Below are 57,671 nucleotides of genomic sequence, written 5' to 3'. Positions count from 1 at the left end.
GCTGTGCCTGGGCGGTCTGATCAAGCATGTCGCTTCGGTCGAGCGGACCTGGGTGCAGTTCATCCTGGACGGCCCGTCGGCGATGCCCGACTTCACCGCCATGACCGAGGCCGACCGGGCCCGGCGGGCCGACGAGTTCCGGATGCTGCCCGGCGAGACGCTGGACGGCGTGCTCGCCGACTACGCCGAGGTGGCCCGTCGGACCGACGAGTTGGTCGTCGCCCTGCCCGACCTGGACGCCACGCAACCGCTGCCGGAGGCCCCGTGGTCCGAGCCGGGTGGTCGATGGTCGGCCCGCCGGGTGCTGATGCACGTCGTCGCCGAGACCGCTCAGCACGCCGGTCACGCCGACATCATCCGCGAGTCCATGGACGGCGCCAAGACCATGGGTTAGGCAGCGGCACGGTGGGTCGTATCACCCCCACCCGGTCGGGGGGATACGACCTGTGACCCGGCGAACGCCTCACCCCGTGATCCGCGGACAAGGGCGTCGGGCGAGGCAGCCGGCGTCCACGCCTGACATCGACAAGCGCGAACGTCGGCACATCGCAAGCCCCGGGCGGGCGGCCCGGTGCTTCTTCGTCGTCCGGAGGTCGGTCGCGCGGGAGCGAGACGGGCTTCTTCTGCCGGGTCAGGCGCGGGTGGGCCTGCGACGCCGGACCGCGTACACCGTTCCGGCACCGGCCGCGAGAGCTGCGCCGCCGGCGCCGGCCAGCAGCACCAGAGCCGAGGAGGATCCGGTCTCGGCGAGGCCGGCGCCTGTCGGTGTCGCGCTCCCACCCGTCGGTGTGCCGCCGCCGTTGGGTGTCGGGGAACTCGTGGTCCCACCGGCGTGCGTACCGGCCTTGAAGACCCGGAAGCCCGACCAGAGGGAGCCCTGCCAGTACGTGTCCGGCTGGCCGGGTGCAGGGCGGCGTGTCTTGGCCCCGATGTGGACTCCGCCGATCTGGTCGCCGGACGTCACGGTGAACGGGAAGTCCTTGGCGACGCGGACGCGGAGCGGGATCGTCAGGGCCTTGCCCGGTACCAGGTCGGTCGTGACGTAGTGACCGGCATACTCGTTGGGCGGGAATGCCACGTCCCGCCATTGCCCGGAACTGCGTTCCCTGGCTTGGAGGTCGACGGAATTCTGGTCTCCGCCGGGCATCTCGGGCGTGAGGTCGTCCACCTGTTTGATGAGCATCACGTCGACGTCTTCCATCGTTGTCGGCAGTCCGTTCCCTACCGTGATCGTGAATTCATGCCAGCCGTCGCCCGCCTCGACCCGTTGGGGCAACCCGGATATGTCGAAGTGCACGCACTTGTCCTCCAGGAACTCTCGCACGCAACTGGGCTTGCCCGGCGTGGCGGTCGGGGGTGCGGAGGTCGGTGCGGTGGTTCCGGTGGACGAGGCGGCGAGCGTGGTTGCGGGCGTGGACGTCGCCGTGGGCGCACCCGTCGCGGTCGGGGACTCCGCGGCGTGCGCCGTCGCGCCGCACAGCAGCATCGCCGGAATAACGGCGGCGACGGCCGCGGTACGACGGGAGTTCATACGGAATTTCAATTACGGCCTCTGCGATGAAGAAATGGGCTGAATCGCCGGGCGGCGTTTGTGACAAGTGGCGCCTGAATGACTTCCGAGCCCTGCCGGAAGTTGTACTGCCGCATTACTCCGCCGAAGAATTCCGGCGACTTTCGGCATCCGCTGCCGACATCGACGCGGTTGAGCGGGCCGCGAGGTCGGACGGAAGGCGGCCTGCGATCGTGACACCGACGGCCGACCCGCCGGGCGGAGCGGTTGTTCTCGCCTTCCGGTGAGTCAAGTCCGCCGCTTCGGGTACCTGTTGAGCCGCTTCGGCCCGGCCCGACCGTTGCACGTCGTGGTCCGCGCGTAGGGTCACGGCATGGAGTTCCGTCACCTCGGCCGCAGCGGCCTGATGATCAGCGAGATCGCCTACGGCAACTGGCTCACCCACGGTTCCCAGGTCGAGGAGGACGCGGCGCTCGCCTGTGTGCGCGCCGCCCTCGACGCGGGGATCACCACCTTCGACACCGCCGACGTCTACGCCCAGACCCGCGCCGAAGCCGTCCTCGGCAGGGCGTTGAAGGACGAGCGCCGGGAGGGGTTGGAGATCTTCACCAAGGTCTACTTCCCGACCGGTCCCGGCGCCAACGACCGCGGCCTGGGCCGCAAGCACATCATGGAGTCGATCGACAACTCGCTGCGCCGGCTCCAGACCGACTACGTCGATCTGTACCAGGCGCACCGCTACGACGCCTCCGTCCCGCTGGAGGAGACCATGGAGGCGTTCGCCGACGTGGTCCACTCCGGCAGGGCCCTGTACATCGGTGTCTCCGAGTGGACGGCCGACCAGATCCGCGAAGGTCACGCGCTCGCCCGGGAGCTGCACTTCCCGCTGGTCTCCAGCCAGCCGCAGTACTCGATGCTGTGGCGGGTGATCGAGGACGAGATCGTGCCGACCTGTGAGGAGCTGGGTCTGGGCCAGATCGTCTGGTCGCCCATCGCGCAGGGCGTCCTGACCGGCAAGTACGCGCCCGGTGCCCCGCTGCCGGCGGGCAGCCGTGCCACGGACGACAAGGGCGGCGCGACGTTCGTCGGCCGGTTCCTCCAGGACGAGGTGCTGGAGCGCGTCCAGCGGCTCAGGCCGCTCGCCGATCAGGCCGGGCTGTCACTGGCCCAGCTGGCCGTGGCCTGGGTCCTCCAGAACCCCAACGTCTCCGCCGCCATCATCGGTGCCTCGCGGCCCGAGCAGGTCACGGAGAACGTGAAGGCGGCGGGCATCAAGCTGGACGCCGACCTCATGGAGGCCGTCGACGGCGTCCTCGGTCCCGTCGTGGAACGCGATCCGGCCAAGGCGGGCCGCGTCTGACCTGCCCGGCTCGCGGCCGAAGGAGGGGCGCTCCGCACCGGAGCGGCCCTCTCCGCGCGTACCGGCCGGGGCTCGTCGCGCGGGCGGCGATCAGGGCGCGATCAGAGTGGCGGGCATGCGATTCACCCGACGCGCCGCGTCAGTTCTCACATAAATCGCCCCAAGACGTGTGTTATACGTTCATGCACACTTATACGCGGCGCGCCTTGCTCGGCGCCTCGGTCGTTGCGGCCGGCTCGGGACTTCTGACCGGATGCTCCGGGTCGGACTCGCCCCCGGCCTCCGGTCCCGGTCGCGGCCCGGGCTCCGGCTCCGGCGGTGCCGGTTCCGGCCCCGGCGGCACCCGGTTCGTCCCCAAGGGGCCCAAGGGGTATGTCGACCCCTCGGGGCCCGAGGTCGTCGCCGCCGAGCACAGACGCGGGTCCGGGCCTGTCCGCCGGTTCCGGCTCACCGCCACCCAGACCTCGCTGGATCTGGGCGGGCGGACCGTCAGGTCCTGGGCGTACGGCGATTCGCTGCCCGGGAAGGAGGTCCGGATCACCGCGGGCGACACCCTCGACCTCACCCTCGCCAACCATCTGCCCGCGGCGACGACGCTGCACTCGCACGGTGTGCGCATGCGCTGCGACATGGACGGTGTGCCCGATCTGACCCAGAACGCCATCGCTCCCGGCGCGGACTTCACCTACCGTTTCGTCGCCGAGCACCCCGGTACGTACTGGATCCACTCCCACTCGGGCATGCAGCTCGACCGGGGCCTGTACGCCCCGTTCATCGTGGAGGACCCCAGGGAGCCGCTGGTCTACGACAAGGAGTGGGTCGTCGTCCTGGACGACTGGCTGGACGGAGTGGGCGGCTCCACCCCGGACGGCGTGCTGGCCCAGCTGCGCCACGGCAAGGGCCCGGCGATGGACATGGACATGGGCACCGGCAAGAGCGGGGGCGCGTCGCACGAGCACGGCGGTGACGACAGCAAGCCGGCCGGGCCCTCCCGGGTGCTGCACGGCTCCCGCAGCCATCTGCTGCGCAGCGAGGGCGGCAACGTCGCCTACCCGTACTACCTGGTCAACGGCCGCCGCCCGCAGGCGCCCACGGTCTTCAAGGCCCGCGCCAAGGACCGCATCCGGCTGCGCATCATCAACGCCAGCGGCGACACGGCCTTCCGGGTGGCGCTGGGCGGCCACGAGATGACGGTGACGCACACCGACGGCTACCCGGTCGAGCACCGGAAGACCGACGCTCTGATGGTGGGCATGGCCGAGCGCTACGACGTGCTCGTCACCGCCAAGGACGGGGTGTTCCCGCTGGTCGCGCTGGCCGAGGGCAAGCAGGCGCAGGCGCTGGCGGTGCTGCGTACCGACAAGAGCGGGACGCTGCCTTCGCCCTCGGTGTTCCCCGACGAGCTGGACGGGCGGCTCGTACTTGCCCGGCGCCTCAGGCCGCAGGAATCGGTGGCGCTGCCGGAGCGCCACCCGGACCGCCAGATCCGCATCAAGCTGACCGGCAGCATGCGGGAATTCGACTGGAGTTTCGACCACCGGGCCTACTCCGTGGAGCAGCGGCACCCGATCCGCCAAGGCGAAAGGATTCGGCTGAGCCTCATCAACTCCACCGGCATGTGGCATCCGCTGCATCTGCACGGCCATACCTTCGCGATGACCGGGCTCGACGCGGCCGGGGCCCGCAAGGACACCGCGTACGTGCTGCCGCACCGCAAGCTGGTGGTGGAGTTCGACGCCGACAATCCGGGTCTGTGGATGCTGCACTGTCACAACCAGTACCACTCGGAGTCCGGGATGATGACCGTCCTCGGGTACCGCACCTGACGGACCGGCGCCGGTGGCCGGGCCGGGGCGTCCCGCACCTCGGTCCGTCCGGGCTCCGCTCCCGGAGGGTCCCGGGCGGCCGGCCGGACGGTCAGCCGCCTGCCCCGGGCCTCGCCCGCCCGTCCGGGTCCTCGCGAGGGCCCGTTGTCAGTGGGGGGAGGCAAGATGCAGGTCATGACGACACCAGTTGCAGTGATCATGGATGCCGCCGCCTACGCGCGGGCGGTCGAGGACGCCGTGGAAGCCGCGGCCGCCTACTACGCCGGCGGCACCTCTTCACTCGACGACGACGCCTACGACCGACTGGTCCGCGGGATCGCCGCCTGGGAGGCCGCACACCCGGACGAGGTGCGGCCCGACTCGCCGACGGGCAAGGTGGCGGGCGGCGCCGCCGAGGGCGACGTCCCGCACACGGTCGCGATGCTCAGCCTGGACAACGTGTTCTCCGCCGAGGAGTTCACCACCTGGGCCGCCTCCCTGGGCCGGCGTCTCGGGCGTGAGGTCACCCGGTTCAGCGTCGAGCCGAAGCTGGACGGACTCGCCGTCGCCGCCCGCTACACCGAGGGCCGGCTGAGCAGACTGATCACCCGCGGTGACGGGACGGCCGGGGAGGACGTCTCGCACGCGATCGGCACGATCGAGGGCCTGCCGCAGACGCTGGCCGAACCGGTCACGGTCGAGGTGCGCGGCGAAGTGCTGATGACGATCGCCCAGTTCGAGCACGCCAACGAGGTGCGCACCGCGCACGGCGGGCAGCCGTTCGCCAACCCGCGCAACGCGGCGGCGGGCACCCTGCGGGCGAAGGAGCGCGCCTACACCGTGCCGATGACGTTCTTCGGCTACGGGCTGCTGCCCCGGCCCGAGACGGACACCGAACTCGCCGTACGGCTGGGCGAACTCGCCCACAGCGACCTGATGGCCCTGGCCGCCGGGCTGGGGGTGCACACGACCGCGGCGACCGAGGTGCCCGGTGTGGTCGCCGACACCGCCGAACAGGTGCTGGCCCGGGTGGCGCGGATAGCGGCGCTCCGTGCCGAGCTGCCGTTCGGGATCGACGGCATCGTCGTCAAGGCCGACCTGGCGGCCGATCAGCAGGCCGCCGGCTCGGGTTCGCGGGCACCGCGCTGGGCGATCGCGTACAAGCTGCCCGCCGTGGAGAAGATCACCCGGCTGCTGGAGGTGGAGTGGAACGTCGGGCGGACCGGCATCATCGCCCCGCGCGGTGTGCTGGAGCCGGTGGAGATCGAGGGGTCCACCATCACCTACGCCACCCTGCACAACCCGGCCGACATCACCCGCCGAGACCTGCGGCTGGGCGACCATGTCATGGTGCACCGGGCCGGTGACGTCATCCCCCGCATCGAAGCTCCGGTGGCCCATCTGCGCACCGGTGAGGAGCGGGCGATCGAGTTCCCCGCGGTCTGCCCGCGCTGCGGCTCCGCCATCGACACCAGCCAGGAACGCTGGCGCTGCGAGCAGGGCCGCAACTGCCACCTGGTCGCTTCCCTCGCCTACGCCGCGGGGCGCGATCAGCTCGACATCGAGGGGCTCGGCGGCACCCGGGTCGTGCAGCTCGTCGAGGCGGGCCTGGTCGGCGATCTCGCCGACCTGTTCGCCCTCACCCGCGAGCAACTGCTCGGGCTGGACCGGATGGGGGCCACCAGCAGCGACAACCTGCTCGCCGCGATCGAGACCGCCAAGGGCCAGCCGTTGTCCAGGGTGCTGTGCGCGCTCGGAGTGCGCGGCACGGGCCGTTCCATGTCACGCCGGATCGCCAGATACTTCGCCACGATGGACGAGATACGGGCCGCCGACGCGGCGCGGATGCAGCAGGTCGAGGGCATCGGTACCGAGAAGGCCCCGTCCATCGTCGCGGAACTGGCCGAACTCGGCCCGCTCATCGACAGACTCGTGGCGGCCGGGGTGAACATGACCGAGCCCGGTGCCACCCCCGCGCCGGCTGCCGGTGCCGAGGGCGACGGCGATGGCGCCACCGCTCAGGAACCGCAGGGCGGACCGCTGTCGGGGATGACCGTGGTGGTCACGGGCGCGATGACGGGCCCGCTGGAGAAACTGAGCCGCAACCAGATGAACGAGCTCATCGAACGCGCGGGCGGCCGCTCCTCCTCCAGCGTCTCGAAGAAGACCACGCTGGTGGTCGCGGGCGAGGGCGCGGGCTCCAAGCGGGCCAAGGCCGAGGAACTGGCTGTCCGGCTGTCCACGCCGGACGAGTTCGCCACCATGGTCGCCGATTTCATCGGCTGACCGGCCGGCGGCGGGTGTACCCGCCCGCCGGCCGTGCGGCCGACGGGCGGGTGGGTCTCACCGGATCAGGCGGGGGTGATGTTCTCCGCCTGCGGGCCCTTCTGGCCCTGGGTGATGTCGAAGGTCACCGCCTGGCCTTCCTGGAGCTCGCGGAAACCGCTGGCGTTGATGTTGGAGTAGTGCGCGAAGACGTCGGGACCGCCGCCGTCCTGCGCGATGAAGCCGAAGCCCTTTTCGGAGTTGAACCACTTGACGGTTCCGCTGGCCATGCCGGTGCCTCTCAATCGGTGACGGGTTCGCACCGCGCGAACCCGGAGGTGGTCGTCCTGGTCCTCGGGCACTGCACAGCAAAGCGCCCGCACGACAGTGCGGGCGCGTACGGCGAACCACGACATCTGACGACGACGCTACACGGCGAAAGCGCCCGTCACCAGTGGGTAAGGCCCTTCGGGTGCAGCGGCGTTGCGCGGGGACCCGTCGGCGCCCGCCGAACGCGCGGCCGAAGGACTTCCCCGGCGCCTGCCCGGACGCCCCGCCGGACGACCTCCCGGACATTCCGCAGGCGCCTTCCGGACGCCTGTCGAGCACCTGCCGGACACCCATTGTCCACTGCGCGCGGGGCCCCGCCCCGCCGAACGGCCCGACATCACCCTCGCGGGTGTCCCCGGTGGCGCGGGCGCACCCGGAGCTGCCTGCTGGACCTGGAGGGGGAAGCCGAAGAGCCGCACAGAGAGCGAGCGTCCATGGCCTCGGAGGACGAGCGGCTGCGGACACCGCGCGCGGCCGGTACGGCCGGGACCGTGTTCGCGGTGCTGACCGCGACGGCGATCGTCCTGGTGCGGATCGCGATTCCCGCGAGCGACGCCGCCAATGCCGTCGTCGCCGCGAACATGCGGTGGGCGGTGCGGGCCGCGCTGGAGATCGTCCCGTTCGCGGGGATCTTCTTCCTGTGGTTCATGGGCGCGCTGCGCGCCCAGGTGGGCGAGGCCGAGGACCGGTTCGTCGCCACCGTGTTCCTGGGCAGCGGTCTGGTGTTCGTCGCCACCATGTTCGGCGCCGGTGCGGCGGCGGGGACCGTGCTCAACGAGGGACCTTCGGCGTTCGGCCGCCATTTCGCGTACACGTTGATGACGACGTACGCGCTGCGGATGGCGTCCGTGTTCGTCCTCACCACCTCGACCATCGGGCACCGCCTCCAGGTCTTTCCGCGCCCGCTCGCCCTCTTCGGCTACGTCGTCGGGCTGATCCTGCTCCTCGTGGGTTCCGGAGTACCCTGGTCCGAACTGCTCTTCCCGCTCTGGGCACTGGTCGTCAGCTTCCATCTGCTGCGCGTCGGTCTGCGCCGGCCGCCCCGCTCCGGAAGCGCGCGCTGAACCTGTCATCCGCTCGGCACGCCTCGCCGCGCGGCACCGCGTGCCCCGGTCCATGCTGAGGGCGTGGGGGCGTGCAGGGGGCCACGGAAGGGCTGACCTCGGTGAGACTTGTCGTCGACCTCAACCGCTGCCAGGGATACGCACAGTGCGCGTTCCTCGCACCCGACGTCTTCGCCATGCACGGCGAGGAGTCGCTGCTCTACGACCCGCAGGCCGACGAGTCCCGGCGCGACGAGGTCGCGCGTGCCGTGGCCGCCTGCCCGGTACAGGCCATCTTCGTGGAGGGGCTGGACGGCACGGACGGCACTCCCGCACCCCCCTCAGGAGGCGACCTGTGAGCAGTGACAAGTACCTCGACCAGCTCAAGCGCGAAGGGCGCATCGTCGTGGTCGGCGCCTCGCTCGCGGGGCTGCGGGGCGCGGAGACACTGCGCGCGGAGGGCTTCACCGGCTCCCTGACGATGATCGGGGACGAGCCCTACGAGCCCTACGACCGCCCTCCGTTGTCCAAGCAGGTCCTGCTGGGCCGGGCCACGGCGGACCACACCGCGCTCCCCCGGCACCGGGCGATCGACGCCGAGTGGCGTCTCGGGGTCGCGGCCGCCGGCCTCGACATGGCCGCCCGGCGGGTACGACTGGCCGACGGCGACGAGGTGGAGTACGACCGGCTGCTCATCGCCACCGGGGTACGGGCCAGGCCCTGGCCCCAGGAGAACGAGGCCGAGCTCGACGGGGTGTTCGTGCTGCGCACCCGTGACGACGCCGTCGCGCTGGAGCGCGCGCTCGCGCAGAGTCCGCGCCGGGTGCTGGTCATCGGCGCCGGGTTCACCGGCTCCGAGATCGCCTCCGCCTGCCGGGAACGCGGACTGTCGGTCACGGTGGCCGAGCGCGGCGCCGCACCCCTGGTCGGCGCGCTCGGCGGGGTCGTCGGCGAGGTCGCGGCCAAGATGCACCGCGAGGCCGGCGTCGATCTGCGCACCGGCGTCATGGTGACCGCGCTGGAGGGCGACTCCTCCGGGCATGTGCGTTCCGCCCGACTGTCCGACGGGAGCAGCGTCGACGCCGACGTGGTGGTCGTGTCGCTCGGCGCCACGCGCAACACCGAGTGGCTCCTCGGCTCCGGACTCGGCGCGGGCCCCCGGGGCATCGCCTGTGACGCCGGCTGCCGGGCCTTCGACATCCGGGGCATCGTCACCGACGACATCTATGTGGCCGGCGACGTCGCACGCTCCCCGCACGCGCTGTTCGGCTACCAGTTCCTGTCCCTGGAGCACTGGGGCAACGCGGTGGCCCAGGCCGAGACCGCGGCGCACAACATGCTGAGCGAGAGCGTGAACCGCCGCCCGCACATGTGGGTGCCGGCCTTCTGGTCATCGCAGTTCGGCGTCAACATCAAGTCGGTCGGAGTGCCGTCGATGGGCACGGAGATCCTCATCGCCCAGGGTTCCCGGGAAGAGCGCAGGTTCACCGGTGTGTACGGCTACCAGGGGCGCGTCATCGGCGCCGTCACCTTCGACCAGTCGCGGTGGCTGTCGTTCTACGAGCAGCTCATCGAGACCACGGCGCCGTTCCCGCCCCCGTTCCCCACGGTGGACCGTCGCCCGGAGGGCGATCGCCCACTGCCGGCGGACTTCCCCGACCCGTCGGTGCCCTCGCACGGCCCGACCGTCACCCTGAGCGGGTACTCGCCCGCGGACCGGCGGATGACGTTCACCCCCGCCAGGCACTGATCCGACGCCCCCGAGGACACCTCATGACGCAAGACATCCTGCGCCAGATCCTGGACTACTCCCATCGTGCCGATCCGTACCCGCTGTACGCGGAACTGCGCAAGACTCCCGTGTACCAGCGCGGGGACGGCCCCTTCGTGCTCAGCTCGTACTACGACATCCGCAGCCTGCTGCACGATCCGCGGATCAGCTCCGACGCGCGCAACCTGTCGGCGACGGCGAGCGAGCCGCTCGCCGCCGACGCACAGGAGGAGTCCGCGCTGCCGCCGAGCTTCCTGCGGCTCGATCCCCCGGAGCACGACCGGCTGCGGCGGATGACGAACCGTTCGTTCGGGCCACCGCACTGCCCGACCCGCGTCAACGACATGCACCGCGAGCTGGAGGAGATCGTCTCCGGTCTCATCGACGGCATCGGGGACCCGGAACGCATCGACCTGGTCGACCAGTTCTCGTACCCGTTCCCGGTGACCGTGATCTGCCGGCTGCTGGGCGTGCCGCGCGAGGACGAGACGCGCTTCCACGGCTGGGCGGACACCATCGCCGCCGGTCTGGACCCCGATCCGGACGCCCCCGACCCCGCCGAACGGCTGAAGGTCACGCACAACGCCCGCACCGAGCTGGGCATGTACCTGGCCGGGCTGGTGGAGGAACGCCGCAAGAACCCCGGCAACGACATGCTCTCGGAGCTGGCGACCTCGCAGGGACCCGACGGCGCCATGACGACGATGGAGCTGCTGAGCACCGCCGTGCTGCTGCTGATCGCCGGTCATGAGACCACGGTCAACCTGATCACCAACGGGATGCTGACGCTGCTGCGCAACCCCGAGATCCTCGGGCGGCTGCGCGAGGATCCGAAGCTGTCGGTCGACATCGTCGAGGAACTGCTGCGCTTCGAGCCGCCGGTGCAGCTGGTGCCGCAGCGCACCACGCTCACCGACGTCGAGGTCCGTGGCATCACCATCCCCAAGGGCGCGTCGGTGTGGCTCGTGCTGGCGGCGGGCAACCGCGACCCGGAGCGCTTCGACCATCCGGACCGGTTCGACCCGGACCGCGGGGACATCCAGCACCTGGGCTTCGGCAGCGGCATCCACAGTTGCTTCGGTGCGCCCCTGGCCCGGCTGGAGGCACAGCTCGCCCTGAGCGCACTGGCCCGACGGCTGGAGAACCCGCGACTGCTCGAGGACCCGCCCCCGTACCGGCAGAACGCGGTCCTGCGCGGCCCGCGTCATCTGCGGATCACCTGCGACGGCATCCGCTCGTGACGCCTCATCGGGCGCCGGAAGCCGGGCCGATGACCACGGTCCGTGCCCATGCGGGCGGCGAGCCGCGTCTACGGCCGGGGTGGTCCTCGCTCCACGACGATCCCCCGTGCCGCGGGAAGAGACCCACCACCGTCCGGCACGGGGGCCGTTCGTCCGGCCAGGGCGTCTGACCGTCGGTCAGCACCACGATCACGTCCGGCCGGGCACCGCGCCGCAACGCCGCGGCGAACCCGGTACGCAGGTCCGTGCCGCCGCCGCCCGTCAGCGGGATCCCCTCGGCCCGGCACAGCGGGAGTACCACCCGGGCGGCCGCGTCGCACGGCAGGACGGTGACCAGGTCCCGGCGGCCGCCCACCGCGCGGACGATCGCGGCGACCTCCAGCAGCGCGCTGCCCAGTTCGGTGTCGCTGACCGAACCGGAGGTGTCGATGACCACGCAGACCCGGGGCGGCCTGCGCCGCAGACTCGGCAGCACGACCCCGGGCACCCCGGCCGAACGCCGCGACGGGCGGCCGTAGCTGTAGTCGTCGCCCGCGCCGGAGCCGGAGGCCGCCGAACGGACGGCCGCTCCCAGCAGCTCCCGCCACGGCTGCGGCGGATGGAACACCTCCTCCGCCCACCGCCGCCAGCCCTTCGGGGTGTTCCCCGGCCGGCCGTTGATGCCCTGCGCCACCCTGAAGCGGACCGCGTCCCGTTCCTGGTCGCTGAGCCCGTGGGCGCCGTCCGGGCCGAGGTCCCACGCCCGGTCCAGCCCGTCGGCGCCGCTGCCGCAGTCCAGCCAGGCCAGGCTCTGGGTGTGCGGCCCGAGCCGGAACCGGCCCAGGTACTCCTCCATGAGCTGTCCCGCGGGCAGGTTCAGGAACTCGGGGGTGACGGCGCCCTCGGGCTGGACCAGGCCGTCGCCGAAGGCGTCGTCGTTGATCTCGCAGTCCGCGGCGATGTTCATCCGCAGCCGTTCCGCGGGACCGGTCAGCCCCTTCTCGCGCGCGAACCGGTCGCTGCGCCCGTGGTGGTCGCGCAGGAGGTGCGACACCTCGTGCACCCACACCGCGGCCAGTTCCTCCACGGGGGTTCGGGCGACGAACCCCGGTGAGACGTAGCACCGCCAGTACCGGTCGACGGCCATCGTCGGGACGGACCGCGACGCGACGGGGTGCAGGGCGAAGAGCGCCGTCGCCAGGTAGGGCCGGGCGCGTGCGGCGTTCAGCCGGGCGGCGAAGAGCTTGTCGCGGTCCAGTTCCACGGGCGGGTGCGGGGTCATCGGCCCGCCTTCGCGGCGACGCGGGCCGCCGTGCGGTCCGCCCGCCGGGACAGGGCCACCGCTCCGGAGAGCTGCTCGATCGCCTCCGGTACGTCCCAGTCCGCCCGGCGCAGGGTGGCGAGGGTGGTCGCGGGTACGACGACCAGGTCCGGCGCCCCGGTCTCCAGGGCCCGCACCAGCAGCGCCCATGCCGCGTCCCAGCGGGCCTTCTCGGGACGCGCCCGGACCGCCGCCACCACCCCGTCCAGTACGGCCTGGCGGAGGTCGCCCCGCTCGGGCAGGACGGCGGCCGCGGGGTCGGCGAGCAGGTCCTCGGGGTCCGGCAGGTCCATCCGGTCCAGGCTCGCCAGCAGCTCCAGCCCCGGCCCGTCCCCCACGGTGCCCCTGACCAGCAGGGAGAGCACGTCCCGGGAGGAGCCCGCCGCGGTCGCGAAGGCGATCAGGCGCAGGGTCGCGTCCCAGCTCCGCGGGGACGGCCAGGCACCGCCGCGACGGGCCTCGTCGGCGGGCAGCCGGTGCACGAGTGCGGGCCGGGCGGCGAGCAGTCCGCACACCGCGCGGCGGGCGTGGTCGACGGCCTGCGGCAGCCGCCGCGGGTCGAGCCTGGGCAGGGTGGCCCGGGGCCAGGTCCCGCCGAGACCGCGCACGACGACCTCGTGATCGTGGGCCCACTGGAGGTGGACGAACCGGTTGGCCAGGGGCGGACTCAGTTCCCAGCCGTCGGCCGCCGAGGACCGCGGGTTGGCGGCGGCCACGATCCGCACTCCGGGCGGGAGTTGCAGGGCGCCGATCCGTCGTTCGAGCACCAGGCGCAGCAGGGCGGCCTGGACGGCCGGCGGCGCGGTGGACAGCTCGTCCAGGAACAGCAGCCCGCGCCCGGCCCGTACCAGTCGCACCGCCCAGTCCGGTGGAGCCATCGGGACACCGTGCCGGGCGGGGTCCTCGCCCACCACGGGCAGCCCGGAGAAGTCGGACGGCTCGTGCACGCTGGCGATCACCGTGGTCAGCGGCAGGTCCAGGTTCTCGGCGAGCTGGGTCAGGGCGGCGGTCTTGCCGATCCCCGGCTCTCCCCACAGCAGCACGGGCAGGTCGGCGCTCACCGCCAGGGCGAGGGCCTCCAGTTGGTCGTCGGGGCGCGGTTCGGTGGCGGTGTCACGCAGCAGGGCCAGCAGCTCGCCCGCGACGTCGAGCGGGGAGGCGTGGGCGTCTTGGGTGTCTTGGGTGTCTTGGGTGTCTTGGGTGTCTTGGGTCTCTTGGATCTCGTCGCACAGGGGCATGTCGGGTCACCTTCGGGTTCGTGGGGCATGGAGTGGCTGCGGGCCCGCGGGAGGTCCCGCGGGCCGGCGGACCGGCGAACGGCTCAGCGGGCGGTCGTGTGCCGTGGGTGGGAGCGGTGGGCGGCGGGACGACGGGGTCCCGGGCGGAGGCGGTCGGGGCCGGGGCCGAACAGGCCCGTGCGGAACAGGCCGTGGACGATCCGCCGCTGCGCGGCCGCCTCCAGTTCGTCCCGCAGCGCCCCGTCGCGCAGCAGCGCGGCCGGGCCCAGCAACCCCTCGACGACGGCCAGCGCACCCGCGATGTCACCGTGGTCGATGCGTTCACGGACGTCGGCGAGGCACTCCGGACGTCGGTGCGCCTCGTCGATGACCTGGAGGCAGGGCAGCGGGGTGCCGGTGAGCTCGGCCAGGAGCAACTCCCGGCGGACCTCGCCGGGGTCGTGGTCGAGCGGGGTCAGCACGCCGTCGACCAGGCCGATACGGTGCCGGGCTCCCCGGCATTCCACCAGTCGCGGCCGCCCGGCCGGGACGAGGAGGCGGGCCGGGGCCGGCGGGTGACCGGGGGCCAGGGCCGAGGCGACCAGCGGGTGCAGCCGGTCGGCCGTGATGCGGCCGGTGCGCAGCAGTTCCAGGTCGGGCGGGACCCAGGTCGCCGCGTCGGGAAGGAGCGGCCGTGTCCGGGCGCCGCCGGCCGCGGTGGCCGCCGTGATCCGTACGGTCCGTGGTCCGAGGCCGTCACGGTCCGCCGGGAGGTGCAGGTTCAGCCGGTGCCGGGCGTTCAGCCGGACGGTGACGTCACCGCTGTCGCGCCCCTCGGCGGCGAGCAGTACGGCCGCCTCGGCCGCCCATCGGCCGACGGCGCAGCCGTACCCCGGCGGCACGTTCTCCCATGGTCCGGGGTCCGCCGCGGGGCCGCCGTCGCCCGGTGACAGGTCCGCCCCGGAGCGGGTGCGCAGTTCGCCGGTCCGGCGCGCGTCCCACAGATGGCGGTGCAGGTCGAGCCGGAACCGCCGGTCGGGGCGGGGGTGCGGATGACGGCGTGCGGCGGCGTCGTCCCGGGAGCCGTCCCACAGGGCGAGGCTGATCCGCTGGCCGGCGTCCGCCCAGGCGGGTGGGGTCCTGGCCACCAGGAACAGCGGGCGTCCGACCTCGTCCCCGGCGGTGTCGTACCTGGCCAGGGCGATGGTCAGGCCCGGTCGCAGCAGTCCGTCGGGGGCGATCCTCGGCATGTGCCAGCGCAGCAGGTCGGGAGCCAGCCGGCGCAGGTCGGCCCGGAGCCGGGCCGCCGGCTCCCGGCCGTACGTCCGTGCCGCACGCCGCAGGTCGAGGTCGACGTCGACACCTGCGGCGGCGCAGGCGCCCGCCCAGTCGCCGGTACGACGGCGGGCGGTGGCGGTCTCGATCATCGAGGGCGGCACGGCGAACTCGCGCACGCGCTGCCAGAGGGAGAGGCGGGTGTCCCCGTACGCGGTTCGAGTGAGCATCAGCACTCACCTTGCGCGGACAGGACCCCCGATCTGTGCGGAGTGTCGGTAGTCATCACGCGGACGCTAGCGTCCCTCGCCGCCGCCTGTCAGCTCCTTTTCCCTCGGGCGGACGGTGGCGCCGGACCGGCCCGCGAGCCCCCCGGCGCTCCCCGCGGTCCGGGGCACGGGGATGCCACGGGCGACCGACAGGATCACGTCCCGCAGCCGCTCGACGTACAGCCGCATGTTCTTCGACGCGATGTCGGTGTCCGGGTAGCGGCTCGCCAGCCACAGTCCCTCGTGCATCCGGTTGACCCAGACGCACACCTGGTCGCCGTAGGACACCCGCAGCAGCGCGTACGCGTTCAGTTCGGCCCAGCGGGCGGCTCCGGGGATACCGCGGGCGTCGAGGTAGGAGACGATCGAGTACAGGTCGGGCGACGTCGGGCGGAAGTCGGCGCCGAGCAGGCGCAGTACGCGGGCGAGCGGGATGCGCGCCAGCGACCTGTTGGCCTGGAGTTCGGCGCGTACGGTCCGCAGCGCAGCCGCGAAGTCCGGGGCCTGCGCGAGGAAGACCTCGATGGGTGCGCCGCCGACGTACCAGCCGACCGAGTCGGACCACTGCGACTTCACCCGGGTGTGGAAGGGCACGACCGTGCGGTAGACGGACTGTCCGCCGATCTCGTGCACGAGCAGGCTGGTGGCGGCCAGGACGCCGACCAGGCTTCCGCCGTGGGGGCGGCAGTACGCCTCGAACGCGGCCGCGGCGTCCGCGTCCACGAGCTTCTCGCGCATCAGCTTCTGGGTGGGCAGTGCGCCGCCGGGTTCGAGGCCGAGGTCGACGGGGAAGTCCGGCAGCTTCCCGTCGCAGCGGTCGATGAACTCCCGCCAGCGCACGACGCTGGCGTGGGTGTCGTCGATCAGGTCGGCGTCCGCCCGCTCGATCTCGCAGAAGTCGACGTAGCTGCTGACCGGCGTCTCCTCGACCGCGCGGCCCTGCGCCCCCGCCGCGTACAGCTCGTGGATCTCGGCGGGGATGCGTTGCAGGGAGTAGCCGTCGACGTTGCTGTGGTCGAAGACCATGTGCACGGTCGCGCCGTCGTCCCGGACGATCGCCGTGTACAGGAAGTTGGGCCAGCCGAGGGCGTCGGCGGCGACGTCGAAGCGGTCCTGCAGGTGCTGGACGAGTTCCGCCGCTTCGGGGAAGTCGCCGACGACCGCGCGCCGCAGGGACACGGCACCGGCGTCGAGCGTGAACCGGCGCATCTCGTCGCCGTCCCAGCGGAATCCGCTGCGCAGCGTCTCGTGTCGCACCGTCCAGGTGCGCAGCGCCTCCTGGAGCACGTCGAGGTCGACCTGCCCGGGGATGTCGAAGACCGTGCCCAGCCAGGTCGGCACGAACAGGCCGTCCTCCCGTACGGTCCGGGCGGTCCTGATGTGCGACTCCTGGATGTAGGCCGGGGGCCGGGTGTCGTGCGGCAGGCCCGCCGCCGCCTCGACGGTGGCGGGGCTGAGCGTCCACTCGACGAGCCGTCCGGGCCGGACCTCGCAGCGCTGGATGTCGGTCATTCGCACCGGACGTCTCCGTTCTCAGTTGAGGCATATCCGATCAAGGGAATGCCCCGCCCGGGGACGACGTGCGAGGAAGCCGGATTTTTCAATGGATCGGGTGGTATGTCGAACAACGGTCCTCGGCCTGCCCGGTGACACCCGAACTTATTGCCGCCCGTACGGCAACTCCCGTGCCGTCGCGGATGTCTAGAGGAACATGCGGGGGTTCGTGGAGGGTGCCGGGGTGTTCGTGGGGCAGTTGCTGCGGTTCGCCTGGCTGCAGGCACGCTGCTGCGTGTTCGCCGCCGCGCTGCTGGGCGGGATGGCTGGCTCGACGCTGCTGCCGCCGCTGCCGGTGGCGCGCTACGACCTGCTCCTGGCGTACGGGGTGCTGCTGACCGGGGCGGGCCTGCTGCTGGGCTGGGAGACCAGGCGGGAGTTGGCGGTGGTGGCGGTCTGCCATCTGCTGGGGCTGGCCTTCGAACTGGTCAAGGTGCATGTGGGGGCGTGGAGTTATCCGGAACCCGCGCTGACCAAGGTGGCCGGGGTGCCGCTGTACGGCGGGTTCATGTACGCGGCCGTCGGCAGCTATGTCTGCCGCTCCTGGCGGTTGATGCGCCTGTCGATGTCCGGTTACCGGGCCCGCGCCACCGCCGTGCTCGCGGTCGGTCTGTACGGCAACTTCCTCAGCCACCACTGGCTGCCGGACCTGCGCTGGCCGCTCGGCGGACTGCTGCTCGCCGTGTCCGCGGGGGCGTGGGTGCATTTCGGGATCGGCGAACGGCGGTACCGGATGCCGCTGGCGCTGGCCTTCACCCTGATCGGGTTCTTCCTGTGGCTGGCCGAGAACATCGCCACCTACCTGGGGGCCTGGACGTATCCGTACCAGGCGCACGGCTGGGAGCCGGTCTCGGTGTCCAAGTGGGCTTCCTGGGCGCTGCTGATCAGTGTCACCTTCGTCATCAGCGCCTTCGACGCGAACCCGGGCAAGGGCACCGCAGGACCGGCCCGTACGGCCGCCGCGCCCGGGACACCGGGGGCGGCGGCCTGACGGCCGGTGTACGGCAGGCGGGTGCCGGGTCAGCCGTCGATGCGGTGCGTGCTCCAGAAGGAGGTCAGGTCCGTGGTGGTGACCGCCTGGGCCGCCGCCTTGAACTCGGCCGTGGTCGAGACGCCGTACCAGTGCGAAGCGGCGTAGCTCTTCAGCAGGTTGGCCATCACGGTGTCACCGAGCTGACGACGCAGGTCGTGCAGGGCGCACTTGCCGTAGCCGTAGACGACGGTGGAGTACCGGGAGGAATGGGCGTCCCAGTAGGCCATCGAGTTGGTGATCTTCTCCGCCGACGAGGCCCAGGAGACGCTGCTCCAGCAACTGGTGCCGGTCTTGCCCTGCGCCAGGTCGGTGGCGTAGTCGGTGAACGCCTCGTCTAGCCAGGGGCTGTTGTACTCGTCGTCGCCGACGATCCCGTAGAACCACTGGTGACCGATCTCGTGGGTGAGCGCGGTGGTGCTGACCAGGTCGAGGACGAACCCGGGGTACTCCATGCCGCCGAACCAGTAGTTGTTGTCGATCACCGCGTCCAGCTCGCCGTACGGGTACGCGCCGAAGCGGGCGGCGTGGGCGTCCACCGCGGACTTGGCGGTGGAGAGCATCGACTGCGCACTGGAGGAGCTGATGCCCGTCACGGAGTAGATGTTGATCGCGGTGCCGGCGGTGGAGGTGCCGGAGATCTTGGTGAACGGCCCGGCGGCCCAGGCGAAGTCGCGGACCTTGGAGGCCGTGGCCGTGGTGACCGTACGGCCGCTGGATCCGGCGGTGTCGACGGAGGTGCCGGTGGCCGGGACGAGGAGGCTCGTCGGGTGGTCGAGGGTCACCTTGAAGTCGGCGGCCAGGGAGTAGAAGGACTCGCCGTTGTTGGTGTACGGGTCCAGGTGCCAGCCGGCGCCGTCCTTGACCGCGAGGACGGGCAGGGCGTTGCCGATGTTGACGAAGGCCCCGTCGTAGCCGAAGCGGTCGGCGCCGCTGGGCACGGTGATGGCCAGGTCGAAGCCGATCGTCGCGCTCTGGCCCTGCGCCACGGGCGAGGACAGGCTGATCTGGAGGGCCGTGCAGGCGACCGAGAGCGAACCGGCGGTGCCGCCGCTGACGTTGCTCACGACGATGGGCATCGCGGAGCAGGTGCCGTGGTAGTTGTCCCACAGCCTCAGGTACACCTCGCTGAGCGCGGTGGCGGAGGCGTTGGTGAAGGTCACGCTCTCGTGGCCGGTCCAGCCGATGCCGCTGGTGTTGCTGGTCAGGTTGACCGTGTACGCGGGCGCGGCGGGGGTACGGGTGGAATCGGCCGGTGGACTCGTGTCACCGGAGGTGTTGAGGGCGATGTCGTCGAGGACGAAGCTCGTCTGGAGGCTGGAGTCCTCCGTGCCGGTGAAGGCGAGCGTGACGGTCTGGCCCGCGAACGCCGAGACGTCGAAGGTCTTCTGGGCGTAGCCGGTGGCCTTGTTCAGGTTCGAGTACGTCGCCAGTGTGGTGCTGCCGATCTTCGCCGTCAGCTTGTCGTAGGCCGTCGACGAGGTGGTCTCCGTCGTGTCGATGTGCAGCCAGAAGGTGAGGCTGGCGCTGCTGCACCCGGAGGGGATGGTGACGCTCTGCGAGAGCGTGTCGGTGTGGGTGCTGCCGACGCCGTCCAGCCAGGCGAAGGCGGTGCCGCCGTGGGCGCTCTGGCCGGTGCGGCTGGTGATCACGGTGGTCGAGGACTGGGTCCAGGACGAAGTGCCGCTCTCGAAGCCGCCGTTGCCCACCACCTGGGCCGGGGTGCAGGCGGCGGCCGCCGCGGGCACGGCGGCCGGCGGGGCTGCGGCCGCGGCCGGGGTGGCGGGGAACAGGGCTGCGGCCGACGCGGCGAGGACGAGCACACTCGCGGCGAGGGCCTTGTGGGGGGTCGGTCTCACACGTAACTCCTTTTCGGCGGCCGGGATTCCGGCGTGCTCGGTGGCCGCAGGACCGGCTGGGGTGCGCCGGGGCGGCCGGGGTCGAGCGTCGCTCGCACGATCGCTGGGGTGAGATTTCCCGCCGTGTCCCCTGGGGTCGGGGGACGGCTCACGAAAGCGTGGCAGATTTGACCAGAACATGCCATTGGGCAAAGAGGGTGAATTCCCTGGTGGGACGCGTCCCAGCCCGCTCTGCCGCCCCTGTGGCCCCTCGGCTCACAGCACACTCCCTGGCCCCCGGACAGCCGTCGGAGGGGGCGCCGCGGCCGCTGTCGGCCCTCGGCACCGGGCGCACGCCGAGGGGCGGGCAACTCCCGTCGCCCGCCCCTGAATCCGCCGGGTGCCCGGCGCACCGGCGGGCCGGTGCGCCGGACCTGGGTCAGCCGATCTCGACGAGCAGGTCGCCGCCCTCCACCTGCTGGATCCGGTTGATCGCCAGCCTGGTCACCTTCCCGGCCTTCGGGGCGGTGATGGTGGCCTCCATCTTCATCGCCTCGATGGTGGCCACCGTGGCCCCGGCCTCGACCTCGTCGTCCTCGTCGACGACGAGCGTCACCACGCCCGCGAACGGCGCCGCCACATGGCCCGGCTTGGCCCGGTCCGCCTTCTCGGTCGCCGGGACGTCCGAGGCCGCCGCGGTGTCGCGCACCTGGATCGGGCGCAGTTGGCCGTTGAGCGTCGACATCACGGTGCGCATGCCGCGCTCGTCGGCCTCGCCGACGGCCTCCAGCTCGATCAGCAGCCGGACGCCCGGCTCCAGGTCGACGACGTACTCCGTACCCGGGCGCAGGCCGTAGAAGAAGTCCTTGCTGTCCAGCACGCTCGTGTCGCCGTAGGTCTGGCGGTGCGTCTCGAAGTCGCGCGTCGGCCCGGGGAACAGCAGCCGGTTGAGCGCCGCGCGCGGAGCCTTCTCCAGGCCCGTACGGTCCTCCTCGGTCAGCTCCTGCACGGGCTTGGCCTCGCCGCGGCCGCGCAGCGCCTTGCTGCGGAACGGCTCCGGCCAGCCGCCGGGCGGGGTGCCCAGTTCACCGCGCAGGAATCCGATCACGGAGTCGGGGATGTCGAACCGGTCCGGGTTCTCCTCGAACTCCGCCGGCGCCACTCCGGCGCCCACCAGGTGCAGGGCGAGGTCGCCGACCACCTTGGACGACGGGGTCACCTTGACCAGGTGGCCCAGGATGCGGTCGGCGGCCGCGTACATCGCCTCAATGTCCTCGAAGCGGTCGCCGAGGCCCAGCGCGACCGCCTGGGTACGCAGGTTGGACAGCTGCCCGCCGGGGATCTCGTGGTGGTAGACGCGCCCGGTCGGCGAGGCCAGGCCCGCCTCGAACGGCGCGTAGATACGGCGCACGCTCTCCCAGTACGGCTCCAGGTCGCCGACGGCCTGGAGGTCGAGGCCGGTGGGCCGCTCGGAGTGGTCGGTCGCGGCCACGATCGCCGACAGCGACGGCTGCGAGGTGGTGCCCGCCATCGAGGCCACCGCTCCGTCGACGGCGTCGGCGCCGGCCTGGATCGCGGCGAGGTAGGTGGCGAGCTGGCCGCCCGCGGTGTCGTGGGTGTGCAGGTGCACCGGCAGGTCGAACTCCCGGCGCAGCGCCGACACCAGCTTCGCGGCGGCCGGCGCGCGCAGCAGTCCGGCCATGTCCTTGACCGCCAGGACATGGGCGCCCGCGGCCACGATCTCCTCGGCCAGCCGCAGGTAGTAGTCCAGGGTGTACAGCCGCTCCGCCGGGTTCGACAGGTCGGAGGTGTAGCACAGCGCCACCTCGGCGACGGCCGTGCCCGTCTCCCGTACGGCGTCGATCGCGGGCCGCATCTGGGAGACGTCGTTGAGCGCGTCGAAGATGCGGAAGATGTCGATGCCGGTGGCCGCGGCCTCCTGCACGAAGGCGTCGGTCACCTCCGTCGGGTAGGGCGTGTAGCCCACGGTGTTGCGGCCGCGCAGCAGCATCTGGAGGCAGATGTTGGGCACCGCCTCGCGCAGGGCCGCCAGCCGCTCCCAGGGGTCCTCGGCGAGGAAGCGCAGGGCGACGTCGTAGGTGGCGCCGCCCCAGCACTCCAGGGACAGCAGCTGCGGGAGGGTGTGCGCGACGGTGGGGGCGACGGCGAGGAGGTCCTTGGTGCGCACCCGGGTCGCCAGCAGCGACTGGTGGGCGTCGCGGAAGGTGGTGTCGGTGACGCCGATGGTCGGCGACTCGCGCAGCGCGCGGGCGAAGCCCTGCGGGCCGAGCTCGACCAGCCGCTGCCGGGAGCCCGCGGGCGGCTCGGCGGTGAACGGCGGCGCCAGCTTGGTGACCGGGTCGATCAGCACGGGCCGTTCGCCGTGCGGCTTGTTCACCGTGACGTCGGCGAGGTAGGTCAGCAGCTTGGTGCCGCGGTCGGCGGAGTGCCGGGCGGTGAGCAGCTGCGGCCGCTGTTCGATGAACGAGGTCGTCACCCGCCCGGCCTGGAAGTCCGGGTCGTCCAGCACGGCCTGGAGGAAGGGGATGTTGGTGGCCACACCGCGGATGCGGAACTCGGCGACGGCACGCCGGGCCCGGCCGATCGCGGACCTGAAGTCCCGTCCCCGGCAGCTGAGTTTGACGAGCATGGAGTCGAAGTGCGCGCTGATCTCGGTGCCCGCGTGGGTGGTTCCGCCGTCCAGGCGGATGCCGGAGCCGCCCGGCGAGCGGTAGGCGGTGATCCGCCCGGTGTCGGGACGGAAGCCGTTGGCCGGGTCCTCGGTGGTGATACGGCACTGGAGGGCGACCCCGTGCAGGGCGACGGTCTCCTGGGACAGGCCGAGGTCGGCCAGGCTCTCCCCGGCCGCGATGCGCAACTGGGCCTGCACCAGGTCGACGTCGGTGACCTCCTCGGTCACCGTGTGCTCGACCTGGATGCGCGGGTTCATCTCGATGAAGACGTGGTTGCCCTCGGGGTCGAGCAGGAACTCGACGGTACCCGCGTTGCGGTAGCCGATCTGCCGGGCGAAGCGCACCGCGTCGGCGCACATGCGGTCGCGCAGCTCCGGGTCGAGGTTCGGCGCGGGGGCCATCTCGATCACCTTCTGGTGGCGCCGCTGCAACGAGCAGTCCCGCTCGAAGAGATGGATGACATTGCCCTGGCCGTCGGCGAGGATCTGCACCTCGATGTGGCGGGGGTCGACGACGGCCTTCTCCAGGAAGACGGTCGGGTCGCCGAACGCCGAGGCCGCCTCGCGCGACGCCGCCTCGATGGACTCCCGCAGCAGCGCGGGGTCCTCGACCCGGCGCATACCGCGGCCGCCGCCGCCGGCGACCGCCTTGACGAACACCGGGAAGCCGATCTCCTCGGCGGCACGCACGAGTTCGTCCACGTCGGTGGAGGGAGCGCTGGAGCCGAGCACCGGCACCCCGGCCTCGCGGGCCGCGGCCACCGCACTGGCCTTGTTGCCCGTCAGTTCCAGGGTGCGGGCGCTCGGTCCGACGAAGGTGATGCCCGCCTCCTCGCAGGCGCGCGCCAGGTCGGGGTTCTCGGAGAGGAATCCGTAGCCCGGGTAGACCGCGTCCGCTCCGGCACGGCGCGCGGCCCCGACGATCTCCTCGACGGAGAGGTAGGCCCGCACGGGATGCCCCGGCTCGCCGATCTCGTAGGCCTCGTCCGCCTTCAGCCGGTGCAGCGAGTTGCGGTCCTCGTGCGGGAAGACGGCGACGGTCCGCGCGCCGAGTTCATAACCCGCGCGGAACGCCCGGATCGCGATCTCACCACGGTTGGCGACCAGTACCTTGCGGAACATCCTGGATCCCTTCAGCCTGCCGGTGACGAGGACCATGGTGTCGGCGTCAGGCCGGTTGTGCCATGTGACCCGGGCCACCCACCTCGCGTTTCCCCCGATGGACTGCGGCGCACCGCCCGGCGGGGAGACAGCCGGGCGGTGCGCCGGTCGGTGTGCCGGGCGGGTCAGGAGAGCGTGCAGGTGCTGCCGTTGAGGGTGAACGCCGTCGGCGCGGTGTTGGTGGCGCCCTTGGTGCCGATGAACCCGACGTCCACCGAGCCGCCCGCGGGGATGGTGGAGGTGTAGGAGGCAGGGGCGACGCTCACCGCGGCGCCGCTCTGGGTGGCGGTCCCGCCCCACATGTTGCTCACCGTCTGGCCGTCGGCGAAGGCGAAGGCGAGCTTCCAGCCGTTGAGTGCCGTGGTGCCGGTGTTGCGCAGGGTGATGCCGCCCTGGAAGCCGCCCGGCCACTCCCCCACGATCCGGTAGGCGACGGAGCAGATCCCGGTGGGGGCGCTGCTCGTGGTGACGTTCACCGTGGCGGAGCGCGCGGAACGGTTCCCGGCGGCGTCGCGGGCGTAGACGGCGAAGGTGTACGCGGTGCCCGCGGTGAGGCCGGTCACGGTGACGGAGTCGGTGGTGGAGGCGGCGGCGTTGGTCTCGGTGCCGCCGCTGATCCGTACGACGTCGTAGCCGGCGACGCCCACGTTGTCGGTGGCGGCGGTCCAGCCGAGGGTCACCGAGGTGGCCGTCACCGCGGACGCGGCCGGGGTGCCGGGGGTGGTCGGCGCCCGGGTGTCGGCGGAGCTGCCGCCGTAGACGGTGGCCTCCTTCGCGGTCTGGGCGATGCCGTTGACGCCGTTGAAGATGCGCTGACCCCACGAACTGAGCTGCTTGGGGTCGAAGTTGAGCGCGAGGTCGAGGATCGGGTCGGTGTTGCCGCTCCAGGACCAGGCCAGCCAGCCGAGTCTCAGCTGCTGGGCGGCGGCCATCATGGTGTCCTCGTCCGGGTCGCCGTACTGGTCGGCGGGTCCGCCGAACTCGCCGATGACGATGGGCAGTTCGGCGTTGACGAAGGCGTTCAGGTAGTCGGTGATCTCCTGGGCCGTGTCGAACACGCTGTACATGTGGATCGAGAAGATCAGATTGCCGGTGGTGTCGGCGGCGTAGACGGACCGGGCGTCGGCGCGCATGACGCCCTGCCAGTCCTGGCCCCAGTTGGGCGCGTCCACCATGATCGTGTGCTGGAGACCGGCGTTGCGCAGCTTCTGGACGGCCGCGATCGTGGGCGCGGTCCAGCCGGCCGGGTCGGTATTGCCCCACGGCTCGTTGCCGATGTTGATGACGATGTAGTTCTCCTGGCCGGCGAGCACGTTCTTCAGGCCGATCCAGTAGTCGGCGGCCTCGTCGAGCGTGCCGGCCGCGCTGTCCTCGCCGTAGCCGGTGGTGTCGTGCACCTCCAGGACGCAGATGAGCCGGTTGGCCTTGCACTGGGCGACGACGTTCGCCACGTCCGTGGCGCTGTTGGCGCTCCAGCGGTGGCCGTCGGCGAGGACGACACGGACGGTGTTGGCGCCCAGCGCCTTGACGTCCGCGAGCGACTGCGTGCGGCTCGGGTACCAGGTGTGGGCGTGGTTGACGCCGCGCATGACGAAGTCGTTCCCGTTGCCCTCCACCAGGCGGCCGTCGGCGATATGGAGGCCGGTGGCGAGGACTCCGGGCGACTGGGCCTGTGCGACGGCCGGGCAGAACAGGCCGAGGAGGACGAGTCCGAGGACGGCGGTCAGCCCGGTCAGCAGATCGGCCAGGGGCCTCTTTCGTGTCGTGCTTCTTGTTGATCTCACTACGACTCCAGGGAGTGAGCGCCAAGAAACTCAGGCATGGGCAAAGGACGTCGATACGCATGGGAGCGCTCCCATAAAGCCATCATGCCAAGTACACGTCAAGACATCGGATGGGTCCCCGGCCCGCTCCGGAAGGCGCGCAGGCCCGGACCGGGTGCCGGTCCGGGCCTGCGCGCGAGCGGTTTTCCCCAGGTCAGGGGGTGAGCTGCCACTGCTTGATGTAGCCCACGTCGATCGCGGCCAGATCCCGCACCCGCAGCTTCCAGGTGCCTTCGACGGGCTGTGCCGAGGCGTCCACGGTGAAGGTCTGGTCGACGTTGTCCGCGGAGCCGCCGGAGCGGTTCAGCAGCGGGTAGGCGGTGCCGTCGGGACCCACCAGGTCGACGGTGAGGTCACCGCGGTAGGTGTGCACGATGTTGACGTAGACCTCCGTGGTGGCCGAGGCGTTGCCCGGACGGCCCGTGATGGTGATCGGCGATTCGACCGCCGCGCCCACGTCCGGGATGTCGACCCGGGTGCCGTTGGCGTAGATGTAGGCCACCCGCCAGTGGAAGCCGACGGTCGCGGTCGCGCCGGTGCTGTCGGTCACGGTGACGGTGACGTCGCTGGTGCCGGTAGTGGTGGGAACGCCGGAGACCAGTCCGTCGGCGCCGATCGACAGCCCGTCCGGAAGCCCGGTCGCCTCGTACACCAGCGTGGCGTCCGTGTTGGTGGTGTAGGCGCCGATCCGCAGCGCGACCTGCTGGCCGACGCCGCTGGTCTGGTCGCCGACGGGCGCGACGTTGACACCCCGCGCCACCCGGTCGCCGACATGGATCGCGGCCCAGGCGCCCGCGACCGCGAGGTAGGTGTCGCTGTAGGCGCCGAAGAGGTCGGCGGCGGCCTGGAGGGTGGCCGTCCGCGCGCCCGCGTAGTCGGTCGTCGAGGTCATGTACGTCGTCAGCGCCCGGTACCAGATCCGCTCGGCGTTCTCGATGCCGATGCCCGTCACGGGCAGACCGTCGTAGGTCGGACTGTCGTACGCGACGCCGTTGACGGTCTTCGCCCCGCTGCCCTCGGACAGGAGGTAGAAGAAGTGGTTCGCGGGTCCTGAGGAGTAGTGGACGTCGATGCCGCCCAGGCCGGGGTCCCAGTAGTCGCGGGAGGAGCCGTCCCGGGAGGGCTTGTCCATGTAGCGCAGCGGGGTGCCGTTGCCCCGGATGTCGATCTTCTCGCCGACGAGGTAGTCGGGGACGTCGGCCGCCAGATCCGAGTGGAACTCCACCGCGGCGGCGAAGATGTCCGAGGTCGCCTCGTTGAGGCCGCCGGACTCGCCCGAGTACGTCAGGTTGGCGGTGGCACTGGTGACCCCGTGGCTCATCTCGTGGGCCGCGACGTCCAGCGCGGTCAGCGGCTTGGCGTTGCCCGAGCCGTCGCCGTAGGTCATGCAGAAGCAGGTGTCGGACCAGAAGGCGTTGACGTAGTTGTTGCCGTAGTGGGCCCGGCTGTAGGCGGCGACGCCGTCGTTGCGGATGCCGTTGCGGCCGAAGACGTCCTTGTAGAAGTCCCAGGTCGCCGCCGCCCCGAAGGCCACGTCCACACCGGCGGTCTGCCGGTTGCCCTGGGTCCCGTCGCCCCAGACATCGTTGTCGTCGGTGAAGAGGGTTCCGGTCCCGGAAGTGCCCTGGTTCAGGTCGTACGTACGGTGTCCGGCACGGTCGCCGTCCACGAGCTGGTACGTCGATCCGGACGGCGTGGTGCCGAGCGGCACGGTCCCGCTGTACTGGCCGGTTCCCGTGCCGGTCTCCACGCCCTCGTACTCCTGGACGACCTTGCCCGAGGCCGCGTCGGAGACGACATGCAGTTCGCTGGGGGTGCCGTCACTCCGGACGCCCTCGACCACCGACTCCCAGGCCAGCACCGGCCGCCCGGCCGCGGTGGCCCGCACGACGAGCCGGGGAGCGGGCCGTAATGCCTGGGCGGCCTTGGTTCCCGTCCCGGGCGTGGCGGTCTTCCGCGCGACCGCGAGGGCCTTCGCCGCGGCGTCGGCCGCGGGCACCCTCGGCGTGGTCGTCGGCACCGTCAGTGCGGCCGCGGTCGCCCCGGAGACGGTGGTACGACCGTCGCGCACATGGGTGACGAGGTCGCCGCCGAGCACCGGCAGGCCGGCGTAGGTGCGCTCGTAGCGCGTGTGCGTCGTGCCGTCGGCGTCCCGGGCGACGTCCTTCACGACGAGCCGTTCCCGGGGCCCGAGGCCGAGCGTGCGCGCCGTGTCCGGCGCCGCCGTCCGCGCTCTGCCGACCAGCGCCGTGTGTTGCGCGGGCGACAGGGCGGCCGGGGCGGCACCCGCACGGGGGACGGCGACGATCTTCACGGGGCGGGAGTCCGCCGGCGCGCCGGACGCGGGGCCGGCCTGGACGACACCGGCGAGCAGGGTCCCGGCCGCGAGCGCGACGAGGGCCGCGTTTCCTCTGCGGAGGCGGCGGGGGTCTGTGGGGTGAGCTGGTCGTGACAAGGTCTGCTCCTTGTTCGACGGTCGGCCCGTGGTGAGGGCCGAAGGGGAGCGGGCCACGGTGTGCGGTCCGCCCGGAACGCGCCGCGCCGGGGGTGCGGGGCGCGGCGCGGGGACGCGCGAGGGCGCCCGGCATCGACGGCGGGCGGCGCGCGGAACGAGGGAGGGTGTGGGGGTGGGGGGTGTAGGGGGCGTGAACGGTCGGTGAAGACCCCTACGAGCGTGACAGGAAACCCACAGTGTTGTCATGGACGCAACGGGAGTTCGGCTGGAATTGACCACGTCCTGTCGCGGGTTCATCGCGCGGCGGTCGCGCCGGAGCCGGGTACCGGCCATCGACACCGGGTGTCCCCGTACCGTAACGCTCCCTGCCTTCAAGGGACTTGACCGGCCACTCCTGCACTATCTTCACATCATGTCCACGCCACGGGAGCCTTCGCAGCAGCCCCCGCACGACTCAGGGGCGCCGGCACAGCCAACCGCGTATCCGTATCCGAATCCGCAGTCCCCGGGTGCGGGCGGCCCGGGATCCGTCCCGCCACCGTCACCCCCCGCTCCCCCGGCCGGTCCGCCGACCCTCTACTCCCACCCCGCCCCGGCCGGCGGACCGGCCCTGCCCCCACTGGGCAGTCCGTACGCTGCGCCGGGCCCCTACGGCCCCTACCCGGCCGCCCGTCCGTCCGGCACCGGCGGCGCCGGACGGGCGCTGCTGTGGGCCGTGGTCGGCGCGGTGGCCGCCTCCGTCCTGTGGGCGGCCGGCCTCTTCGCGCTCCACGGCCTGGGCGCCGCCGCGGACCTGCGCGGCTACGACGCCCCGGCGAACCTCTGCACCAGCTCCGACCACTCGTCCTTCAGCAGCGCCTACCCGCTCGCCGACACGTCCCCCACCCACTCCTCGCTGCGGGACGGCGCGTTCGACCAGTCCACCTGCAACGTCGACCTGAAGAAGAGCGGCTCGACCTACGCGGACGCCTACCTCACCATCGACGTGCAGCTGCACAAGAAGACCGATCCCGGGCCGGAGTTCACCGCCGCCTGGAAGAACTACCCCGACAATCACGAGGGTTACGACGTCGACACCGTCGCCGGGATCGGGGACGAGGCCTATCTCGTCAGCCAGGACACGACCAGCGGCTCCACCAGCGGCTCGCTGTACGCCACGCTCGCCGTACGGGACGGCTGGGTCACCTACACGATGACCTACAGCGCCTACCTCACCTCGTACAGCACCGACAGCGACCCACCGCAGCTGGCCGAGGTGACCGGCTGGCTGAGGTCGGACACGAAGTCCACCCTGGAGGAACTGCGCGGTTGACGCCGCGGGCGGGGATCACCGGCACGGATCCCCGGCTATTCGCCGCGCCAGACGTTGTCGAAGGCCGCGTCCTCGATCGCCCGGCGCTGGCGTACCGCCTCCAGTTCCATCACCGCGTCGTGGACGGCGGCCAGCACGGTCACCACCGGCTCGTCCGTCACGTCCAGGGAGCCCTCGGCCGGCTGGTCGACGATCCCGACGGCGGCCGCGAGGGTGGTGAGGACCGGTTCCCGCGCCTCCCAGCGCTCGGTGGCCGCGCGGCGGACCGGCGAGTCGGCCGGGGCCGTGCGGGTGACCCGCAGCGGATTCCAGCGGCGGCGCTGCCAGGTGACCTCGCCGTCCCGCTCCAGGGCGGCGAGGTAGCTCCGGGACAGGCCGCGGCCCCGGCGCCACAGCCACTCCTCGACCTGCTCGTACGGCTCCTCGCGGACGAACGTCGACGCGGCCTCGTCCAGCAGGTCGTCCCCGGTGGCCGGAAGCAGTCCGGGCACGATCCGGTCGCCGCGCAGGGTGACGGCCTCCTTGCCGATGAGGTCGATGGCCTCGGCTCCGGCGAGGGCCAGCGACAGATCGCCCGGCTCCACCGGACGCACGGACCGCACGTCCATGGCGACGATCATCAGATCCGTAGATGTGGTCATGAACGACTCCAGGTCAAAGGCATGGACGACAGAGGTCACCGTGCTGCCGGGACGGTATCGCGACGACACACGAGCGCGCGGTCGAACGCGGCGGGCGTCCGCCGGGCTCCGCCGGTCCGGGTGACGCGGAGACCGGCCGGGCCGTCATGCGGAGGAGTCGGACGGCCCCGGGTCGTTGGGGTGGGGCTCGAGCGCGGTGACCACGAGCGTCATCCACGGACGCAGCGGCAGGGTGCCGAGGACCTTCTCCAGCAGTTCGGTCTCGTCGGCGGCCCGCCACAGGCCGATGCTGCGCAGCTCGCCGATCGGACGCCACAGCCGCGCCAGATTCCCGGTGGCGGCCAGCTCCTTCGCCCGGACGGCCTCGGCGGCGCGCCGCCGGTCCACCTCGTCCTGGCTGGTGCCCTCGGGGACGGTGGTGGTGATCTCCACCAGGAAGTCACGCATGGTCCTGCTCCGTTCGGTCGCTGGACGCCCGGCTCCGGACCGGCCGGACCCTGCGCGGCGAGGCCGGACCGGACCGGTTCAGACGATACCGCCGTTGACCCGCAGGACCTGGCCGTTGACCCAGTGTCCGGCCGGCGAGGCGAGGAAGTCGACGACCTCGGCGATGTCGGCCGGGGTGCCCAGTCGCTCCAGCGGGGGCTGCGCCGCCAGCGCGGCGACGGTCTCCTCGTCCTTGCCGTCGAGGAAGAGGTCGGTGGCCGTCGGGCCGGGGGCGACCGTGTTCACGGTGACGTCCCGGCCGCGCAGTTCCCGGGCGAGGATCAGGGTGAGCGCCTCCACGGCGCCCTTGCTGGCGGAGTAGGCGCCGTAGCGGGGGAAGGCCAGCTCCACCACCGAGGTGGAGAACATGACGAACGCGCCGCCCTGGCGGAGCCTGCGCGCCGTCTGCTGCGCCACGACGAAGGTGCCGCGGATGTTGGTGCGGTGCAACTGGTCCAGTTCCGTCAGGTCCAGCTCGGCGACCGGCGCGAGATACATCCGGCCGGCCGCGTGGACGACGATGTCGACACCGCCGCCGAACTGCGCCTCGGCGACATCGAACAAGGCCGCCACCTGCTCCTCCTCGGCCACGTCGGCCTGGAAGGCGAAGGCCCGGCCGCCCGCCGCGATGATGTCCTCCACGGCGGCCTCGGCCTGCTCGCGGTTGCCCGCGTAGTTGACCACGACGGCGTGTCCGTCCGCGGCGAGCCGTCCGACGATCTCGCGGCCGATGCCGCGGGAGCCGCCCGTGACGATGGCCGTACGGCTCAGACCGGTGCCGTCGCCGGGCGGGGCCTGGCTGCCGGCGGGTTCCTGGGCGGGCATGGAGTCTCCTGCCTACGCGAGGGCGGCCGGCGCCTGTACCCACTGCCGCTGCCGGCACCGGTGTCTGTACCTCTCTCCAGCATGCGCCGGTGCCGCGAGGTCAGCCACGGCTGCCGCGACGACAAGGTCGCGCGGACGGCCGGACCGCCCGCGCGACCTGCACCCCCGGGTCCCGACGGCCCGCCGGGTCGGCCGGGCCGTCGACGCACGGTCGGGCGCCGCGTCAATGCTTGAAGACGTCCTTGGCCTTCTCCTTGGCCTGACGGGCGTCGCCCTTCGACTTCTCCATCTGCCCCTCGGCGGTCATGCTCTCGTTGCCGAGCATGCGGCCGACCGTCTCCTTCGTCTTGCCCTTGATCTGCTCCTTCTTGCCCTTGGCCTTCTCTTCCCGAGCCACTGACGATCACTCCAAACCGCTGTCGGCGTGCGATTCCTCCCGCACCGGGTGACCCCTGGCGGGGCACCTCAAACGGGCAGTCGACCGTTCACACTCCGTCACCGCCGCGCCCGGGTCAGCCGCCGAGCGCGGCCAGCACCACTTGTTTCGCCTCGTCCTGCACCCGGCCGAGGTGATCGGCGCCGAGGAACGACTCCGCGTAGATCTTGTAGACGTCCTCGGTGCCCGAAGGCCGGGCAGCGAACCAGGCGTTGGCGGTGGTCACCTTGATGCCGCCGATGGGCGCGTCGTTGCCCGGCGCCCGGGTGAGCACCGAGGTGACCGGCTCCCCGGCGAGGGTGTCGGCGCGGACCTGTGCCGGGGAGAGCTTGGCGAGCAGCGCCTTCTCCTCCCGGGTCGCCGGGGCGTCGATGCGCGCGTAGGCCGGTTCGCCGAAGCGCTCCGTGAGCGCGGCGTAGTGCTCCGACGGCGTCTTCTGCGTCACCGCGGTGATCTCGGAGGCGAGCAGCGCCAGCAGGATGCCGTCCTTGTCGGTGGTCCACACCGAGCCGTCCCGGCGCAGGAACGACGCGCCGGCCGACTCCTCGCCGCCGAAGCCCAGCGAACCGTCCACCAGTCCGTCGACGAACCACTTGAACCCCACGGGCACCTCGACCAGTTGACGGCCGAGGTCGGCGGCGACCCGGTCGATCATCCCGGACGACACCAGCGTCTTGCCGACGCCCGCGTCGGCGGGCCACTGCTCGCGTTGGGCGAACAGGTAGGCGATGGCGGTGGCCAGGTAGTGGTTGGGGTTCATCAGCCCGGCGTCCGGGGTGACGATGCCGTGCCGGTCGGCGTCGGCGTCGTTGCCGGTGGCGATCCGGAAGCGGTCGCGCTGCCCGATGAGCGAGGCCATGGCGTGCGGCGACGAGCAGTCCATACGGATCTTGCCGTCCCAGTCCAGCGTCATGAACCGCCAGGTGGGGTCGGTGAGCGGGTTGACCACGGTCAGGTCGAGCCGGTGCTGCTCGGCGATGCGGCCCCAGTAGGCGACCGAGGCCCCGCCGAGCGGGTCGGCGCCGATGCGCACGCCGTCCGCGCGGATCGCGTCCAGGTCCAGCACGCTGGGCAGATCGGCGACATAGGTGCCCAGGAAGTCGTAGCGGCCGGTGCCGGGGGCGGCGAGGGCCTGCGCGTAGGACACCCGTCGTACGTCCTTGAGTCCGCCGGTGATGATCTCGTTGGCCCGGTCCTGGATCCAGGAGGTCGCCTCGGAGCCCGCCGGTCCGCCGCTCGGCGGGTTGTACTTGAAGCCGCCGTCGGCGGGCGGGTTGTGCGAGGGGGTGACCACGACCCCGTCCGCGAGGCCCGAGGTGCGGCCCCGGTTGTGGGTGAGGATGGCGTGCGAGACGGCCGGGGTGGGCGTGTAGCCGTCGGCGCTGTCGATGAGCACGGTGACGTCGTTGGCCGCGAACACCTCCAGGGCGGTGACCCTGGCGGGCTCCGACAGGGCGTGGGTGTCGGCGCCGAGGAACAACGGGCCGTCGGTGCCCTGGGATTGCCGGTATTCGCAGATGGCCTGGCTGGTCGCGGCGATGTGGTCCTCGTTGAAGGCCGTCGCCAGGGACGATCCGCGGTGTCCGGAGGTGCCGAACGCCACGCGCTGTCCTGGGTCGGCCGGGTCCGGGTGCAGCGCGTAGTACGCCGTGACCAGCCGGGCGACGTCGATGAGGTCCTCGGGTCCGGCCTGCCTGCCCGCTCGCTCGTGCGGCATCTGCCCGTTCCTCCCTGTCGGTTGACCATCGGGTTCCGGGCCCATCCTCTCCCGGCCCGGTGGCGGTCCGCGAGTGCCGCACCGCCCGTGGACGGCTCGCGCAGCACGTCCGCGCCAGGACGGGAACGGTCAGTCCTCGCTCTCGTGGCGCACGAACCAGCAGCCGAGGAGCACCAGTGCTCCCCACACCCCCGCGACGAGGACGGGCCCGCCCACCGTGGAGCCGTAGGCGATCGCCGGGATCGCGGCGACCATGGCGAACCATGTCATCAGTCCCCACATGCTGAGCGACTCGGGCAGCCGCCCCCGGGCGCGGCGCACGACGACCGCGCCCGCGCACACGCCGTAGACACCCGGAGCCAGCAGAGCGAGCGCGACGCCGACGGAGAGCTCCGGGACGTCCCCCGGGCTGCGCAGGGTCATCGCCCCGCACACCATGAGCACAACTCCCGTGAGCACGGCCAGCGTTCCCCACACCCGCCGTCTCGTGACCCCGCCGGGGCGGTGCGCCCCGGGCCACGGTCCCCCGCCGTACGGCTCTTCCCCGGTACCGGTCATGAGCACGACCCCCCGCCCTCTCGGACACGCCCCTACCGAGAGGACTCCGCCCGCGCGTCGGTGATGCAGACCGGAACCGCCGACCGCATCGTTCCGGTCACGGGCTGGGGACTCGGAGGAACTCTCGGACCGCCCCGTGTCCGATCAGGCTCCGCGCGCAGTCCAGCACCGTCTCCCCGGCGGGCCGCGGCCGCCAGTCCAGGAGCCGGGCGGCCTTCTCGGTGGTGTGGCGGTTGCGGCGGCCGAGCGCGGGGACGATCTCCCGCAGTTGCGCGTCGCCGAACCGGGCCGCGAGACGGACCACGGCGTCCGGGACCCGGCGGGTGGGCACCCGGGCACCGTCGGCGCCGAGGCCCTCGCGAAGGACCCGGGCCATGTCCGCCATCCACATGAACTCGCCGGTGCCGAGGAAGCGTTCGCCCGCGGCCGCGGGCGAGGTCATCGCCCGGATGTGCAGGTCCACGAGGTCGCGTACGTCGACGATCTCCAGGCCGATCCGTGGCAGCACGCGCAGCTTCCCCGAGACCATGCGGCCGACGATGTCCACGGAGCCCCGGGTGTCCGCCGTCAGGACGGGGCCGAACACCGCGCCGGGAAGCACACAGGTCAGTTCGGTCGAGCCGGCGTGGTCGCGCACGAAGTCCCAGGCGGCACGTTCGGCGAGGGTCTTGGAGCGGCGGTAGGGAATGAGGGTGGGGTCGTCGGGATCGGTCCACAGCGTCTCGTCGGTCACGCCCTCGGTGGCGTACGACGAGGGGCTCGCGGCGTTCGCGGCCGATGTCATCACCACCCGCCGCACCCCTGCGTCCGCCGCGGCGCGCAGCACGCGCAGCGCGCCGTCGCGGGCGGCGGCGATCAGGGCGTCCGGATCCTGCGCGTCCGTCGCTCCCAGCGGGGAGGCGACGTGCAGCACCCGGTCCACGCCCTTGAGCGCTGTGTCCCAGCCCTCGTCGGCGGTGAGATCGGCGACCGCGAAGCCGAGCCGGCCCGCGGGGTCGACGACCGTCGACACGGCGTCCACGACCGCCTGCCGCCGGTCCGGAGTGCGTACGGTCGTGCGCACGTGATATCCGCGCCGCAGGAGCTCCGCGACGCACCAGCCGGCGATGTAGCCGCTGCCTCCGGTGACCAGAACCTGTTCGGGCATGAGTGTCCTCCACGTTGCGGGGGCGGGTGTGCCAAAATGAAACGGAGGGCCCTCCGGTAGCTTCGTAACGTACCGGAGGCCCCTCCGGTTAGCAACTCGCACTGGACGGACGACTGACACCCGTGAACTCGCTGCCCCCGAAGCCCACCCGCCGGGACGCCCTGCACAACCGGGAACGGATCCTGGCCGTCGCCCGCGAGGCCCTCGCCGTGTCGAGCACCGCCTCCCTCACCGCGATCGCCAAGGAGGCGGGCGTCGGCATCGGCACCCTCTACCGCCACTTCCCCACCCGGGAGGCGCTGATCATCGAGCTGTACCGGCACGACATCCAGCAGCTCATCGACCTCGCCCCCGCCCTGCTGCGGTCGCATCCGCCGTCCGAGGCACTGCGGCTGTGGTTCGAGGAGGTCGCCCGCTACGGACGGCTGAAGTACGGCGTCGCCGAAGTCATCCACGCGGCAACCAACCAGGGCGTCGACGACGAGTACTACGCCCCGTTCCTCGGCGCCATCGGTACGCTGCTGGACGCCGGAGCCGCCGACGGCTCGCTGAAGCCCGAACTCGATCCGGAGGACGTCCTGTTGCAGCTCAGCGTGTTGTGGCGGATCGACCCGGCGCGCGACGGCGAGGCCAGGGCGGCCCGTATCCTCACCCTCGTCATCGACGGCCTGCGAGCCGTCCCCACGCCCGGGGACCGCTAGGACCGGCTCCCCCGCCCGGCCGCTCCCGCCCGGCCGCCGCGCCGTCGGTCAGACGAGGTGGGCGAAGACGACCAGGTTCTCGGTGTAGTCCTTGGCCGTGTGGTCGTAGTCCCCCGCGCAGGTGATCAGGCGCGCCTGGGCCTGCCCGGTGTCGGCGTAGACGCGCTGGTCGGGGAAGTCGTCCTTCTCGAACTTCTCGGTGTCGTCCACCACGAAGGACGCCTTGCGCCCGTCGGAGCGGGTGACGTAGAACTTGTCGCCCTTCTCCAGCTCGGAGAGGTGTGCGAACACGGCCGCGGACGTCGTCGTGTCGACGTGCCCGGCGATGATCGCGGTGCCGGTCTCCCCCGGCGAGGCCCCGTGCGTGTACCAGCCGACGAGGTTGGTGTCGTCCGCGGCCGGAGGCTGCAAGTGCCCCGAAGGACCGATGACGAGGTCGGAGAAGGGCGCGTCGACGGCGATCTTGGGGATGAGCAGCCGCACGGGCCTGGCCCTCGGCAGATGCACGCCCACCGGATGCGCGGCCCCCGACGCGCCGGCCTGGAGGATGCGTGGCGGGTACGCGGAATCGGCCGGTTGCCCGTGTCGGCCGCCGGACAGGAGCGTCGCCAGCACCAGGAAGGCCGTGCCCCACAGCCACGTGCTCGTCGAGCGGGTCTCGGAGGAAGAAGCAGGGGCTGCCATCGGATACCACCTCACTACGGCTCGGCATCTGAGCGGGATCGGCACGGACAGCCGGCCGGGCCGCCACGGATGCAGTCGGCGGCGACCCGGCTGATCCCGCGTCGGGCACGGTCAGGCCGCGCCCTCGGCCGCCTTCTTCCGCCGCCACCCGTACACGGCGGTCGCCGCGACCCCCAGGACCGCCAGGCCGCCGGTGGAGACGCCCGGAGAGGCCAGCGCGCCCCCGCCGGTGTGGATGCCGCCGCTGGGCCGGTCGCCCCCACCGCCGTCGCCGTTGTCGCCGCGCCCTCCGCCGTCGTCGTTGTTGCCCCGCCCTCCGCCGTCGTCGTTGTTGCCCCGCCCTCCGCCGTCGTCGTTGTTGTTGCCCCGCCCGCCACCGTTGTCGTTGTTGTTGCCGCGCCCGCCGCCGTCGTCGTTGTTGTTGCCCCGCCCGCCACCGTTGTCGTTGTTGTTGTTCTTGTAGGTCTCCGGGTCCTGCTTCGGGTCCACGGTGGGAACCCAGTCGTCAGTGCGCACGGCGACCAGCGCACCGCCGGCAGCGTGAATTCCACCGCGCGCCGAGTCGTGGCCGCCGTCCTGGTAGTGCTGCTTGCTGTAGGACGAGTCCTGGACGCCGTTCCAGTCGTCGCCGGTCGCGTAAGCGCCGGGAGCGGCGATCGCGAGGGCGGCCGTGGCCGCTGCCGTGGCAAGCAACATGCGGGCAGTTCGCATGTGAAGGTCCTTCCGTCACAGCCGGGCAGCTGGTGCTTGGGCAGCTAAGTGACCCGACCTTGACGTGATCTACCGTCAGCCACGCCACTGCATCGCACCATCCGGGGCGCTCAGTCGGGTTACCCTGCGCCCCGTCCGGTCGCCGGCCCGCGAACCGGCGCCGGACGGGTCCGCCCGCCCCCGGCCGGCGGGCCCTGGCGCCCGCCCCGGTCGGCGGCCCGGTCGGTGTCACCCGGCCGCCAGCAGCACCGCCAGTGCCGTCGCCGTGTCGGGGTGACGGTCCACCAGCGCCGCCCCGCGCGGACCGGCGGGCGCCGCCTCCCAGGCCCCGGCGCAACCGAGCAGACCGGCCACCGCGTCGCAGGCCGCGGGGTGGGCGGCGAGCAGCGCGACACCCAGGCCGGCCTCCGCCCGGCGCGCCGACGCCGGGGCACCCGGAGCCGGCCCCTCCCGCCATGGCGGCACCCACGCGTCCAGCGCCGCCAGCCGGCCCGGGAAGATCCGGCCCGCCTCGCGGATCAGCAGGGGCGCCAGTTCGGCGCCGCCGTCGCGCAGGGTGGTGATCAGGGTCGGCAGCCAGGGCAGCAGCACGGGATCCGGCAGCCGCGCGAACGCGTTCGACACCGCTTCCACGACGAAGTCGGTCAGACCCGGCACCGGTTCCAGGGCCTGGACGAAGCCGCTGAGGTAGCGCGGGTAGGCGGGCACCACCAGAGGGTTGTCCAGCAGTTCGTCGCACCGCGCCCGCAGGTCCGCGCGGGTCAGATGGCCGAGCTGGGTCCGGGCCGCCCACAGCAGCGCGGTCTTCGGCGGGTCCTCGGGATGGGACTGCGCGACCGCCAGTTCCAGCTGGGTGCGGTCACAGCCCAGCGACAGCGCCAGGCTCTCCATGCTGAACAGGAAGCCGAGCATCGCGGCGACCTGACGGACACCGGCGTCCTCGTCGGTGAACGCCGTCGGCAGCAGGGTGCAGTAGTGCGCGTATCCCGCCTTGACGAAGCGCTCGATCCACGGCGGCAGCACGGGCTCGCTGGTGCGGTAGAACGCCAGGAGCCGGCGGACCCGGCGCAGCACCTCCGGCGCGCCGTCGACGCTGCGCTCGGCCGCCAGGGTCTCCAGGGCGCGGGCGCCGAGCTCGTCGGCGAGCCGGCGGCTGCGCAGATAGAGGGTCGCGTCCTCCACGGTCTCCAGGACGGTCGCCGCGGTCGCCTGCGGCGCGTACGCCGTGCGCCGCAGCCGCTGCTCCAGGACCTGCTCGATGCTGATGCCCTCGTAGCCGAGTTCGATGAGGGCACGCTGGTGGGTGCCCAGCGCCAGGTCCCACGACTCCTGGATCGGCCGCTCGCCCAGACTCCGCTCCCCCATGATCGGTCGTGCGGCGCCCTGCGGCAGCAGAAAGCGCAGCATCCACAGCACATCGGAGCAGCGCTCCAGTTCCGGCCGGGCGGTGATGTCCAGCAGCGCCCGCTGCACACCGCGCTGTTCGAGCCTCAGGGCCAGCGGCTTCAGCCGGTCGTGCACGTCGCGTGCCAGGGGCGGCAGGGCGTCGTAGCCGACCTGCCCGATCCGGTCGCCGCCCATCATGATCTCGACGAGGCGGCGCACGTCGCGCCGGCCCGGCACGCTGTCCTTCTCGATGCAGGTGACGGCCGCGTCCTGGAAGTCGTACGGGGTCGGCTTGGCCCGGTCGCGCATGCCCGCGAGGAGGATCGACGTCTCGAACACCGCGATGGCGTCGGCGGTGGAGGCGAGGTAGCCGTTGCGGCGCGCGGCCCGCACGATGTCCACCGACCAGCCGAGCAGCTCCGCCTCGTCGAGCGGGTCGAGGACGGGCGGCCGCCGCAGGAAGCCGGACAGCCGGTCCGCTGCCGCGCCGGTCTCCCCGCTCCGCGCGGCCGGGGCCGGGGCTGCCACGGCCTTCGTGGCCCGGCCGCTCTTCGCGCCGGTCTGCCCCGCGAGACGGAACGGCTGCACCCGGGTGCGCCGCAGGTTCTTCGCCCACACCGTCGCGGCGATCGAGACCGAACCGGCGGCGAGACCGAACTGCGCCTCGATCGCCGCATGGCTGGACGGGATCAGTCCGTGCTGCCACTTGGTCGCGGTGCGCGGAGCGATCTCGAACGTGTCGGCTCCCCGCACGCCGAACTCGGCCACCCGGCTGGCCGCGTGGAACGCGCCGCAGACGTACAGGCAGTCCGCCGGGTCCGTGCCGGTCGCGGCCAGGTGCTCGCGCATCCTGGTCCACATGTAGCGCTCGCGGTCCTCGTCCACCCGCACCCGGTGCTCGTCGCCGGGGGCCAGGCGCCGGAAGAGGCTGCCGATCAGCAGCATGACCTGCCGGTAGGTGTCGTGGTCGCTGTCGCCGAGCGGCAGTTCGACGTACTGGTGCCACCACTCCGACCAGTGCCGCACCCGGCCGTGGCGCAGCAGGTGCTCCTCCAGTTCGGCGAAGCGGGGTCGCAGGTCACCGATCTCCACGCCGACCGCGTCGCCGTGCAGCGCGGCCTCCTCCTCGGCCGGCGGGGCGTCCGGGTCGGCCGCCGCGGCGGCCTGCGGTCCTCGCTCGTCCCACTGGTACACGTGGTCCGACGAGCGGTCGACGAGGACCAGTTCCACCCCGGGGGTGTCGAGGGCGTAGGCAATGGCCTGGTACTCGGCCGACGCCTCGGTGATCGGCGCGACCACCGACAGCGGCGCCCACTCGGCCGGGAATCCCTCGGTCTCGGTCGCGAAGGCCTGCACCGCCACCGGGAGCCGGCAGTTGCGCAGTTCGGTCAGCAGCGGTGCCATGTCCTCGCACAGTTCGAGGTACACGACCTTCGGCTGCTTCTCGCGCAGTCTGCGGGCCATCGCGATCGCCGAGGCGGGCGAGTGGTGGCAGACCGGGAAGATCTCCAGCGGCTCGCGCACCGCGCGGTCGACGTCGTCGACGATGCCGAGGAGGATGCCCTCAAGCGCCCCCGGCCCGTCCGCGAACGCCTGGGCGGCTTCCTGGAGTTGTCCGCGCAGCGCGCCGAACGCACTCTCGTCCGGGCCGCTCATGACAGGGTGGCGATCGCGTCGCGGCCGCCCTCCAGGAACTCCGCCCAGGAACCGCCCTCCTCCTTGCTGCGCGGCTCCACCACACCGTGCAGGTACTTGTTGAGGATGGCCAGGTCCTCCGGATCGCGCCGGGCCAGCGAGCCGACGAGCGAGGAGGCGAGGGTGTGCGCGGTCAGCGCGCGCTCGCCGAAGAAGTTGCCGTGCAGGATCGCGTCCTCCAGCACACCGATCTGCTCGGCGGTGGACAGGGCGGACTCCAGCTTCTCGTCGTCGCTGCCGGCCGCGGCCGCGGAGGCGCGCAGGTCGGCGAAGCTCTGGAGCAGCACGTCCAGCAGGGTCGGCGGGACGTCCAGTTCGATCTGGTGCCGGCGCAGCAGTTCCTCGGTGCGGAAGCGGACGATCTCCGCCTCGCTCTTCTTGTTGGTGACCACCGGGATGCGTACGAAGTTGAAGCGGCGCTTGAGCGCCGAGGACAGGTCGTTGACACCCCGGTCACGGCTGTTGGCGGTGGCGATGACCGAGAACCCGGGCTTGGCGAAGACGATGTTGCCGTTGTCGTCGCCGGCCAGTTCCGGTACGGAGATGTACTTCTCGGACAGGATCGAGATCAGCGCGTCCTGGACGTCGCTGGTGGAGCGGGTGAGCTCCTCGAAGCGGCCGATCGCGCCGGCCTCCATCGCGGTCATGATGGGCGAGGGGATCATCGACTCCCTCGACTGGCCCTTGGCGATCACCATGGAGACGTTCCACGAGTACTTGATGTGGTCCTCGGTGGTACCGGCCGTGCCCTGCACCACGAGCGTGGAGTTGCGGCTGATCGCGGCGGACAGCAGCTCGGCGAGCCAGCTCTTGCCGGTGCCGGGGTCTCCGATGAGCAGCAGACCTCGGTCGGAGGCCAGGGTGACGATGGAACGCTCGACGAAGCTGCGGTCGCCGAACCACTTCTGCGCGACCGGCCGGTCGAGCCCGTCGGCGCGCTCGGAGCCGAGGATGAACAGGCGCACCATCTTCGGGGACAGCCGCCAGGCGAACGGCTTGGGGCCGTCGTCGATCGACTCCAGCCAGTCCAGCTCCTCGGCGTACTTCAGCTCGGCGGGGGCGCGCAACAGCTCGGACATATCGATGCCTTTCTGGGCAGGTGTCAGCAGGGAAGCAAGAAAAAAAGGGGGAAGCCCGGGGCCGGAAGCCTCTAAGGGGCGGAACTCTCGATGTACGCGGGCGCCTCAGGCGAGGAACGTCTTGAGCTCCTGGACGAGCTTGCGGATGTGGCCGGAGACGACCGGTGTACCGAGGTCCTTGAAGCGTTCCCGGAACCAGGGGTTGACGCTGGCGCGGCCGGAACTGGTGACCGAGCCGACGGGGATGAACTTCGCGCCGGAGCGATGGATGGCGACCATGCTCGCGAACAGCGGCTCGGCGCGCCATTCGTAGAAGTCGGAGATCCACACCACGACGGTGTTGCGGGGCTCGGCGATCTTCGGCTGGGCCAGCGTCATCGCGACCGTGCCGTCGGTGCCGCCGCCGAGGTTGGTCCGCAGCAGGGTCTCGAAGGGGTCGTGCACCCAGGGGGTGAGGTCGAGTGCCTGGGTGTCGTACGCGATGAGGTGGACGTCCACCTTGGGCAGTCCGGCGAAGATCGACGCGAGGATGGTGCAGTTCACCATCGAGTCGACCATCGAGCCCGACTGGTCCACGACCACGATCAGCCGCTGGGGCGTCGTCCTGCGGGCGGTGTGCCGGTAGTAGAGGCGGTCGACGTACAGCCGCTCCTCCTCCGGGCTCCAGTTGGTGAGGTTCTTCCAGATCGTGCGGTCGAGGTCGAGGTTGCGGAACACCCGCTTGGGCGGCACCGAGCGGTCCAGGGCGCCGACCGACGCCTTCTCCACCTGGGTCCGCAGGACCTCGGCGACCTCCTCGACGAAGCGCCGGATCAGGTCCTTGGCGTTGGCGAGGGCCACCCCGGACAGGTTGTCCTTGTCCCGCAGCAGCTGTTCCACCAGTGACATGCTCGGGGTCAGCTGGGCGGCCAGCCGGGGATCGGCCAGCACCTCGCGCAGCCGCATCCGGCGGACGAGTTCGGCCTCGATGGCGCCGAGTTCGGGCCCGATCGCCGGTATCAGTCGGCTGAGGTCGGGCGCGCCGAAGCCGACTCCGGTACCGGTCGGGGCGACACCGCCCGGCACTGCGGTGCCTCGCCCGGTCCGGCCGCCGCGCAGCTCGCCGGGACGGCAGCCGAGGGCGCGCTCCAGCCAGCCCGCGTCGGACTGCCAGCGCGAGAGCTGTCCCGCGGTGACCGTGCCGGAGGGGGTGGCGAACACGTTGAGCAGCACCTTCGACACCAGTGCGGCCCGGCGGACCTCGGCGTCCCGGTCCCGTCCGTCACCCTCGACGTCGGCTTCGGCTTCGACGTCGCTCTCCGCACCGGTCTCACCGTCGGTCCCTGACCCGGTCCCGCTCTCGGATCCGGCCTCGGATTCGGTGGTGCTTCCCGGGTCGCCCTGGCTGCGGGTCCCGGCCTGAGGGACCATCAGCCCGTCCAGTTCGGCGGCCAGTTCCGGGTGGCGCTGCACGATCGAGTCGACGGAGGTCTGCGGGTCCAGCAGCGCGGGTGGCAGGCCGATGTCCTCGACGACGGCGAGGCTCGACGACTCCAGGGCCGGCTGCTCCTCGTGGTCGAACAGCCGGGCGAGCAGCCGCCAGTACAGCACCTGGCGACGGTTGTCGTAGGGGTCCGCTTCCGGGTGGTGTCCGTTCGTCGGCTCGGTCATTTGCGCAGCAGCCTTCCGGCGCGCTCGCGCAGCACCACCACGGCGTCGGCGGCGGCCTTCTCCGCCCTGGCGCCCGTCTTGTCGGCCGTGCCGCCGACCCAGCCGCCGGCATGGATCGCGACGGCCTTCTTGCGCACGGTCGTCTCGACGGCGAGCGGCTGGACCCCGAACGTCCCGGCGTCCCAGCGCAGCAGCCCGATGCACGCGCCGGAGGCCTCGACGGCCTCGGGCGTGAGCGGTCCGGCGACCGGGATGCGGTCGGTGTCGACGACGAGCGGCTGCCCGGCGACGGTGAACGTCAGCACGTCGCCGCCCGGTCGGTCGCCGTCGCTGTCCGCAGGAACCTCCCCCGGCGCGTCCGTGGGCGCCTCCTGCGGCCCGGTCCTGCGGACGGTGTACCCCTCCAGGAACACGGGGACGGCGATACGGGCCGGATGCCGGTCCAGCGGCACGGTCGCCGAGGCCGTCGCGGTCGGCAGTGCGACACGGGCGGTGGCGAAGGCGTCGGCGGGCTCGCCGGGCCGGGCGTGCTCGTCGCTCCAGATCAGGTCGCCCTCGGCGGTGAGCGGCATGTCGGTGATGTCCATCGAGCGGCCCTCGCCGAGGGCGGCCAGCAACGACATGTGCGGTCGCAGCAGTTGCCACACACCGGCGCCGACGACCGTGTCCGGCTTGGGGACCGCCACCCCGGCCCGCACCAGGCGCGGCGGTGTCCCGTCGGCGGGTTCGAGCACCGCGTGCACCTGGGCCTGCGCGGCGGTGGCGTGTTCGTGCACGTCGACGCCGAGGGGCAGCAGGCGTCCGGTGACCGCGGCGACGGCGGGCGTGCCGGTGGCGCCGGGCAGGGTCAGGAGCATCGCCCGTGACCACAGGTCGGCCCAGCGGCGTACCGGGACGTGTTCCAGGGCCGCTCCGGGGCAGGACGCCGCGAGTTCGGCGGCGAAGCCGTCGAGGAGCGTCGCCAGTCGGCGCAGGGACGGGTCGGGCAGCATCGCGGAGACGATCTGGGCCGATCCGGCGACCACGTCGTGGTCGATGCCCCGCCATCCGGCGCGCGCCAGGTCGGCCAGCCAGGAGCGGGCGGCGGCGAGCAGGTTCGCGGCCTGCGGTCCGGCGGACGCCGGGGCCGTGTCCCCGTCGTGCGGCCGGCCGGTCAGCTCCTCGACGCGGGCCAGGAGGGCGTCGTGCACGGAACCCAGCAGTGCGGCGCGGCCCGCCGCGAGGACGACGAGGTGGTCCTCGGCCGCCGCTCCGGCCGCCGCCTTCTCGGCGGCTTCGGCGCCCCTGGCGGCCAGCGGGGAACCGGCGACGGCCTGCGCGAACTCCGCGAGGGCCGCGGCCTGGTCGGGCCTGGGGCGCAGCAGACCGCCGACGAGAACCTGGTCGAACGCGTCGACGGCGGCCAGTGCCTCGTCGAGCCCGGTGATCGCCTCGGTGAGCGGGCCGGTGCCCTCGGCCGGGCCGGGGCGGGAGGGGTGCGCGGGCACTCCCGGCACGGTCCGCCTGGTCGGCGGGAACCACTGCATCTCGGGCAACGGGCCGTTGGTGGGGGCGAGTTCGAGGTAGGCCAGGTGGCGCAGGAACCGGCTGAAGACCGGCGCGGCGGCCGTGGCGTCCGCCTGCGCGGGGCGGGTGCCGATCATGTCGGCGGTGATGCTCTGCGCGCTGGGCTGTGCATCGGTCGCGGTGGACTCGACCCGAAGATAGCGGGCGACGCGCTCGGCGCCGTACTGGAGCACCGCCTCGTTGACCAGGGCCCGTATGTGGTTGCAGAACGAGCCGCGCGCACCGCCGCAGGGCCGGTTGTTGTTGGTGCTGCAGGCGAACGCGTACGTCCGGGCGGCGATCGACGAGACGTAGACCCGCTCGATGTCCGAGCCGCTGGACACCACTCCCTGGAGGCGTCCGTCGGCCAGTTCGACGAACGGGACCTTGGCGAGCTTGCGTGGCATGGCGGGTGGGATCACCCGTGCCGTGCTCGACCTCTCCCAATCTGACAACGCGCCATCTCCTTTGCGCCCAGGGGACTGTCACCCCGGATCGGCGGGACACGGCAGAACATACGGGCCACCACTGACAATGGCCCTCGGCACCGCTCCGGGAGCCGCGTCGGCACCGCTCCGGGAGCCGCGTCGGCACCGCTCCGGGACCGCTCCCGCAGGGCCCGCGGACCCGCTGGCCGCGCCGTCGTCAGTCGTCCGGGTAGAGGGCCTGAGCGATGCGGTGATGGAGGTCGTGCTGACCCTCTCCGGGCGGGGTGGGGGTGGCCTCGACGACGGCGCGGGCGACGGTCCGGAGTTTCACGTTCGTCTGCTGGCTGTGGCGGCGCAGCACCCGGAAGGCCACGTCCTCGTGCACGCCGTACAGCGCCATGAGGACACCGCGGGCCACGTCCACGTCCTCCTGCGAGGCGCGGGCGCGCGCGATGTCCACGTCCGCCGATTCCTGGGCGTGCCGCTGGACCGGCTCGGTGACGTCGACGACGAATCCCCGCAGCACGACCACGGAGTCGTCGTCGACCCGGCCGTCGCCCACGAGCACGGCGTGCCGCTCCTGCCCGTCACGGGTCAGGAGCCGGTAGTAGGTGCTGAACGGCGTCCCGGTGCCCAGTCCGCGGTCCCACACGCGGCCGATGCCCTCCTGGTCGTCGGGGTGCACGTGCCGCTCCAGCAGGGCGCCGCTCGCCGGGATCTCGTCGGCGTCGTAGCCCAGCAGGCGGTACATGTCGTCGGACCACCACCAGGCCTCCTCGGGCACCCGGAAGAGGAAGACGCCGGTGAGTGCCTCGGTGTCGTCCGCCGGACCGACCGGTTCCTCCGTCACCGCGCAATACCTCCCGTGGCGGGTCCCTCCGGGCCGTCTCGCCCTGCCCGGGAGTCTCTCCCTACGGGAAGTCTGGCACCACCACTGCCGCCACGCCGCCGGAACACGGCACGGAGCCGGGCCGGGGAGGGGGCCGAGGCCCGGGGCACCGGCCGGGCCGCGGCGACGGCGGTCCGTACGGGCGTCACTCCATCAGCCCCGCGGCCAGGGTCGCGCCGAGTTCCCAGCACGCCCGCACATCGGCCTTGGCCGGCTCGCCGGTCACGGTCACCGGCTCGGCTGCGCGGCGCCAGCCGAGACCCGTCGTGATCGTCTCGATGCCGCGCACCGCTCCCGTGACGTCGTTGCCGCCGTGCACGTAGAAGCCGAACGGCCGGCCCCGGGTGGCGTCCAGGCAGGGGTAGTAGACCTGGTCGAAGAAGTGCTTCAGCGCGCCGGACATGTACCCGAGGTTCGCCGGGGTGCCGAGCAGGATCCCGTCGGCGGCGAGCACGTCGGAGGCCGTGGCGGACAGCGCGGCCCGCCGTACGACGTCGACGTTCTCGATCTCCGGGTCGCTGGCGCCGGAGACGACGGCCTCGAACATGGCCTGGCAGTGGGGCGAGGGCGTGTGATGCACGATCAGCAGGGTGGGCACACTCCCGAACCCTGCCGTCCGGGCGGCCCGGACCGCAAGCCGGACCGCCCGGGGTGCGGACGCCCCGAGTGCTACCCGGCGCCGGCGGTGACCGCCGGGATGCGTTCCAGGACGCCGCCCGCGAACACGTCGTACAGCGGCAGGGTCTCCAGGTGGACGTAGCCGATGTGGCAGTCGCAGGCGGTGAGGGGGCAGGGGCGCGGGCGCAGGGCCTCGCGGTAGGAGCCGTCGTAGAGGTTGCCCAGTTCGGCGCGGACGAAGTGGCAGCGGCGGACGGTGCCGTCGCCGTCGACGGAGATCACGGACTCCCCGGTGCGGCACGGCAGGCCCGCGCTGGCGTGCGGACGGCGACTGTAGGGGAAGAGCGGGTCCAGCTCGGTCCAGAGGTCGGCCTGGGCGTCGTCGTAGGTGTGGCCCTCCGCGGCGTTGACCCACAGGTACACGTGCGGGGGCAGTTCGGCGCGCAGCCGCCGGGCGGCCTCCAGATGCTCGGGCAGCCCGACGATGCCGACGCTGAAGCGCACGCCGAGCCGGACCAGTTCACGGCACTTGGCGAGAAAGCGCTCGTACGGGGTCTGGCCGGGGTGATACGTGCACCACAGGGCGAGGGTGTCGGGGTCGGCGTCCGCCAGCCAGTCGGTGCGGCAGCTGAGGTTGGTCTGGATGGCCACGCGGCTGATGTGCGGCTGGTGGGAGAGCTCGGTCAGGGTGCGCCGGTACCAGGACCGGACCAGGCCCTCGCCCCACGGGGTGAACAGCAGCGAGAGGCGGTCGGTGGTGCGGTCCGCGGACCAGGCGGCGAACCGTTCCAGGGCGGCACGGTCCGCGCGCAGCTGCTCCCGGCTGTCGCGGCGCTTGGCGAAGGGGCAGTACGGGCAGTCGTAGTCGCAGGAGGCCAGCGGGCCGCGGTAGAGCAGGGTCAGGTCCATCGGGTGCGCCCTCACTTCCTCTCGTAGGCGGCCATGGCGGCCCGTACGGCCGGGGAGAACAGTTCGGGTCCGATCGCGTCGGAGTGGGCCAGGCCCTCGGGGGTCAGGCGCAGCGTCGCGGACGCGTTCGGGTCGACGGGTTCCAGCCAGCCCAGGGACGCGAAGCGCTCCAGCTCGGGGCCGAAGTCGTCGGCGGGGGTGTGCCCGTCGAACCGGTCGGCGTAGTCGGCGAGCCGCAGTCCCTCCGCCTGGAGCAGGGACTGGAGCAGATGACGCCTGCGGGCCTCGTCGGAGTCCATCGGGCGGCCGTACTCGGCGTGGGCGAAGTCGGCGGCGGGCCGCGAGACGTAGTCGTCGATGATGGAGCGGATCTCGTGCATGCCGACGGCGTAGTCGAAGGAGTAGTGCAGGTCCGCGGTGTAGGAACGGGCGCCGCAGCCCAGCCCGATCATGCCGTCGGTCTGGCAGGCGTAGTCGTCCGTACCCTGGGGCGGGGCGTCCGCGCGCCGGAACATGCGCATCGACTGCTGCTCGTACCCGTGTGCGAGAAGGTGGTCGCGGCCCACCCGGTACAGCCGCAGGCGCTGTGCGTCCCAGGCCGGGTCGGCGTCGCCCGCGCGACGGCCCAGGCCGGTCAGCGGGCGGATGTAGAGCGGGTAGAGGTACAGCTCCTCCGGCCGCCAGGCCAGGGCCGCGTCCAGGGAACGCAGCCAGGACGCGTCCGTCTGGCCGTCGATGCCGTAGATCAGGTCGATGTTGAGCACGGGTATCCGGGCGTCGCGGACACGGCCGAGGGCCGCCTCGACGTCGGCCCGGCGCTGCGGGCGTACGGCCGCCCGGGCCTCGGTGTCGTCGAAGCTCTGCACGCCGAGGCTGAGGCGGGTGGTGCCGCGGGCGGCCAGTACCTCCAGCCGGTCGGCGCTCGCCGTGGCGGGCGAGGCCTCCACCGAGAGCGGTACGGCCCGCAGGTCGGCGCCCATGCGGTGTTCGGCGATGTCGCACAGCCGCTCCAGCTCGGCGGCGGTGAGGAAGGTGGGGGTGCCGCCGCCGAAGGCCGCGGTGGCGAACCGGACGGGCTCCGAGTCGCCGAGCGCGTCCCGCACGGCGGTCGCCTGCCGCTCCAGGGCGTCCAGGTAGGCGCCGGTCAGGCCGTCCGGGGCGCCGATGCGCGTGAACAGGTTGCAGAAGCCGCAGCGGACCTCGCAGAACGGTATGTGGAGGTAGAGCGAGAGGGTGTCCTTCGGCTCCGCCGCCCAGAGCGTGCGCAGCCGGGGGCGGTCGGCCAGTTTCCGGTAGGCCGTCTTGTGCGGGTAGGCGTAGACGTAGCTCTGGTACGGGCTGACGTGCCGCGCGGCTTCGGGGCGCGGGCGGGGGCCGGTCACGGCGGTCATCGGGTGGCCTCCGTCAGGGCGGACGGCGTCGGGGCGGACGTCGGGTCGAGCAGGAAGTGGGCGTAGGGCACGGTCCAGACGGACGGGTGGCCGATGCGGTGACCGGTGTAGCCGTCCTCGCCGTACGCGGTGCCGTGGTCCGAGCAGACGATCGCGAAGCAGGGGCGTCTGCTGCTCGCGGCGGCGAACAGGCGGCCGATGTGCCGGTCCACGTACTCCAGGGCGGCGGCGTGCGTCTCGCGGGAGTCGCCCGCCTCCTTGGTGGCGCCGGGCAGGTGGAACCAGTTGGGCTGGTGCAGTGCGGCCACGTTGACGAACAGGAACAGGCGCTGCTCGTGGGGCAGTTCGCGGATCAGCCGCTCGGCGCAGGCCACCTGGCTCTCGAAGGAGGTGGGTGACGCGACGCCGAACTCCGGCTCCCAGTGCGACTCCTGGAAGAGCCCGGGCAGGACCGAGCCCAGCGGGCCCTGCTTGTTGAAGAAGCCGACTCCGCCGACGCACGCCGTGTGGTAGCCGGCCTCGGCCAGGCCGGAGACGAAGTCCGGGGTGTCGTAGACGAAGGTGCGCTCGGCGGTGGTCTCGCTGCCCGCGAAGCTCGCCGCGAACAGCCGGGGGTGCGGGCCGGGTTCGGCGGGCGTCGGCAGGAAGCCGGCGAACATCGCCTGGTGGGAGGCGTACGTGAAACTCCCCGGGGCGTGCCGGCGCTGCCAGCGGCCGTCGGGGAGATGACGGGCCAGGTTGGGGATGCGGCCGGCCGCGGCCAGTTCGGCGGCGACGTCGTGGCGCAGGGTGTCCAGCGTGACGAGCAGGATGTCGTGGCTGCCGACGATCTCGTTCATGTCGGGGTCGCTCGCGGCCGTGCGGTGCGGCGGGGGCGTCGGTTCAGGCGCTGACATCGGTGGTTCCTGTTCTGTACGGGTCTTGCGGGTCTTGCGGGTCTTGCGGGTGCTGCCGGTCCTGCGGGTCTTGCGGGTCGAGCCGGTCGTACGGTGCGGCCTGCCTCGCGAGCCGGGCCGCCGCTGTGACTGTGGCAGTGGCAGTGGCAGTGGTGGCCGAGGCCGTGGGAGGCGGGTGGCGCAGGATCGCCGCCACCTGGGCCGCGTAGGTGTCGCGGCCCTCCGCTCCACTGCCCGGCAGGCCGGTCAGCCGGGGCAGCAGGTCGCCGAAGGCGTTGACCTCGCCGACCGCGAACCGCCGCCAGCCGACCGCCGGCAGGAGGTCGACGCCCACGCACAGGGTGTTCGGGAAGCAGGCCGCGGCCCGTTCGCACACGTCGAGGACCTCCGGCCAGCGGGCTCCGGCCGCCTCGACGGCCGCACGGGCCTCGTCGAGGTCGCCGCGGCTGCCGCCGAGGTGCAGATTGGTCAGCGGCGAGGCGCTGGTGCGGACCACGGCGTGGGTGGCCCGGCCGGCCACCACGACGACCCGCAGATCGGCGGCCCGGCCCCGCTGGGAGGCCTTGGGAAACCAGCGTTCGAGGTGCAGGCCGTCGGGGGCCAGGGCGTCCACAATCGCGGCGATGTCCCGCTCCCGTTCGTAGCGGCGGATCTTCAGGGAGTTGAACAGCCGCCCGTCCGGGGTGAGTTCGACGGAGGTGGTGGCCCTGATCCGTCCGGCGCCGGACGTCTCGACGGCGAGCACCCCGGACGCCGACGAGCCGTGCGCGGGCTTGACGAAGAGCCTCGGCATCCGGTGTGCGCGCATCAGCGCCCGTACGTCGTCCCAGCCGCGCACCGCCACCGGTGCCGCCTCCCGCGCCCCCTCCGCCGCGTCCGCCGCCGAGGTGGGGGAAGCGGGAACCGGGACTCCCGCCGCGGTCAGCACGGCGTGGCAGCGCCGCTTGTCGAACAGGACCGCCAGTTCGTCCGGGTCGTCGAGGCGGCGGCCGCCGCGCAGCGTGCGCACCGCGCTCATGAAGCCCGCGTACCAGCGTGCCGAGCCCTCGACCCGGGTCGGGTCCCCGGTACCCCGGAGCAGGCGGTCGACGGCCGGGTTCTCGCCGGGCGAGTCGATGCGGACCACCTCGTCGGCGGCGAAGTCGGCCCCGCCCGAACGCAGCACCTCCTCCCAGGAGACGACACGCGGCTCGGGCAGCCCGAACCCGGCGACCGCCGCGCCGAACAGCGCGACCCGGCGGTTCTCGGGGTTGCCGACGACCGCGAGGCGCGGACCGGCGCGGTGCGCCGGTCCCGCCTCATTCGCCGACGGCGACATAGCGTCCCTCCACCCCACGGCTTCGGCGAGTGGCCGGGGCGAGGTCGAGGTCCGTGCCGTGCGGCTCCAGCGACTCGCGCAGCCGCCGGACCAGTTCCTCGCTCATGAAGTGGTGGCGCAGGCTGAGCGAGCGCAGGTGGGTCAGCGGCTGTCCGGACAGCAGGGCGGCACCGCCCTCGTCGCCGAGCGCGCCCATGCTGAGGTCGAGGGAGCTAAGTCCCGCGACGACCGGCGCGGCCGACACCGCCGCCGCTATCCCGTCCTGGATGTCGCTGTTCTGCAGGCCCAGGTGACGCAGGTCCGGGCAGCGTCCCAGGGCGGCCAGGAGCGCTTCGACGTCCGCCACCTCGCAGTCGCCGCCGTACCAGGTCGTCCCGAGCCAGAGTTCGAGATGGCGCAGGGCCGGGAACTCGCAGCCGCCCAGGGCGCGTACGGGATCCGGGGCGAGACCGCCGGACTCGATCCGCAGGGTGCGCAGCGCGTCGTGCCGCAGCGGCTCGACCACCAGGTCGTCGGCGCCGCGTATGCCCAGCTCCTCCAGTTCGGGCCAGGCGCGCAGCACGCGGGTGACGGTGCCCTGCTTGATCCAGGAGATCTCCGACTCCTCGGACTCCACGTCCGCGAGGAACAGCGCCCGCAGCCGCGGGAACCGGTGGGCCTCGGCCGCGAGCAGCTCGAGGACCGGGTCGATGCCGTCCTCGTCCCACTCCGTCCACCAGGGTCCGACGACGACGGCGATGACGTCCTCGGTGCGGACCTCGTCCAGGAAGCCGCGCCAGACCCGCTCGAACGGCGTGTCCCAGTCGGCGGCCAGTCTCCAGGCGGCCGAATCGGCCGCCGGCCGGGGAGCGGGGCGGGCGTCACCGGCCGGGGCGAAGGTGTGCACGGGCAGGCCGCGGAAGGACGTCAGATGTGAGGGGTAGTGGCCCATGCGCATCCTGGTCACTCACCGACGGCGACGTAGCGGTGCACCGTACCGTCCTCGTCGCGGTCCTCGTCGGGGTTGTCGCTGTCCAGGTCCAGCTCGACGCCCGCGGGTTCGAGCGTCTCCCGTATCCGCTGCTGGACGGGCTCGCTCAGGTAGTGGTGGTGCAGGTCGAGCCGCTTCAGGTGGGTGAGCGGCTGCCCGCCGAGCAGCGCGGCCGCGCCGTCGTCGCCCAAGGTGCCCATGGACAGGTCCAGCACCTCCAGGCGGGCCACCACCGGGGCGGACGCCACGGCCGCGGCGACCTCGTCCTGGATCTCGCTGTTGCGCAGCGCCAGGTGCCGCAGGCGCGGCAGCCGGGCGCCGGACAGGAGCGGCTCCAGGTCGGCGGGCTCGGTGTCGGCCCCGTACCAGGAGGTGCCCAGCCAGAGGTCGAGGTGCTCCAGCGCGGGCAGTTCGCTGCCGCCGATGCCGCGCACCACGCGGACGGGCAGTCCGCCGGTCTGGACCGTCAGTCTGCGCAGCGCGGTGTGGCTGAACGCCTCCAGCCGCAGGCCCGTCCCGCCGCGCACGCCGAACTCCTCCAGCTCGGGGAAACCGGTCAACAGGCCGGTGACATCGGTCTGGTTGATCCAGGAGATCTCGCACTCCTCGTAGACGATGTCGCCGAGGAACAGGCCCCGCAGGGCGGGCAGCCGGTCACGGGCGGCCAGCAGCGCCTCCACGACCTCGGTGGAGGCGCTGTCGTACGCCTCCGTCCAGGCACCGACGATCAGCGCGCGCACCCGGGTCGTGTCCACCGCGGAGCAGAAGCGCTCGAAGGCCGCCGTCCACTCCTCCTCGGCGTCGTAGACGCTGCCGCTGACCCGCCAGGCGACGGAGTCGGGTTCGGGCAGCGCCGTCGTCGCGTCGGCCTCGGGGAAGTCGAAGGCGGGCAGACCGTGAAACTCCTGCAAGTGCTGGCCGATGGTCATGCGGGCTGCTCCTGACGTGCAACGGATGCGGTGAACGGTGCGCAGCAGTTCTACCAACAGGCACTGACAGCACGCCTCGGCAGGGTCGGCCGCGGCCCGTTGTCAGTGGCGGTCCGTACGGTCTGTGCATGGAGTCCGGTGCGCCGAGCACCGGGCGGAGGGGAGAGCCGTGTACCGGCAGGGAGACGTGCTGATCGTGCCCGTCGCGGAGGAGGCCGTGCCGGCCCATGTGCCGCAGGCGCCGAAGGAGGCGCGGGACACGCGGGGCCGGCTCGTACTGGCCCTGGGCGAGGTGACCGGCCATGCGCACGCGGTGGTGGGTCCGGGCGAACTGGTGCGTGAGCCGGGGCCGTTCGGTCCGCTGCTGCTGCATCTGCCGGAGGGCGGCCGGGTCGTGCACGAGGAGCATGCGGCGATCACGCTGCCCAAGGGGTGGTTCCGGGTGATCCGGCAGCGGGAGTACGTGCCGGGTTCCGTGCGGCTCGTGGCCGACTGAGCGGCGCGGTGGGCCGGGTGAGCGGGACGAGCGGGGAGCGGGAGCGGATGACGGACGTACGCATGGTGGGAGAGACGGCAGTGGCGGCAGACCTGGTGGCGGGGGACGTGGTGGCGGGGGACGTGGACGGGACGGACGGGGTGCCGGTGGACGCCCTCCGGGGCTGGCGTGCGTGCGCCGCCGCGGCCGAGCCCGCGGACCGCGCCGAAGCGGAGGCGGGCATCCTGCTGGCGTACCGGCAGGCCGGACTGGCCGCGCCGGAGCGGGTGGTGTGGGCGGGTTCCCCGCGCGAGGGCGTGACCCTGGTGCGGGCCCTGTCCGACGCGGACCGGGGGGCGAGCGTGCGGGAGGCGGTGCGCAACGCGCCCTGGGCGGCCGCACGCCGTACCGCGCACGAGCGGTTGGGGGCCGCGGGGTGGTCGGCCCACTGGTCGGCGACCGGAGGCCGGCTCTGGGACACCACGCAGGCGCTCGTCGAGCGGATCCGCCGGGGTGTGCTCGACGACCTCGCCGGCGACGACCGGCAGGCGCAGACGGAGATCACGCTGATCCTGCTGGACGCGCTGCTCGGCCAGCACGACGCGCCGTGGCTCGCCGCCCTGAGCGTGGACGGATCTGCGCTGGACGGGCCGGCCCGGGTGTGCCGCAGCGCCGGCTGGTGGTGGCCGTTCGAGAAGGTCGCGGTGGTGTGCGAGCGGCCCGTCGCCCTGCACCGGGACGAGGCCGGCCGGCTCGACCGGGGCGACGGCCCGGCGCTCGCCTTCCCGGACGGTTTCGCGCTGCACGCGTGGCGTGGCATGCCGGTGCCTGCCGCGTTCCTCGAGGAGCTGCGCACCCTGACGCCGGAGCGGATCCGCGCCGAGGAGAACGCCGAGCTGCGCCGGGTCATGCTCGAGTACTACGGCTACGACCGCTATCTGAGCGACTCCGGGGCCCGTCCGGTGCACAAGGACGAGACGGGCACACTCTGGCGGGTCGAACTCGACGGCGACGAGCCGGTCGTGATGGTGGAGGTCGTCAACTCCACACCGGAGCCGGACGGCACGCACCGCACGTACTGGTTGCGGGTGCCGCCGACGACCCGGGAGGCCAGGGAGGGCGTGGCGTGGACGTTCGGTCTGGGGGCCGAGGCGTACGCGCCGCTGCGGGAGACCTGATCCGGTCGCACCTCTGTTCCCCGCGGCGCGTGTCGGGCGATGATCCATGCCGTCTCCCGGCACACACCGGGAATCTGGAGCGAGGAGACGGCACGTGAGCACAGAGGCGGCAGCGGGCGTTCTGGTCACCGGCGGAACCGGGTTCGTGGGCAGCCATCTCGTGCGACGGCTCCTCGAACGCGGCTACCGGGTGCGCACCACGGTCCGCAGCACCGAGGACGCCGCCAAGGTGGGGCCGCTCGCAAAGATGCGGGAGGCCTTCCCCGGGCGGCTGGAACTCTTCGAGGCGGATCTGCTCGTGGAGAACTCGTTCGACGAGGCGATGCGCGGCTGCCGGGTGGTCTTCCATGTGGCGTCGCCGTTCCTCATGCCGGAGAAGATCAGGGACGGCCGGCGGGACATGGTCGACCCGGCCCTGCTGGGGACCCGCAATGTGCTCGGGAGCATCGAGCGGACCGCGGAGGTCGAGCGGCTCGTGTTCACCTCCACCGTCGGCGCGATCTTCGGTGACTACGCCGATGTACGGGACATGGACGACGAGGTGCTGACGGAGAAGTACTTCAACACCACGAGCACCGTGGACAACAACCCGTACCACTACGCCAAGACCCTCGCCGAGCGGGCGGCATGGGACGCGGAGGCGGCGCAGGACCGCTGGCGCATGGTGTCGGTCAACCCCGGTCTGGTGCTCGGCCCCTCGCTCACCCCGGCGTCGCGCTCCGGCAGCCTGTTCCTGCTCGACGAGCTGTTCAAGGGCTATTTCTGGTACGGCGCACCGGACTTCAGCTTCACCACCGCCGATGTGCGCGACGTGGCCGACGCCCACATCGCCGCGGCGGAGAACCCCGCCGCCGAGGGCCGGTACATCGTCGCCGCGGAGACGATGACGTCGTTCCACGAGATGTCCCGCATCATCCGCACCCGTCATCCGCGCAGTCTGCGGCTGCCGCGTACGGCCCTGCCGCACTGGCCGGTGCGGATCCTGGGCCCGGCGTTCGGGCTGACGCAGGACTACATCCGCAAACACCTCGGCATCCGGTTCCGGGTCGACAACAGCCGCAGCGTGCACGAACTGGGCATCGTCTACCGGCCGATCGAGGAGACAATGCTGGAGCACTACGAGGCATGGCTGCGGCAGCGGCACGCCTGAGGCGGGCGTCCACGGTGGGGATCGTGGCTGCCAACAGGGGTGCGCTGTACGGGCGTCGGTGCCGGACGCGATCATGATCCTCATGTCTCACACCTCGTCCCACACCTCGTCCCACACCTCTCGGCGTAGACTCCTCGCCGTCCTCGCGGCCTCCGCCGCCTCCGTACCGCTCGCCGGAGCAGCCACGGCCCCGGCACAGGCCGCGGGCAACGGCACCCTCGCGGACGTCGAGCCGCTCCCGGGTCCGGCCGGACTGTCCGCGGCCCGTTCCTCGGTGATCCTGGCCCCGCTGGACGCCTCCTACTTCACCGCGGCGACGCTCGCCGCCCCGCTCACCACCACGGTGCTGCCGGGTACTCCGGCCCGCACCGAGGTGACCTCCGGCGGCAGGCGGGTCGCGCTGCTCACCCAGGGCGCGCGGACGGTCGTCCTGCCCGGTCCGCAGCGCACGTTCGCGGAGAACAAGCGGCCCTTCGCGGACGACTTCCAGCGCACCCTGCCCGATCTCTCGCTGGACCCGAAGGACCGGAAGTACTGGGGCACCTCTCCCGGCGGCGGCAGCTGGTACACGCTGGGGCCGGTGGACACCGACTACGCGGTCGTGCCGGGCAGCGGCCTGATCAGCCTCACCACCGACGGCGCGAGCCGCCACGCCAGCCTGCACGACGAGGAGATCACCGACGTCGACGCCCGCTGCACGGTCCGGTTCGACAAGGTGCCCACCGGCCAGGCCTGTTCCGTCGGCCTGACGTTCGGCTACCAGACCACCCACAGCAACTACCGGGCCCGGCTGTCCTTCCTGACCTCGGGGGCGGTCGAGCTGCGCCTCGAGAAGGAGCTCGACGACACGGTGACCCAGCTGGTCCCCGCCGTCACCCTCGCCACGGGCGTGCCCGCGGGGACCGACTGGACGATCCGGGTGCGGCGGGAGGGCACCCGGATCCGGGCCAGGGCCTGGCGTTCGGCCTCGGCCGAGCCGACCGCGTGGTCCGCCGACATCGCCGACCCCACCTTCGGCAAGGGCCGGGTGGGCCTGCGCGCCCTGGCCAACACCGGCTGCACGAACCTGCCGGTCACCCTGTCCGTCAGCCGCTACGAGGTGGACGCCGCGAACTGGGAGACGCCGCCGACCGTCACCCACGGGGACTGGGTGCGGGTGCTGCCGGAGCCGTTCGACGGAACCTGGACGGCGCAGCTGGAGCAGACGATCCGCGGCTGGGCCGGTTCCTGCGCTCCCGACGTCCTGGCCCACGCCGCGATGTTCCTCGGCGGTGCTCCGGCGGTCACGGCCGGGGCCGGTCCCGCTCAGGACAAACAGGTCCTGGGCGAGGCCGGGTACGGCTACCTGGACCCGCAGGGCTACCGCTTCGAAGGCGCCGACTTCCACGAGTACATGAACACGGGCTGGACCTTCCCGGACGGCACCTACGTCAAGGCGTCCAGCAAGCAGGTGGGCAACCTCGACTGCTCGGGCTACACCCGGATGGTGTACGGCTACCACCTGGGCGTGCCGCTGGCCGCCGGCGCGGACACCTCGGGCGAACGGATCCCGCGCAAGTCGCGGGACATCGCCGACCACGCGCCCGGGGTGGTCGTCGACCGCACCGACGGCACCACTGCGCCCGCCGCGGCGCAACTCCAGCCCGGTGACCTGGTGCTGTTCAACGCCGACTCGGGCGACGACGTCCCGAGCGGTCCCGTGACCGTCGACCACGTCGGCATCTACCTCGGCAAGGACGCGGGCGGGCGGCGCCGCTTCCTCTCCAGCCGCAAGACGGTCAACGGGCCCACCATGTCCGACCTGGGCGGGGCGTCGCTGCTCGACGGCACGGGCACGTACGCCACGAAGCTGCACACCGTGCGTCGTATCTGAGCCCGGCGCACGGCCCTTCGACGGTGGTTGACGTGCTCCCCGCCCTAAAGGACGGGGATTCCAGCCTGGGCCGTCTGGCCCTTCTGGTGGCTTCCTGCTTCACCGCGCTGTGCGGGCACGTGTGCCCGTCTTACC

The 57,671-nt window shown here is 72.4% G+C and carries 46 protein-coding genes and 1 pseudogene (1 of these 47 running past the window's edge); 15 read left to right on the top strand and 32 right to left on the bottom strand.

The window, feature by feature from the left end; translation table 11 throughout:
- On the top strand, positions 1-394 hold the 3' portion of the coding sequence (locus ACZ7OY_RS42550; protein ID WP_472250868.1) for a DinB family protein. Its footprint begins 176 nt before the window's first position; the window shows 394 of its 570 coding nt (coding positions 177-570); its start codon lies beyond the left edge, outside the window; its stop codon occupies positions 392-394.
- A gap of 237 nt (positions 395-631) precedes the next feature.
- Here the strand turns inward: ACZ7OY_RS42550 and ACZ7OY_RS42545 are convergent, their stop codons facing one another.
- A complete protein-coding gene (locus ACZ7OY_RS42545) occupies positions 632-1,531 on the bottom strand; it encodes an LPXTG cell wall anchor domain-containing protein (protein ID WP_472250867.1) in 900 nt (299 codons plus the stop codon).
- 352 nt (positions 1,532-1,883) lie between these two features.
- On the opposite strand from ACZ7OY_RS42545, the gene ACZ7OY_RS42540 reads away from it, so the two are divergent.
- The 3 genes from ACZ7OY_RS42540 to ligA all read left to right on the top strand — a co-directional run bounded on the left by ACZ7OY_RS42540 (position 1,884) and on the right by ligA (position 6,961).
- Positions 1,884-2,870 carry an aldo/keto reductase family protein gene (locus ACZ7OY_RS42540; RefSeq protein ID WP_472250866.1) on the top strand — a complete coding sequence of 329 codons (987 nt, stop codon included), beginning with the start codon at positions 1,884-1,886 and terminating at the stop codon, positions 2,868-2,870.
- 182 nt (positions 2,871-3,052) lie between these two features.
- On the top strand, positions 3,053-4,696 hold the full coding sequence (locus ACZ7OY_RS42535) for a multicopper oxidase family protein (RefSeq protein WP_472250865.1): 1,644 nt from the start codon (positions 3,053-3,055) through the stop codon (positions 4,694-4,696).
- A 174-nt stretch (positions 4,697-4,870) separates the two neighbouring features.
- The gene (gene ligA / locus ACZ7OY_RS42530) at positions 4,871-6,961 is read left to right on the top strand and encodes an NAD-dependent DNA ligase LigA (protein WP_472250864.1); all 2,091 of its coding nucleotides are present in this window, start codon (positions 4,871-4,873) and stop codon (positions 6,959-6,961) included.
- A 65-nt stretch (positions 6,962-7,026) separates the two neighbouring features.
- On the opposite strand, the gene ACZ7OY_RS42525 is transcribed toward ligA, so the two are convergent.
- A complete protein-coding gene (locus ACZ7OY_RS42525; protein WP_059190954.1) occupies positions 7,027-7,230 on the bottom strand; it encodes a cold-shock protein in 204 nt (67 codons plus the stop codon).
- A 474-nt stretch (positions 7,231-7,704) separates the two neighbouring features.
- Between ACZ7OY_RS42525 and ACZ7OY_RS42520 the strand changes: the two genes are divergently transcribed.
- From ACZ7OY_RS42520 to ACZ7OY_RS42505, 4 genes are all read left to right on the top strand, one after another.
- Positions 7,705-8,334: a hypothetical protein gene (locus ACZ7OY_RS42520; RefSeq protein ID WP_472250863.1), complete on the top strand. Its 630-nt coding sequence runs from the start codon at positions 7,705-7,707 to the stop codon at positions 8,332-8,334.
- Between the two features lie 101 nt (positions 8,335-8,435).
- Positions 8,436-8,672, top strand: coding sequence for a ferredoxin (locus tag ACZ7OY_RS42515; RefSeq protein WP_472250862.1), 237 nt, complete (start codon positions 8,436-8,438; stop codon positions 8,670-8,672).
- The gene (locus ACZ7OY_RS42510) at positions 8,669-10,063 is read left to right on the top strand and encodes an NAD(P)/FAD-dependent oxidoreductase (protein WP_472250861.1); all 1,395 of its coding nucleotides are present in this window, start codon (positions 8,669-8,671) and stop codon (positions 10,061-10,063) included. Before ACZ7OY_RS42515 ends, ACZ7OY_RS42510 begins: the two co-directional genes overlap by 4 nt.
- 23 nt (positions 10,064-10,086) lie before the next feature.
- On the top strand, positions 10,087-11,325 hold the full coding sequence (locus tag ACZ7OY_RS42505; protein WP_472250860.1) for a cytochrome P450: 1,239 nt from the start codon (positions 10,087-10,089) through the stop codon (positions 11,323-11,325).
- A 4-nt stretch (positions 11,326-11,329) separates the two neighbouring features.
- Here ACZ7OY_RS42505 and ACZ7OY_RS42500 read toward each other — a convergent pair whose 3' ends face one another.
- The 4 genes from ACZ7OY_RS42500 to ACZ7OY_RS42485 form a co-directional block, all read right to left on the bottom strand.
- On the bottom strand, positions 11,330-12,586 hold the full coding sequence (locus ACZ7OY_RS42500) for a vWA domain-containing protein (RefSeq protein ID WP_472250859.1): 1,257 nt from the start codon (positions 12,584-12,586) through the stop codon (positions 11,330-11,332).
- Positions 12,583-13,863, bottom strand: a complete 1,281-nt coding sequence (locus tag ACZ7OY_RS42495) for an AAA family ATPase (RefSeq protein ID WP_472250858.1) — start codon at positions 13,861-13,863, stop codon at positions 12,583-12,585. Before ACZ7OY_RS42495 ends, ACZ7OY_RS42500 begins: the two co-directional genes overlap by 4 nt.
- A gap of 83 nt (positions 13,864-13,946) precedes the next feature.
- Positions 13,947-15,347 (bottom strand): hypothetical protein, encoded by a 1,401-nt coding sequence (locus ACZ7OY_RS42490; RefSeq protein ID WP_472250857.1) that lies wholly within the window; start codon positions 15,345-15,347, stop codon positions 13,947-13,949.
- A gap of 66 nt (positions 15,348-15,413) precedes the next feature.
- On the bottom strand, positions 15,414-16,904 hold the full coding sequence (locus tag ACZ7OY_RS42485; protein ID WP_472250856.1) for a condensation domain-containing protein: 1,491 nt from the start codon (positions 16,902-16,904) through the stop codon (positions 15,414-15,416).
- Positions 16,905-17,097: 193 nt separating this feature from the next.
- Here ACZ7OY_RS42485 and ACZ7OY_RS42480 point away from each other — a divergent pair, with 193 nt between their 5' ends.
- Complete coding sequence (locus ACZ7OY_RS42480; RefSeq protein WP_472250855.1) at positions 17,098-17,931, top strand: DUF817 domain-containing protein; 834 nt, start codon at positions 17,098-17,100, stop codon at positions 17,929-17,931.
- Positions 17,932-17,960: 29 nt separating this feature from the next.
- On the opposite strand, the gene ACZ7OY_RS42475 is transcribed toward ACZ7OY_RS42480, so the two are convergent.
- From ACZ7OY_RS42475 to ACZ7OY_RS42460, 4 genes are all read right to left on the bottom strand, one after another.
- Positions 17,961-19,829: a M1 family metallopeptidase gene (locus tag ACZ7OY_RS42475; protein ID WP_472250854.1), complete on the bottom strand. Its 1,869-nt coding sequence runs from the start codon at positions 19,827-19,829 to the stop codon at positions 17,961-17,963.
- A gap of 418 nt (positions 19,830-20,247) precedes the next feature.
- Complete coding sequence (locus ACZ7OY_RS42470; RefSeq protein ID WP_472250853.1) at positions 20,248-23,622, bottom strand: pyruvate carboxylase; 3,375 nt, start codon at positions 23,620-23,622, stop codon at positions 20,248-20,250.
- A 164-nt stretch (positions 23,623-23,786) separates the two neighbouring features.
- Positions 23,787-25,445, bottom strand: a complete 1,659-nt coding sequence (locus ACZ7OY_RS42465; RefSeq protein ID WP_472250852.1) for a cellulase family glycosylhydrolase — start codon at positions 25,443-25,445, stop codon at positions 23,787-23,789.
- A gap of 193 nt (positions 25,446-25,638) precedes the next feature.
- Positions 25,639-27,939, bottom strand: coding sequence for a M4 family metallopeptidase (locus tag ACZ7OY_RS42460; RefSeq protein ID WP_472250851.1), 2,301 nt, complete (start codon positions 27,937-27,939; stop codon positions 25,639-25,641).
- 412 nt (positions 27,940-28,351) lie between these two features.
- Here ACZ7OY_RS42460 and ACZ7OY_RS42455 point away from each other — a divergent pair, with 412 nt between their 5' ends.
- Positions 28,352-29,251 carry a hypothetical protein gene (locus ACZ7OY_RS42455; protein ID WP_472250850.1) on the top strand — a complete coding sequence of 300 codons (900 nt, stop codon included), beginning with the start codon at positions 28,352-28,354 and terminating at the stop codon, positions 29,249-29,251.
- Positions 29,252-29,286: 35 nt separating this feature from the next.
- Here ACZ7OY_RS42455 and ACZ7OY_RS42450 read toward each other — a convergent pair whose 3' ends face one another.
- From ACZ7OY_RS42450 to ACZ7OY_RS42420, 7 genes are all read right to left on the bottom strand, one after another.
- Positions 29,287-29,892, bottom strand: coding sequence for a GOLPH3/VPS74 family protein (locus ACZ7OY_RS42450; RefSeq protein WP_472250849.1), 606 nt, complete (start codon positions 29,890-29,892; stop codon positions 29,287-29,289).
- 144 nt (positions 29,893-30,036) lie between these two features.
- Positions 30,037-30,339, bottom strand: a complete 303-nt coding sequence (locus ACZ7OY_RS42445; protein ID WP_351621661.1) for a muconolactone Delta-isomerase family protein — start codon at positions 30,337-30,339, stop codon at positions 30,037-30,039.
- A gap of 78 nt (positions 30,340-30,417) precedes the next feature.
- Positions 30,418-31,203, bottom strand: a complete 786-nt coding sequence (locus ACZ7OY_RS42440) for an SDR family oxidoreductase (protein WP_472250848.1) — start codon at positions 31,201-31,203, stop codon at positions 30,418-30,420.
- Positions 31,204-31,426: 223 nt separating this feature from the next.
- On the bottom strand, positions 31,427-31,600 hold the full coding sequence (locus tag ACZ7OY_RS42435; RefSeq protein WP_472250847.1) for a CsbD family protein: 174 nt from the start codon (positions 31,598-31,600) through the stop codon (positions 31,427-31,429).
- 115 nt (positions 31,601-31,715) lie between these two features.
- Positions 31,716-33,356 (bottom strand): phosphoglucomutase (alpha-D-glucose-1,6-bisphosphate-dependent), encoded by a 1,641-nt coding sequence (gene pgm, locus ACZ7OY_RS42430; RefSeq protein WP_472250846.1) that lies wholly within the window; start codon positions 33,354-33,356, stop codon positions 31,716-31,718.
- A gap of 129 nt (positions 33,357-33,485) precedes the next feature.
- Positions 33,486-33,815 carry a hypothetical protein gene (locus ACZ7OY_RS42425; protein WP_472250845.1) on the bottom strand — a complete coding sequence of 110 codons (330 nt, stop codon included), beginning with the start codon at positions 33,813-33,815 and terminating at the stop codon, positions 33,486-33,488.
- Between the two features lie 196 nt (positions 33,816-34,011).
- Positions 34,012-35,061: an NAD-dependent epimerase/dehydratase family protein gene (locus ACZ7OY_RS42420; RefSeq protein WP_472250844.1), complete on the bottom strand. Its 1,050-nt coding sequence runs from the start codon at positions 35,059-35,061 to the stop codon at positions 34,012-34,014.
- A gap of 131 nt (positions 35,062-35,192) precedes the next feature.
- Between ACZ7OY_RS42420 and ACZ7OY_RS42415 the strand changes: the two genes are divergently transcribed.
- The gene (locus ACZ7OY_RS42415; protein WP_472250875.1) at positions 35,193-35,762 is read left to right on the top strand and encodes a TetR/AcrR family transcriptional regulator; all 570 of its coding nucleotides are present in this window, start codon (positions 35,193-35,195) and stop codon (positions 35,760-35,762) included.
- Positions 35,763-35,810: 48 nt separating this feature from the next.
- Here ACZ7OY_RS42415 and ACZ7OY_RS42410 read toward each other — a convergent pair whose 3' ends face one another.
- From ACZ7OY_RS42410 to ACZ7OY_RS42340, 15 genes and pseudogenes are all read right to left on the bottom strand, one after another.
- Positions 35,811-36,446 (bottom strand): class F sortase, encoded by a 636-nt coding sequence (locus ACZ7OY_RS42410; RefSeq protein WP_472250843.1) that lies wholly within the window; start codon positions 36,444-36,446, stop codon positions 35,811-35,813.
- A 111-nt stretch (positions 36,447-36,557) separates the two neighbouring features.
- Positions 36,558-37,157 (bottom strand): hypothetical protein, encoded by a 600-nt coding sequence (locus ACZ7OY_RS42405; RefSeq protein ID WP_472250842.1) that lies wholly within the window; start codon positions 37,155-37,157, stop codon positions 36,558-36,560.
- A gap of 228 nt (positions 37,158-37,385) precedes the next feature.
- A complete protein-coding gene (locus ACZ7OY_RS42400) occupies positions 37,386-40,199 on the bottom strand; it encodes a DUF5682 family protein (RefSeq protein ID WP_472250841.1) in 2,814 nt (937 codons plus the stop codon).
- Positions 40,196-41,317, bottom strand: a complete 1,122-nt coding sequence (locus ACZ7OY_RS42395) for an ATP-binding protein (RefSeq protein ID WP_351619998.1) — start codon at positions 41,315-41,317, stop codon at positions 40,196-40,198. The genes ACZ7OY_RS42400 and ACZ7OY_RS42395 overlap by 4 nt, the downstream gene beginning before the upstream one ends.
- A gap of 105 nt (positions 41,318-41,422) precedes the next feature.
- Positions 41,423-42,967: a vWA domain-containing protein gene (locus ACZ7OY_RS42390; protein ID WP_472250840.1), complete on the bottom strand. Its 1,545-nt coding sequence runs from the start codon at positions 42,965-42,967 to the stop codon at positions 41,423-41,425.
- The gene (locus tag ACZ7OY_RS42385; protein ID WP_472250874.1) at positions 42,964-44,493 is read right to left on the bottom strand and encodes a hypothetical protein; all 1,530 of its coding nucleotides are present in this window, start codon (positions 44,491-44,493) and stop codon (positions 42,964-42,966) included. The genes ACZ7OY_RS42390 and ACZ7OY_RS42385 overlap by 4 nt, the downstream gene beginning before the upstream one ends.
- Positions 44,470-44,919, bottom strand: a pseudogene (locus tag ACZ7OY_RS42380) (hypothetical protein); the annotation flags it as partial. The gene ACZ7OY_RS42385 and the pseudogene ACZ7OY_RS42380, both read right to left, overlap by 24 nt.
- Before the next feature lie 238 nt (positions 44,920-45,157).
- Positions 45,158-45,790: a PAS and ANTAR domain-containing protein gene (locus tag ACZ7OY_RS42375; RefSeq protein ID WP_472250839.1), complete on the bottom strand. Its 633-nt coding sequence runs from the start codon at positions 45,788-45,790 to the stop codon at positions 45,158-45,160.
- Between the two features lie 184 nt (positions 45,791-45,974).
- Positions 45,975-46,427 (bottom strand): flavodoxin family protein, encoded by a 453-nt coding sequence (locus ACZ7OY_RS42370; RefSeq protein WP_472250838.1) that lies wholly within the window; start codon positions 46,425-46,427, stop codon positions 45,975-45,977.
- A 71-nt stretch (positions 46,428-46,498) separates the two neighbouring features.
- Positions 46,499-47,356 (bottom strand): STM4011 family radical SAM protein, encoded by an 858-nt coding sequence (locus ACZ7OY_RS42365; protein ID WP_472250837.1) that lies wholly within the window; start codon positions 47,354-47,356, stop codon positions 46,499-46,501.
- An 11-nt stretch (positions 47,357-47,367) separates the two neighbouring features.
- Entirely contained in the window at positions 47,368-48,747 is a 1,380-nt protein-coding gene (locus tag ACZ7OY_RS42360; protein ID WP_472250836.1) for an STM4012 family radical SAM protein, read from the bottom strand.
- Entirely contained in the window at positions 48,744-49,586 is an 843-nt protein-coding gene (locus ACZ7OY_RS42355) for an STM4013/SEN3800 family hydrolase (protein ID WP_472250873.1), read from the bottom strand. The genes ACZ7OY_RS42360 and ACZ7OY_RS42355 overlap by 4 nt, the downstream gene beginning before the upstream one ends.
- Positions 49,587-49,629: 43 nt before the next feature.
- Entirely contained in the window at positions 49,630-50,961 is a 1,332-nt protein-coding gene (locus ACZ7OY_RS42350) for an STM4014 family protein (protein ID WP_472250835.1), read from the bottom strand.
- Positions 50,942-51,898 (bottom strand): STM4015 family protein, encoded by a 957-nt coding sequence (locus tag ACZ7OY_RS42345; RefSeq protein WP_472250872.1) that lies wholly within the window; start codon positions 51,896-51,898, stop codon positions 50,942-50,944. Before ACZ7OY_RS42345 ends, ACZ7OY_RS42350 begins: the two co-directional genes overlap by 20 nt.
- Before the next feature lie 5 nt (positions 51,899-51,903).
- Complete coding sequence (locus ACZ7OY_RS42340; RefSeq protein ID WP_472250834.1) at positions 51,904-52,860, bottom strand: STM4015 family protein; 957 nt, start codon at positions 52,858-52,860, stop codon at positions 51,904-51,906.
- Between the two features lie 169 nt (positions 52,861-53,029).
- Between ACZ7OY_RS42340 and ACZ7OY_RS42335 the strand changes: the two genes are divergently transcribed.
- From ACZ7OY_RS42335 to ACZ7OY_RS42320, 4 genes are all read left to right on the top strand, one after another.
- Positions 53,030-53,356 (top strand): hypothetical protein, encoded by a 327-nt coding sequence (locus ACZ7OY_RS42335; RefSeq protein ID WP_385524727.1) that lies wholly within the window; start codon positions 53,030-53,032, stop codon positions 53,354-53,356.
- Positions 53,357-53,418: 62 nt separating this feature from the next.
- Positions 53,419-54,513: a DUF6745 domain-containing protein gene (locus tag ACZ7OY_RS42330; protein WP_472250871.1), complete on the top strand. Its 1,095-nt coding sequence runs from the start codon at positions 53,419-53,421 to the stop codon at positions 54,511-54,513.
- Positions 54,514-54,607: 94 nt separating this feature from the next.
- On the top strand, positions 54,608-55,663 hold the full coding sequence (locus ACZ7OY_RS42325; RefSeq protein ID WP_472250833.1) for an NAD-dependent epimerase/dehydratase family protein: 1,056 nt from the start codon (positions 54,608-54,610) through the stop codon (positions 55,661-55,663).
- A gap of 82 nt (positions 55,664-55,745) precedes the next feature.
- Positions 55,746-57,536 carry an NlpC/P60 family protein gene (locus tag ACZ7OY_RS42320; protein ID WP_472250832.1) on the top strand — a complete coding sequence of 597 codons (1,791 nt, stop codon included), beginning with the start codon at positions 55,746-55,748 and terminating at the stop codon, positions 57,534-57,536.
- The last annotated feature ends 135 nt before the right edge of the window (positions 57,537-57,671 follow it).

This window comes from Streptomyces sp. NPDC107559 (genome assembly GCF_055657365.1).
This window is presented reverse-complemented; position numbering and strand designations above follow the sequence as displayed.

Coding starts and splice junctions, on each gene's coding strand:
- ACZ7OY_RS42545 (WP_472250867.1), bottom strand. CDS start 1,531: ATGAACTCCCGTCGTACCGCGGCCGTCGCCGCCGTTATTCCGGCGATG.
- ACZ7OY_RS42540 (WP_472250866.1), top strand. CDS start 1,884: ATGGAGTTCCGTCACCTCGGCCGCAGCGGCCTGATGATCAGCGAGATC.
- ACZ7OY_RS42535 (WP_472250865.1), top strand. CDS start 3,053: ATGCACACTTATACGCGGCGCGCCTTGCTCGGCGCCTCGGTCGTTGCG.
- ligA (WP_472250864.1), top strand. CDS start 4,871: ATGACGACACCAGTTGCAGTGATCATGGATGCCGCCGCCTACGCGCGG.
- ACZ7OY_RS42525 (WP_059190954.1), bottom strand. CDS start 7,230: ATGGCCAGCGGAACCGTCAAGTGGTTCAACTCCGAAAAGGGCTTCGGC.
- ACZ7OY_RS42520 (WP_472250863.1), top strand. CDS start 7,705: ATGGCCTCGGAGGACGAGCGGCTGCGGACACCGCGCGCGGCCGGTACG.
- ACZ7OY_RS42505 (WP_472250860.1), top strand. CDS start 10,087: ATGACGCAAGACATCCTGCGCCAGATCCTGGACTACTCCCATCGTGCC.
- ACZ7OY_RS42500 (WP_472250859.1), bottom strand. CDS start 12,586: ATGACCCCGCACCCGCCCGTGGAACTGGACCGCGACAAGCTCTTCGCC.
- ACZ7OY_RS42495 (WP_472250858.1), bottom strand. CDS start 13,863: ATGCCCCTGTGCGACGAGATCCAAGAGACCCAAGACACCCAAGACACC.
- ACZ7OY_RS42490 (WP_472250857.1), bottom strand. CDS start 15,347: ATGCTCACTCGAACCGCGTACGGGGACACCCGCCTCTCCCTCTGGCAG.
- ACZ7OY_RS42480 (WP_472250855.1), top strand. CDS start 17,098: ATGCGGGGGTTCGTGGAGGGTGCCGGGGTGTTCGTGGGGCAGTTGCTG.
- ACZ7OY_RS42470 (WP_472250853.1), bottom strand. CDS start 23,622: ATGTTCCGCAAGGTACTGGTCGCCAACCGTGGTGAGATCGCGATCCGG.
- ACZ7OY_RS42455 (WP_472250850.1), top strand. CDS start 28,352: ATGTCCACGCCACGGGAGCCTTCGCAGCAGCCCCCGCACGACTCAGGG.
- ACZ7OY_RS42450 (WP_472250849.1), bottom strand. CDS start 29,892: ATGACCACATCTACGGATCTGATGATCGTCGCCATGGACGTGCGGTCC.
- ACZ7OY_RS42445 (WP_351621661.1), bottom strand. CDS start 30,339: ATGCGTGACTTCCTGGTGGAGATCACCACCACCGTCCCCGAGGGCACC.
- ACZ7OY_RS42440 (WP_472250848.1), bottom strand. CDS start 31,203: ATGCCCGCCCAGGAACCCGCCGGCAGCCAGGCCCCGCCCGGCGACGGC.
- pgm (WP_472250846.1), bottom strand. CDS start 33,356: ATGCCGCACGAGCGAGCGGGCAGGCAGGCCGGACCCGAGGACCTCATC.
- ACZ7OY_RS42420 (WP_472250844.1), bottom strand. CDS start 35,061: ATGCCCGAACAGGTTCTGGTCACCGGAGGCAGCGGCTACATCGCCGGC.
- ACZ7OY_RS42410 (WP_472250843.1), bottom strand. CDS start 36,446: ATGGCAGCCCCTGCTTCTTCCTCCGAGACCCGCTCGACGAGCACGTGG.
- ACZ7OY_RS42405 (WP_472250842.1), bottom strand. CDS start 37,157: ATGCGAACTGCCCGCATGTTGCTTGCCACGGCAGCGGCCACGGCCGCC.
- ACZ7OY_RS42400 (WP_472250841.1), bottom strand. CDS start 40,199: ATGAGCGGCCCGGACGAGAGTGCGTTCGGCGCGCTGCGCGGACAACTC.
- ACZ7OY_RS42395 (WP_351619998.1), bottom strand. CDS start 41,317: ATGTCCGAGCTGTTGCGCGCCCCCGCCGAGCTGAAGTACGCCGAGGAG.
- ACZ7OY_RS42390 (WP_472250840.1), bottom strand. CDS start 42,967: ATGACCGAGCCGACGAACGGACACCACCCGGAAGCGGACCCCTACGAC.
- ACZ7OY_RS42385 (WP_472250874.1), bottom strand. CDS start 44,493: ATGCAGTGGTTCCCGCCGACCAGGCGGACCGTGCCGGGAGTGCCCGCG.
- ACZ7OY_RS42365 (WP_472250837.1), bottom strand. CDS start 47,356: ATGGACCTGACCCTGCTCTACCGCGGCCCGCTGGCCTCCTGCGACTAC.
- ACZ7OY_RS42360 (WP_472250836.1), bottom strand. CDS start 48,747: ATGACCGCCGTGACCGGCCCCCGCCCGCGCCCCGAAGCCGCGCGGCAC.
- ACZ7OY_RS42355 (WP_472250873.1), bottom strand. CDS start 49,586: ATGAACGAGATCGTCGGCAGCCACGACATCCTGCTCGTCACGCTGGAC.
- ACZ7OY_RS42350 (WP_472250835.1), bottom strand. CDS start 50,961: ATGTCGCCGTCGGCGAATGAGGCGGGACCGGCGCACCGCGCCGGTCCG.
- ACZ7OY_RS42345 (WP_472250872.1), bottom strand. CDS start 51,898: ATGCGCATGGGCCACTACCCCTCACATCTGACGTCCTTCCGCGGCCTG.
- ACZ7OY_RS42340 (WP_472250834.1), bottom strand. CDS start 52,860: ATGACCATCGGCCAGCACTTGCAGGAGTTTCACGGTCTGCCCGCCTTC.
- ACZ7OY_RS42330 (WP_472250871.1), top strand. CDS start 53,419: ATGGTGGGAGAGACGGCAGTGGCGGCAGACCTGGTGGCGGGGGACGTG.
- ACZ7OY_RS42320 (WP_472250832.1), top strand. CDS start 55,746: ATGTCTCACACCTCGTCCCACACCTCGTCCCACACCTCTCGGCGTAGA.